This window comes from Brachybacterium sp. 107 (assembly GCF_052379725.1).
Classification (GTDB): domain Bacteria; phylum Actinomycetota; class Actinomycetes; order Actinomycetales; family Dermabacteraceae; genus Brachybacterium.
The window spans coordinates 1-57110 of record NZ_JBQSYW010000010.1 but is presented as its reverse complement, the minus strand read 5'-3'; the positions used below and the strand labels follow the sequence as shown (position 1 = coordinate 57110).

Genomic DNA, 57110 nt, shown 5'->3' with positions numbered 1-57110 from the left:
CGATCAGCAGGGCGAGCAGCGGGACGCCGACCGCCCACCGGGCCCGACCTCCGTGGACGACCAGCAGCACACCGATCGCGCTCAGCAGGATCGGCATCGACAGGGCGATGAGGTATCCGGTCTGTGCGAGCGTCATGAAGCTCGCGAAGCCCAGGCCGAACAGGGCGACCTGCAGACCGCCCGCCACGGCCAGCGCAGGACCAGGCCGACGGGCCAGGCCGACGACCCCCGCCACCGCCCCGAGCAGCGCCACGACGATCTGCAGGGCGTACAGCGGACCTCCACCGAGCAGCTCGAGCAGAGGAGGAGGCGTGGCGGACGCGGTGAAGAGCGCGGCCTCCGGGGCCATGAGCCACCGGATTCCGAGGGCTGCGCTGATCAGACTGCTGAGCGTGCCCAGCAGGAGGATCCGGAGGGAGCGGGGGGCTGCTCTCACGGCGTCATCGGGGCGTGGCCCCGCAGCGTCGTGGAGGCGCGGGCCCGCAGCGTCGTGAGGGTGCTGCCCCGCAGTGTCGTGGAGGCGCGGGCCCGCAGCGTCGTGGAGGCGCGGGCCCGTAGTGATTCCGGGGCGTGATCTCGGTGTCGTGGGGCGTGGGCGTGGATTCGGTGCTGTGGTCATGTCCCGAGACTTCGCCCATCGGCGCCGCCCCACCTCCCCCGCGCGGGTGAACACTCTCCCCCTGGAACGCTCCGGCGAGTGCGACCTTCGGGATCTCAAGGTCCCAGGACGCCAGCGTCAAGGTCGCACTCGACGAGTGGACGGCTCGGATGACTCGGATGACTCGGACGACTCGGACGACTCGGACGACTCGACCTGGGCCGGGGCTCCCCCGGGTCCGCCCCGATCTCGCAGGCTCCACCTGCCTCCTGCCCCCTGCCCCGTCTGCCCCCTGCCCCGCCTGACCCTTCTGATCCTTCTGATCCTTCTGATCGTTCTGAACCTTCTGAACCTTCTGACCTGCAGGGGAGCCGGCGCCCCGGTCCGATCCCGTCGCCTGTTACGCGTGACACCCAGCGTGCTACGTCACGCACGTCTTGCGGCAGGTCCCCGGTCTCTCACAGCGTGGGTCGAGACGGACGACGACCTGCGACCCGGGCGCGCCCCGTCACGATTTCACCGTCACGACGTCACCGTCACGATTTCACCGTCACGACGTCACCGTCACGACTGCCAGGTATTCATCGGAAGGATCCCGGATGACGACCCCCATGACCACCCCCATCAGCCGGCGCACGGCACTGCGAGGACTGGGCTTCGTCGGCCTCGCCGCGACGACCGGCCTGTTCGCGACCGCCCAGGCGAACGCCGCGAGCAACCTCGTCGTCGTCGATCAGACCGGCACCGGGCCCTGGGAGGGCGAGAACTGCGGTCCGACCTCGGCCGTGATCGCGCTGGTCGCCGCCGGCCGCTCCCCCGCGCACTACGTCTCCGGGGCGAAGGGCGCGACCGTGGGCGGCAACGCCACCGCGGTCAAGGACATGCGCGTCGCCTGCGGCCTGTCCCCGCAGGGCGATGCGTCCGCCAAGAGCGTGGACTACTGGGGCGCCTACCTCTCGGACCTCGAGACGGGGATCCGCGAGAACGACGGCACCGCCACGCACGCCCAGTTCGAGGAGGGCGTGGTCGCCGCCGCGAGCGGATCGGTGGTGATCCTGCACGTCCATCACGGGACGCTGATCGGCGAGGACGCCGACTACGGCCACTTCGTCGTCGCCCAGGGCAAGGACTCCGACGGCAACATCCTGGTCTCCGATCCGGGGCGGGCGCAGACGATCGGCATCACGGGCTACTCACGCCAGCACCTGCTGGATTCCCAGCGGGACGACGCCACGATCGTCAGCTGAGCGGCACCGCCGACGGCGGGCCACTCTGAACCGCCGCGCGGCCGGTCCTGCCCAGCGCGTCGGCCACGGCGATCAGCTCACGGCGTCCGCCTCGTCGATGGCTGCCATGTTGGCCTCGGCCCAGGTGCGCAGAGCGGACAGCGGTACCTCCAGGGACCGTCCGAGCGGCGAGAGCCGATAGTGCACGGCAGGCGGGACGCAATCCTCGACACGGCGCACGACCAACCTGTCCTTGGACAGGCTCTGCAGCGTGCTCGAGAGCATCTTCTGCGAGATCCCCGGGATCCGGCGGCGCAGTTCCGCGAACCGGATCTCCTCCGACTCAGCCTCGGCCAGCACCTTGATCACCATCGAGGTCCACTTCGTGCCGATCCGGTCCAGCAGATGGCGGGTGGGGCAGTCCGGGTCCAACAGGTCACCTCCGCGTGACCCAGCGCCCGTCGAGGCCGCGTTCGGCTGCTGGTCGGTCACCTGGAGCTCACCACCTGAGAGAGAAGTGCCGTCTTCTGGTCTCTGACAAGACCACCTACGGTGACATGGTAACCAATGGTGACCAGGAGGTCTCATGGACGTCACCGACGCGTCTCATCATGGCCGGCACGATCCAGATCAACGTCGCGACAGCAGGTGAGGGACCGCCGGTGCTTCTGCTGCACGGGTTCCCCCATACCTGGCGCATCTGGACACCCGTCATGGAGGAGCTCGCCGCTGCACACCAGGTCATCGCCCCGGATCTGCGCGGCTTCGGCGGGAGCACGCAGGCGGAAGGACGGTATGACGCCTCGACGCTGGCCGGCGACGTCGAGCACCTGCTGGATGCGCTGGGCATTGCCTCCGCGCCGGTGGTGGCGATCGATGCTGCGGTGGCGCCCGCCTTCCTGCTCGCCCTCCGCCGTCCGGAACGGGTGACGGGAGTCGTGCTGATGGAAGGAACACTGGGCCGGCTCCCCGGGGCCGAGGAGTTCTTCGCCTCCGGCCCGCCGTGGTGGTTCGGGTTCCACCTGGTCCCCGGATTGGCCGAGACGGTCCTCGCCGGCAACGAGTCAGCCTACGTGAACTGGTTCCTGGCCACGGGCGCGCCCCTGCGCGGAGTGCCCGAGGAGATCCGGGCACCGCTCCTCGCCTCCTACGCACGGCCCGGAGGCCTGCACGGGGCGCTGGCGTACTACCGGGCGCTTCCGGAGTCGTCCGAGCAGCTCGCGGAGGCCGCAGCGACCGGTCGGCTGACGGTGCCCACGGTGGCGATCGGGGCAGCGACGGTCGGCTCTGCCCTCGCCGGGCAGCTGCGGCCGATCACGGACAGCCTGACGGAGATCCTCATCGAGGACAGCGGCCACATCATCCCCATCGATCAGCCCGAAGCGCTCCTCGAGACACTCCTCCCCTTCCTCGACAGCCTGGGCGGAGCGACATCGGCGCGACGAAGATGACCTCGCTCCCGAGCGGAAGCCGGTGCGACCCCTGCCTGGCGGCTGTCACTTCTCCAAGAAGATCCCGTTGCCCGGGCCCAGGGGCAGGTCGAACACGAAGAACGCGCCCAGGATGACCGTCCAGACGATCCAGAACGGCACCACGAACGGCAGCATGCGCGCCATCAGGGTGCCCAGGCCCGCGCCCGGCTCGTACTTCCGGATCATGCCCAGCAGCACGATCATGTACGGGTTCATCGGGGTGATGACCTGGGTGGCGGAGTCGCCCACACGGAAGGCCGCCTGGGTGAAGGCGGGCTCGTAGCCGATCAGCGCGAACATCGGCACGAACACGGCGCCCATGATCGCCCACATGGCGGAGCCGGAGATGATGAACAGGTTCAGGCAGCTGGCGAGCAGGATGAAGGCGATCACGGCGGGGAAGCCGGTCAGGCCCGCGCCCTCGAGCCCGGCGGCGCCGGTCACGGCGATCCAGGTGCCGATGCCGGACCAGTTGAACAGGGCGATGAAGTTGCCCAGCACGAAGGCGAGCACCACGAAAGGCAGCATCTCCTTGAGCGACTCGGTCATCATGTCCACGGCGTCACGGGTGGAGCGCACCGTCTTCGTGGCGATCCCGTAGGCCAGGCCGAGCACCACGAAGTACGCGACCACGATGAACACGATCGAGCTCAGCAGCGGAGACTTCGGCAGGAAGCCGCCGTCCTCGTTGCGCCACGGGGAGTCCGGGATCAGGAACGCCACCAGGAAGATCGCGGTGAGCACCACGGCGCTGATCACCGCGGCGAGCAGGCCCTTGTTCTCCTCGCGGGTGAGGGCGGCGCGCATCTGTTCGGCGCTCTCGGCGCTGTCGGCAGCGCCCTCGACGGCGACTTCGTCGCGGTTGATGCCCTGACGGGTCAGGCGCGGCTCGAGGACCTTGTCGATGATGAACCCGGCGACGAAGCCCAGGACGATCGACGAGGTGATGTTGAAGAACCAGTTCGAGACCGGGTTGACCGCGGTGGTCTCGAAGCCGGGCAGGGCGCCCATCACCGACGTGGTGATGCCGGCGAACAGCGCATCCAGCGACGTCGGGAAGATGTTCGTGGAGTAGCCGGCGCCTGCTGCGGCGAAACCGCCCAGCAGGCCGGCCACGGGGTGGCGGCCGGCGGCCTTGAACACGAGGGCCGCGAGCGGGGGGACCACCACGAAGGCGGTGTCGGCCATGATCGAGGAGATCACGCCGACGAACCCGACCACATAGGGCAGCAGCCAGGCCGGTGAGGTGCCGAACAGCTTGCGGATCCCGGCGGCGAGCAGTCCGGAGTGCTGGGCGATGCCGATCGCCAGCAGGATCGGCAGCACGGTCACCAGCGGCGGGAACCCGATGAAGTTCTCACCGAGGGTGGTGGTGAGCCAGGTCAGGCCCTCCCCCGTGAACAAGCCCTTGATGACGGTGGGTTCCTCGGCGCCGGGCACGGAGACGACCACGCCGCTCCAGGCCATCGCGGTGGACACGATGCCGGTGACCGCGAAGAGGACCAGGAAGAGCATGAAGGGCTCGGGCAGCTTGTTGCCCGCCCTCTCCACGCCGTTGAGGATCTTGTCGGTGATGCCGGTCGTGGCTGGTGCGGTCGATGCCGTCTTGCTCATGGGGACTCCGGACGAGGCAGGTGGAGGGGCGGGGCGGGATGCTGGCCGAGGGGCCGGTCAGTCGAAGAACGACGGCACGTCGATCGCGCCGCCGGCCTCCTCGAACTCGGTGGCCATAGCCGTGGCCAGCTGCGGGTCGTGGAGGGCGTCGAGCACGGTCGCGGCCAGGCCGTAGGCCCCGTCGGCCGCCGCGGACCGGGCGTCCTTCGAGACGGCCCAGGTCGCGAACTCGCGGGTGTGGAGGGCGACCTCGGGCGGGGCGATCCGGATCACCGGGTGGATCCCGGGCACGCGGTAGCTGACGTTGCCGAAGTCGGTGGAGGCCGCGAGGATCGGGGAGACCACGCCGAAGGGCAGCGGATCGCGGCCGCGGCGGCGCTGCGCCTGGACCCAGCGCCCGGTGAGGGCCTCGTTGGTGCGCACCGGCAGCGACGGCGGGTGCTCGTCCCAGCTCACGGTCACGCCCACGCCGGCCATGAGGGCGGCGCCGCGGGCCACGTCGTCGACCCGCGTCGAGAGGTCCTTGAGGGTCTCGGGGCGCTGCGAGCGCACGTACAGATCGAGCTTCGCGTAGTCCGGCACGACGCTCGCGCGCTCGCCGCCCTCGCGGATCACGGCGTGGATGCGGTCCGACGGCGGGGTCTGCTGCCGCATCAGCCCGATCCCCTGGTACATGAGGTTCGCGGCGTCCAGGGCGTTGCGGCCCATGAACGGCTGCGCGGAGGCGTGGGCGGTGTGCCCGTGGTACTCGACGGTGAGGGTCCGACGCCCCAGCCAGGTCTGATCGGCCAGGTCATAGCCGTAGGGGTGGGCCATCACGGCGGCGTCCAGGCCCTCGAAGGCACCTTCCCGTGCCATGTACTCCTTGCCGGTGTGGCCCTCCTCGGCAGGGGTCCCGAGGAACACGACCCGTCCGGGCACGGCCGACGGGTCGGCCTTCGCGAGCGCCGCCAGGGCCAGGAACGCGCCCAGTCCCATGACGGCGATGACGTTGTGGCCGCAGCCGTGGCCCACGCCGGGCAGCGCGTCGTACTCGGAGAGGATCGCGAGCGTCGGCCCGCCCGTCCCGTCGGCCTCGCCGCTCGCGGCCCCGCTCCCCACCTCGGTCCCCGAGATCTCCGCCCGGATCGCGGTGTCCAGGCCGTGCACGCCCAGCTGCGCCTCGATGCCGTGCGCGGCGAGGACGTCGACGATGGCGCGCGCCGAACGGTGCTCCTCGAAGGCGACCTCGGGGTGCTCGGCGAGATCGAGCATGAGGTCGATCATCTCGGAGCCGTCGGCCGCGACGAGCTCCTCGAGCCGATCGTGCAGGGCGCTGTTCGCCCCGTCGAACGACGAGCCCGGATGGGTCGCGGTGCGCATCGCCGCTTCCCGCTCGTCATCGAGCTGACGGAGGTAGGCGGTGGACACCTCGGTGTGCTGGGACTCCGGGCGTGAGGACTCGGGGTGCGGAGCCGACTGAGTAGACATGCCGACGACAATAGGCACCGGGCGGCAGGAGCCCGTGCATATTGCGCGGTGTTTCCTCACGTGTGAGGTGCGCTTCCGAGACGGCTCTTGCACCTCCTGGTGCGCGCACTGCGACGCTCGTGCGGCGTACGCTCGAACGTCCGCATCTGCGGCACCTCCTCCCTCACCCGAAGAAGCTCCCCCATGTCACAGCTCAGCGATCTGGTCGACCCCTCCGCCATCCTCCTCGACGCTCCGGCGCAGGACTGGCGCGCAGCGATCCGCCGGTCCGGGGACCTGCTGGTCTCCGTCGACGCCACCACGAGCTCCTACACCGACGCGATGATCCGCACGGTCGAGGAGCACGGCCCCTACATCGTCATCGCGCCCGGCTTCGCGCTCGCCCATGCCCGCCCCGACGAGTCGGTGCTGCGCACGGCGCTGTCGTTCGTGCGCCTGGCCGAGCCGATCCCGTTCGGGAACCAGGCCAACGACCCCGTCACCCTGGTGATGGCGCTCGCCGCTGCGGACGCCTCCGCCCACCAGGCGGCGCTCGCCGCCCTGGCCGGCGTGCTCGCCGATCCGGAGGGACGCCGCGCGCTGGATACGGCGTCGACTCCGGCGGAGGTGCTCGCCGCCCTCGGGGCCGACGGGGCCGACGGGTCTGGCACGTCCGACGGGTCTGGCACGTCCGACGGGTCTGACAGGTCCGACGGCTCCGAAGGCGCCGAGGATTCCGGCGGAACCAGCCGCTCCGGCGCGGCTCCTGCAGCGGCAGCAGGCTCGTCGGCCGCAGCGGGCTCATCGGCCGCAGCGGGCTCATCGGCCGCAGCGGGTTCGGCGGCCGCCGTGGATCCCGACGCGGTCCCCTCGAAGAACCTGATCCTCACGGTGTGCGGGAACGGGCTGGGCACCAGCCTCTTCCTCAAGAACACCGCGGAGCAGGTCCTGGACCGCTGGGGCTGGTCCTCCTACCTCGACATCCAGGCCACCGACACGATCTCCGCGAAGGGCCGGGCGAAGGAGGCGGACGTCATCCTCACCTCCGGCGCCATCGCGGACACCCTGGGCGACGTCGGCGTCCCGGTCGAGATCATCGAGAACTTCACCTCCCAGGTGGAGATCGACGCCGTGCTGCGGCGCGTCTACGCCGTCTGAGCCCGACCCACTGAGCTCGGCCATTCGAGCCCGGCCCTCTGAGCTCGGCGCACCGCCGGCTCTCCCCGCCCCCGCTTCCCCTTCTCTCCCACCCCACGGAGCAAGACCATGAATGTGCTCGTCTCGATCGCCGAGTTCCTCGTCAACGAGGTCCTCAGCGTCCCCGCCTATCTCATCGGCATCATCACCGCGATCGGTCTGGTCGCCCTGCGCAAGTCCGCCGGGCAGGTGGCCGGCGGCGCCCTCAAGGCCGTCCTCGGCGTCCTGCTGCTCGGCGCCGGCGCCACCCTCGTCGCCGCCTCCCTCGAACCGCTGGGCGTCATGATCCAGGGCGCTCTCGGTGCCCAGGGCGTGGTCCCCACCAACGAGGCCATCGCCGGGATCGCCCAGGAGAAGTTCGGCGCCCAGGTGGCGTGGCTGATGATCCTCGGCTTCCTCGTCGCGATCCTGCTGGCCCGTTTCACCCCGCTGCGCTATGTGTTCCTCACCGGCCACCACCTGCTGTTCATGGCCACCCTGATCACGGTGGTCATGGCCTCGGCCGGCATGCCCACCGTGGTCGTCGTGGTCCTCGGCGCGCTGCTGCTGGGCATCCTCATGGTGTCCCTGCCGGCCCTCTCCCAGCCCTGGACCCGCCGCATCACCGGGGACGATTCGATCGCGATCGGCCACTTCGGCACCGCGGGATACATCGCCGCGGGATCCGTCGGCCGCCTCGTGGACCCCAAGGGCCGCAGCCGCTCCACCGAGGACCTCAAGGTCCCCGAATCCCTGCGCTTCCTGCGCGACTCGATGGTCGCCACCGCCCTGTCGATGGTGCTCATGTACCTCGTCGTCGCCGTCGTCTACCTGGTGCGCGCCGGCCAGGCCACCGCCTTCGACGCCTTCGAGGGCGGCGCGACCGACGTCGGCAACTACCTCATGCAGTCCGTGACCCAGGGCCTCCAGTTCGGCATCGCCGTGGCCGTGATCCTCTTCGGCGTGCGCACGATCCTCGGCGAGCTGGTGCCCGCCTTCCAGGGCATCGCCGCGAAGGTGGTGCCCGGCGCGATCCCGGCACTGGATGCCCCGATCGTGTTCCCGTACGCGCAGAACGCCGTGCTGATCGGCTTCCTCTCGAGCTTCGCCGGCGGCCTCGTGGGCCTGCTGGTCCTCGGCGTGTGGCTGGGCCCGGTGCTCGGGCTGGCCCTGATCCTGCCCGGCCTGGTGCCGCACTTCTTCACCGGCGGCGCGGCGGGCGTCTACGGCAATGCGACCGGCGGCCGACGCGGCGCGGTCGCCGGCGGTTTCGTCAACGGCCTGCTGGTCACCTTCCTGCCGGCGCTGCTGCTGAAGGTGCTGGGCTCCTTCGGCTCGGCGAACACCACCTTCGGTGACACCGACTTCGGCTGGTTCGGCATCCTCATCGGCTACTCGGCGCGCACCGGTGTGCTGCCCGGCATCATCCTGCTGGTCGTGGTCGGCGCGGTGATCCTCGGCGGCGCCATCCTCATGCAGCGCCGCGTGGTCGACGCCGGCTGGGATCCGTCGCCTGCTCGCGCCGCGGTCGGTGCAGCCGCCGGGGCAGGTGCCGGGGCAGGCGCCCCGGGCAACGGGCCGACGGACGCCGGCTCCGCCTCACCTGCGGGCGTCGGCTCCGGGCGCTACCCGCGGGTCGCGCCCCCGGCCGGGGCACCCACTCCGCCGCCGCCTCCCGCCGACTGACCCCACCACCGGCAGACCTCACCACCTGCAGGGCCGCAGCGTCCTGCATCGGCATACGGCCCGCTCACCTCGGCGAGGTGGCGGGCCGTGCGCCACCGCACGACCTGGCGGACGAGTATCATCCGTGCACGATGCACGGTCGCCCACCCCACCGCTCGCGCATCTCCGGCCTTCGCACGGGCGCGAGACCCGCCGACCGTGCGCCGTCCCGGCATCGCGCCGGGTACGCCCCTGCCCGTCCCCATCCCGCACGCCCCACCCAGCCATCACTCCTCGGCGCACGCAATCATTCGGAGGCGACACCTGTGAGCGCACCATCCCCCTCCCCTGCCACGACGGCCTCGAGCGCCGACCGCGGGGCCTTCACCGGCCGCACCGCGTTCATCTTCGCGGCCATCGGCTCCGCAGTGGGCCTCGGCAACATCTGGCGCTTCCCCGCGGTGGCCTACGAGAACGGCGGCGGCGCGTTCATCCTGCCGTACCTCATCGCCCTGCTCAGCGCCGGCATCCCCCTGCTGTTCCTCGACTACGCGATCGGCCACCGCTGGCGCGGCTCCGCGCCGATGGCGTGGCGTCGCTTCAGGCGCTGGACCGAGTTCATCGGCTGGTGGCAGGTGCTGATCGCGCTGATCATCGCCCTGTACTACGCCCTGATCCTGGCCTGGGCCACGAACTACACGATCTTCTCCTTCGACCAGCGCTGGGGCGACGACGCGGAGGGCTTCTTCGGCGAGTTCACGCAGGCGCTCGGCGGTGCCGACGTGACGCTCTCCTTCGACGTGGTCCCGGCGGTGCTGATCTCCATGATCGTGGTGTGGCTCGCCGTCATCGTGGTGATGGCGCTCGGCGTGCAGAAGGGCATCTCCGCCAGCTCCGTCGTGTTCATCCCGCTGCTGGTGCTGATGTTCGTGATCCTGGTGGTGCGCTCGCTGTTCCTCCCGGGGGCGATCGACGGCCTCGACGCCCTGTTCAAGCCCAACTGGGGGGCACTGCTGGACGCGAAGGTGTGGATCGCGGCCTACGGCCAGATCTTCTTCTCGCTGTCCGTCGCCTTCGGCATCATGCTCACGTACTCCTCGTACCTGAAGAAGAAGACGGACCTCACCGGCTCCGGCCTGGTGGTCGGCTTCGCGAACTCGAGCTTCGAGATCCTCGCCGGGATCGGCGTGTTCTCCGCGCTGGGCTTCATGGCGCAGGCGCAGGGCGTGGCGATCGACGAGGTCGTGACGGACGGCGTGGGCCTCGCGTTCATCGCCTTCCCGACGATCATCAGCGAGGCTCCGGCCGGGGCCCTGATCGGCGTGCTGTTCTTCGGATCCCTCGTCCTGGCGGGCTTCACCTCCCTGATCTCAATCGTCGAGGTGGTCATCGCCGCGATCCAGGACAAGTTCGGCTTCGCCCGCATCCCCGCGACGCTGTGGGTGTGCCTCCCGCTGGCAGTGGTCTCCATCGTCCTGTTCTCGACCACGATGGGGCTGCCGCTGCTGGACGTGCTGGACAAGTGGGTCAACGAATACGGCATCGTCGCGGCTGCCCTGGTCTCCACGATCATCGTCACCTACGTGGTCAGAGGCCTGCCCACGCTGCGCGACCACCTCAACGTCAAGGGCACCTTCCCGATCCGCACCTGGTGGATCGTGTGCGTCGGCGGCATCGCCCCGATCGTCCTGGGCGCCTCGCTGGTGCTCAGCACCATCGACCTGCTCACCGCTCCGACCATCTACGGGGAATATCCGAGCTGGTTCGTGGTCGTGTTCGGCTGGCTGATGGCGATCGGCCTGCTGGTCATCGCGATCGGGCTCTCGCTGATCCCGTGGCCCGCCGGCTCGAACATCTACAAGGACGACTCCGACGGCGACCCGATCGCCCCCGCAGCCGTGGCCGGCAGGGGCCTGGTCTCCACGCCCGAGGCGACCACTCCCCACGAGCTGCGGTCCGCCGAATGGTGACCGCCGCCCCGCACCCGATCCCGTCGGCACCACTGACTTCGTCTGCACCACTGACCCCGTCGATCTCGTCGACCTCGTCGGCCCCATCGATCTTGTCGACCTCGTCAGCCTCGTCGATCTCGTCGATCTCGTCGATCCCCCTCAGCAAGGAGTGACCATGTCTGTCTCTGCAATCGTCATGATGTCCATCGCGATCATCGCCGTCTGGGGCGGCCTCGTCGCCGCCATCGTCAACATCGTCCGACACCCCGAGAAGGACGTCTGACCCTGCCCGGCGGGGGCGGGGGCGGGGGCGGGGTCGGGGCCACTGCGGCCTTGCGCCGCCCCGCTCCGCCTTGCCTTGCCTTGCCTTGCCTTGCCTTGCCTTGCCTTGCCTTGCCAGCATGCGCCGTCAGCATGCGCCGAGTGGCCCCTGAGGACCTGTCCGAGGCACCGCGATAGGTCCTCAGGGACCACTCGGCGGCCCTCCCCTCCCGCCATGCCGCGAGCGTCCCCGCGGACCGTGCCCGCGGGGTCGGCACCGTTCCTCCCCACAGGCCGCCCTTCCACAAGGATGGATCCGCGTCGGAGCAGGCACTGCATGACCCCTACGGTCGCCGCATGCGTGCGACCCCGCTCCCCGACCAGGTCCTGCTGCCCCGCAGTCGCTGGCGCGAGCTGGGCGTCTCGACGAATCGCCTGAGCAGCTACGAGTTCGTCCGTCCGCTGCCCGGACTGCTCACCCCGCGCCGTGCCCCAGCGTCCTTCCAGGCAGTGGCCGCCTCCCTGCAGAGGACCGTGGTCCCGGGCGCCGTACTCAGCCACACCACGGCTGCCGTGCTGTACGGAGTCCCGGTCCCGGTCGACGCCGACAACGGGGTCGGTCTCCTCGTCAAGTTGCGCGATCCGCAGGACGGCCGGCACCGGCTCAGTCTGCTCGCCCCACGGAACGATCCGGACGCGCCGCCGCTCGCGGACCTCTGCCTCGACGGCCCCAACCACCCCGCTCTGGAGCTTCGCCTCCCCCACCTGCATTGCCGTATTCCTCCGGGGCCCCGTGCCAAGGCCGGGCAGCACGTCACGGTCCATCGCCTGACAGTGGGCAGAACCCGCAGGTGGAACGGTCTCGTCCTCTCAGCTCCGCCCGATCTCCTGCTCGAGCTCGCCACGACCCTCGAACACGACGAGGTGGTGATCGCCCTGGACCACTTCCTGGGGCCCCACAGCGCCTTCGGCCCGACCAGTCGGGAGGCCATGCGGCAAGCCTTCGAACCGTTCCGGGGCCGCCCCGGCTTCCGCGCTTTGACCAGTGCTCTCGCCGACGCGCGGGAAGGGGCCGAGTCCCCGGGAGAGACCCGGACACGCCTCCTCGTCCTCCGGGCCGGGTTCCCCGAGCCGACTCCGAATCTCCGCGTCCCCGACCCGGATTCCGGAACCACCCGGCGCATCGACAACGCCTACGCATCGCTGCTGATCGGCGTCGAGTACGACGGCGACATCCACCGCAGCAAACAGGCATGGCGCGAGGAGCATGCTCGGCGTGACTCCTTGGAATCCGCCGGGTGGACGCTCCGACGGCTGACAGCGGCCGACATCCGCCGCCCCTCCCGATTCCTCAGCGCCCTGCGCCGCAGCGTCCTCGCCGCCGGCGCTCCGGCCCCGCCGGTGAGCAACTGGAAGGGAGCGACCGGGCGCGCTCTCAGCCGGCCCCGACCACGACCCGGCCCCCGACCGCGCTCCCGGCCTGGTCACGGCCCGCTGGCGGGCACGCCTTCGCTGCCACCTCCACCATTGGCCGCTGAGGACCTATAAGAAGCACCGCAACAGGTCCTCAGGGACCAATGGGTGGATAGAGCAGCGAAGCGGTCCGGGGCAAGGGAGCTCGGGGGCAGCAGCGCGAACTCGGCAGCGGAGCGAACTCGGCAGCGAGGCGGGCGAGGGCTCGGCGTCCCCGGTGTCGCCCCCTCGTTTTCTGACCGACAATGGTCATGGAAATCCACTCGACGTCGGACGAAGGACACCGCCCATGGCCGAGGCGCACATGCTGGTCGACAATCTGCTGTCCATGTGGTGGATCGCGCTGGCGGCGGTCCTCGCGCCGCTCCTCGCGCTGGTCACCCGGCGCACCATCCCGGACGTGGTCTGGCTGCTCGGCTTGGGGGTGCTCATCGGCCCTTACGCGCTGGGGCTCGCCGAGCAGACTGAATCCGTCGAGTTCCTCCGCGAGCTCGGCATCGGCTTCCTCTTCCTGCTCGCGGGCTTCGAGGTCAACACCTCGGACATGCGCGGCAAGCAGGGCCGTCACGCCGCTCTGACCTGGGCTCTCTGCGCACTGCTGGGAATCGGGGCGGGCTTCCTGATTCTCCAGGGCGACTGGCACACCGCGGTCGTCTTCGGCATCGCGTCGACCTCGACAGCGCTGGGAACCCTGCTGCCGATCCTCAAGGACTCGGGCGTGATGAACTCGCCGCTGGGACGGTCCACCATGGTCCATGGCGCCTTCGGGGAGCTGCTGCCGATCGTGGCGATGTCCTTGCTGCTCTCCACCCGCGGCACCTGGCAGGCGGCGCTGATCCTGCTGCTCTTCGCCGTCCTCGCCGTGCTGACGGTGGCGATCCCCGGGCGGTTCTTCCGCCGCATCCCACTGCTCGGGAGAGCCTTCGCCGCGGCGTCGAACTCGACGATGCAGACGACGCTGCGGGTGACCGTCTGGGTGCTGATCTCCTTGATGCTGCTCACCGCCGTCCTCGAGCTCGACGTCGCCCTCGGGGCGTTCGCAGCCGGGCTGCTGCTGAACGCCGCTCTCCGGTCCGCCTCGCCGACCCATGCCGACGAGGTCATGCACAAGATCGAGATCGTCGGGTTCAGCCTGCTCATCCCGGTCTTCTTCGTCACCAGCGGGATGAGCATCGACCTCGCTGCGGTCCTCGCGCAGTGGCCGCTGCTGCTCGGCTTCGTCGCCGTGATCGCGCTGGTCCGCGGGCTCCCGGTGTTCCTGCGCGAGACCTTCACGACCACCCATTCAGGCCTGGGGACGCCGCGTGAGCGGGGCGCTCTGAGCCTGTACGCGGCGACGGGCCTGCCGATCATCGTCGCCGTCACCCAGGTCGCCGCGTCCTCCGGGCTGATCACCACCACCATGGCCTCGATCATGGTCACCGGCGGAGCTGTCACCGTGCTGGTGTTCCCGTTCCTCGCCACGCGGCTGATGGCACGCGGGACGTCGCCGGGCACGCCGGGAGATCAGGCAGCCCAGGGAACTCAGGGAACTCAGGGAACTCAGGGAACTCAGGGAACTCAGGGAACTCAGGGAACTCAGGGAACTCAGGGAACTCAGGGAACTCAGGGAACTCAGGGAACTCAGGGAACTCAGGGAACTCAGGGAACCTAAGGAGCACAGGAGACGCCCGGGACACCAGAGGCGCCGGAGACGCCGGACGAGTCGGCGACTCAGCGGTAGAGGTGAACCGCTCGCCTCACCGTCGGCTCGACATCTGAAACACTTCAGATTCGCCGGTGAGGGGTGGAAGTACCGGTGCGCACCGGCGCCATGGCCGCCGTCCAGGAGCTCAGCTACCGGCCCGGCTCCCAGCAATGCAGGGAACTCCGCCGGGCAGGCGGCAGCGGGCTGATCGGGGTGCTGCCCACCGACCTCGGGAATCCGTGTCGCACGGACGTCATCGCGATAATCGAGGCGGAGGCAGAGGCGGAGTTCCGGGGCCCAAGGATCGTGATCGCCCGCTGCCGAACAGGTCTTCCGCCGTCACAATTCTGGCGGCAGAACAGCACGGCCCCTATGTTCGCTATCGTCACCCGAAAGTCTCCATAGGACCCAGGAGTCCCAGACCGAATCCCTTCGAGGAGGGCAGTCCATGCCGTCTGACCCCACGACCTTCACCGATAGTCCCACCAAAGCCGATGGCGCCCTGGACCGGGAGACCTTCGCCGACCTCTTCCGTCGCCATCCCGCCGGTGTCGCCGTCGTCACGCTGACCAACGGGACCCGACCCCTCGGATTCACGGCGACGTCCGTGATCTCCGTGTCCGCGCAGCCCGCCGTGCTCGCGTTCTCCATCAACGACACGTCGTCCTCGTGGCCGGCGCTCAGCCAGGCCGAGACGGTGACGGTGAACCTGCTGGCCGCGAACCAACGTCAGGTCTCCACCGTGTTCGCGACCTCCGGCATCGACCGGTTCGCACAGGTCGCCTGGCACCATCTCCCCACCGGGGAGCCCGTGCTGGACGGCACCGCGGGGTGGATCAGCGGCCGGATCCTGCAGCGCGTCCCCGCCGGCGGCAGCCATCTCGTGATCGTCGCCGCGGACCGCGCAGAGATCGCGAACGACGAGCCGCTGGTCTATCGCAACCGCACGTACCACCAGCTCCTCGAGTACGAGATCTGAGCTGGCGGAGGGCGCCGCTCGATAGCCTGGACCATGCCTCCAGCACAGAAAGGTCGACGATGTCCTCTCCCCCGCTGAGCACGGAACTACTGATCGTCCCGACCGCGCACCTGTCTGCGAGCACACCGGAGCCTGCAGTGGCTCGTGCACGCGAGCGCTTGGCCGCCTGGCGACCGAACCTGGTGGCGATCGAGGCCCTGCCGGGGAACCTCGTCGTCGAGTACGAGCAGCGCGGCGGGACGTTCGCTGACTTCCAGGTCGGCGGGGCGATCGACGCCCGATGCGGTGCCGCTCTGCTGAGCTCGCCGCCGAGCGATCTCTGGGTCGCGCAGCAAGAGGCTTGTTCACCCGACAGCTCGCTGACAGACCGGGTGCTCGCCTGGATCCGGGCCCGCGAGCCGATCAATGCTCTACTGCTTCCGTACCAGGTTGCGAACCTCGATGAGCCGGTCAGGAAGTTCCTCGACGATCTCGCGGGCCGACGCCGGGAGACCATCTCGATCGGCGCGCACATTGCTCGAAAGCTCGGCCATTCTTACGTCGCGCACGTTGACGACCATGCCGGTGTCGAGAACATCGACCCGCTGCCCGAGGGATTCGAGGCGGAGCTCCTGGGCTACAAGGAGGAGATCTCCGGTCTGCTCGCGGAGGCTGTCGCTCCACCGCATCTCGTGGAGGATCTCTGGGCTCAATGGCGGTTCTACGCATCGGATGACGTGCGGGCCACGACCGAACGTCTGGAGAGCTCGGAGCGCCTCGTGGGCGGAGAGGGCACCCCGCGGCTGCGACGGGTGATGCTGGCGAACTGGCGCGCGAGGAACCTGGCGATCGCGGCGCGCCTGCGGTCGGCGACGGGTGCCGTCCCCAGCGGACGGGTGCTGTTCGTCGTCGGCTCGTCCCACGAGGCGCCGCTGCGTACCGCCCTGGGCACAGATCAGTACGACCTGCGACTGGTCGAGCTCAAGGAGCTGGAGCCCTGAATAGGAGCGAGTGTGACCTGCGCCCGCTCGGTTCGCACCACCCCTGGGTGTCGGGTACGCTGATGCCTGCTCTTACGAGCGCTGGAGGATTCGCCTAGCGGCCTATGGCGCACGCCTGGAACGCGTGTTGGGTTAACGCCCTCAGGGGTTCAAATCCCCTATCCTCCGCCGAAGAAATGCCCCTCACCTGCTGGTGGGGGCATTTCTGCATCCGCTAGATTCCGAACAGTCGCACCACTCAGCACAGCCGCGCCTCTCCGCACAGCCGTGCTCGTCAGAACAGTGACGGCTGCGGGACCAGGTCGAGTGCGGCCGGGGCGGGCCGCACCCTGCCGGCCCGGGCGGCTCTGCCAGCGGCGGCCCGTCGTTGCTCGGGCTGGTCCTCGTCCTCGTGGATGTCCAGGCCGTGGCGCTGCAGCAGCGGCCGCACCCGCTGGGACAGGTTCTTGCGATAGCTCGCCGGTGCATAGGACTCCCGGCCGTAGAAGCGCTGATATCCGGTGGCGAGCTCGGGATGCTCCCGCTCGATCCACTGGAGGAACCACTCCTTCGCGCCCGGCCGCAGGTGCAGCGCCCCGAAGACGACGCGCTCCGCACCAGCCGCGGCGATCTGCGCGAGGGCTTCGTCGAGCTGGGCGTCGGAGTCGGTCAGCCACGGCATGATCGGCATGAGGAACACGGTGACGCGGAAGCCGGCGTCGGCCGCGGCGCGCACGGTCGCGAGCCGCGCGGCGGTGGTCGGGGTGCCCGGCTCGATCGCCTTCTGCAGGTCGTCGTCGAAGACGGCGATCGACATCGAGAGGTCCACCGGGACCCGCTGCGCGGCCGTCGTCAGGAGCGGGAGGTCCCGCCGCAGCAGGGTGCCCTTGGTGAGGATCGAGATCGGCGTGCCGCTGTCGGCGAGGGCGGAGATGATCCCGGGCATGAGCCCGTAGCGCCCTTCGGCGCGCTGATACGGATCGGTGTTGGTGCCCAGTGCCACGAGTTCGCGGCTCCAGGAGCGCTTGGCGAGCTCGGCGCGCAGCACCTCGGCGACGTTGACCTTCACGATGACCTGCTGATCGAAGTCGGCGCCCGCGTCGAGGTCGAGATAGGTGTGCGTGCTGCGGGCGAAGCAGTAGACGCAGGCGTGGGAGCAGCCGCGATACGGATTGACGCTCCACTGGAACGGCATCGAGCTCGAGGCGGGCACCCGGTTCAGCGCAGATTTCGCCGTCACCTCGTGGAAGGTGACGCCCTGGAACTCGGGAGTGCGCACGCTGCGCACCAGTCCCTTCATCCCGAGGAGGGCCTGGGAGCGCTGCTCGTCGTCGATCGCCTGTCCACTCCATCGCATACCGCACAGTCGAACGTGCGTTCGATCTTTTGTCAAGGAGGCGCGCACGCTCCGTCCTCGCGGCCGACGGGCGCCACCTCGTGACCGCATCGGGACCTCCGGCGTCGAGACCGGCGAAAGCCCACGTCAGCGGCACCGCCATGCCCGTCCCACATGCCTCAGGGCCGTCGGCACTGGTCGATCCGCGACGCCGAGCCCACTGTTCCCCCGCTCGCTCCGTCCTCCCCGGATATCCTGCGAGCTGCAACGGCCGGGGAACGCAAGGGGGAGCGCATGTCGGGCACAGGGGACGGCGCGCCGCATGACGGCCCTCCGGGGTACGGGGGCGACAACCGTGATCGACCGCAGGGCTGGGGAGCACAGGGCGCCGACCCCGACGCCACCCATCAGGCGTGGAGAGCGGACCAGCCCCACCTGAACGCTCGCTCCGGCGCCTCCCCGTACAACGCCTCGTCCCCTGCTCCGCAGTCCAACGGACAGTTCGGCACCTCCCCGCAAGGCGGTCCGGGCAGCCCGACAGGTCCCGGCGGCCCGACAGGTCAGGGCGGCCCGACAGGTCAGGGCGGCCCGACAGGTCAGGGCGGCTCGACAGGTCTGGGCGGCCCGCCGGGCGCTGTCGACCCCAGCGGTCCACAGGCACCGGGCCGTCCGTCCTCTCCTGGGCGCCGTTGGGCACTGATCGCGGTGGCGTTCGGCTGCATCGCCATGCTGCTGCTCGTGATCGGCGGAGGCGTCCTCTACCTGACCCTCCAGCGCAGCGGCGGGACGAACCCCTCCGTAGCAGCCCCGTCGGACCCCGAATCGACCTCGACGCAGCCCGCGGAGACCGACTTCTCGACCGACCCGGCGGACTCGACGTTCGTGGGGATCTCCCCGCTCGACACCGTGGACGGCGATGCCGACGACGTGTGGGCGGTCATGGCCAACAACCCGCTGACCACCGGCTCCCTGCCCGATGTCAGCACCTGCGAGATCCCCGAGACCCCGGTCGAGCAGACCGTGGAGGAGCTGCAGGCCACCCTCGACGCCGCCAACGACTGCCTGGACTTCCTGTGGTCCAGCGCGAACTCCGACCGCGGGCTGCCCTGGGACGAACCGACGGTCCAGGTCTACACCTACCCGGACATCCCCAGCTCCCCCTGCGAGCCGGACACCTTCGAGGAGGACTTCCCGCGGGTGTGCAACCTCGACTTCACCATCTACTGGCCCGCGGGCTACGGCACGGGAGCCGAGCAGACCGACTCGGCCGCGGTGCCGGGCGCCTATGTGTGGGACCTGTCGTGCCTGTACATGAACACGGTGACCTGGAACAGCTCGCTGGCGTTCTACTTCAACGCGCTCGACGAGAAGCTCGCGGACGATCCGGAGCGTGCTGACGAGGCCTGGCGCCGCTACAACCTGCAGATGCGCTGCCTCGCGGCGGCCTCCACCATGCAGGTCCCCGCGGCCGCGCAGCCCACCCCGGAGATGATCGAGACGCTGCTCGATGAGTCGACCTGGCCCACGGAGGACGAGCCGCACAGCCTCGAGCCGGCGTCCCGCGTGCGCTGGCTGAAGGTCGGACTGGAATCGGACGGCGACGTCTCCCAGTGCAACACCTGGCTCGCGCCGTCGGACCAGGTGGCGTGATCTCCCGCGATCCGACTCCCCACTAGCCTGGAGCCATGGTGCAGCCCTCGACATCCTCTCCGCGCGACCCCTCATCCGGCGCCTTGTACACGGCCCGCGTGGACAACGTCGACGGCACGTCGGGACAGGTGCGCGTGCACGAGGGTCCCGCCACTCTCGCGCCAGAGGTCCCCTCCGCCGAGCTTCCGGAAGGAGCCGCCCCGACCCCCGAGGCCCTGCTCCCCACGGGCGGGCCGACGGCACCGGCACGCGGGTTCAACCCCGAGCAGTTCCTCGCCATGGCCTGGAGCACGTGCCTCGGTGAGACCCTGCGCGTGGTCCTCGCGGAGCGGGGCCTGCCCCACGAGAGCCATGTGAGCGTCGAGGTGGGCCTGCACCGCGACCCGTCGGGCGGTTACCGTTTCGCGCCCCGCGCTCTCGTCACGATCGACGAGATGGCGGCCGACGAGGCGCAGCCGCTCCTCGAGGCCGCCCATGCCCGCTGCCCCGTCTCGAAGCTGCTGAGCGGCTCGAGCGAGCCGATCGTCGAGCTCCAGGAGCCCGACCGCGTCTGAGGGGCCGACGGCAGTCGAGGACCTGACCGCGCTCGAGGACCCGACGGCGGTCGAATGTTAGCTCCGAGCTGAGGTCGACGTGATGCACCGCAAGACCCCCTGGCCAGCGCACGAGAGGCCCGCCCCACGACCCGACGCTCAACCCGCCCCACGACTCGCCGAGCGAATCCACCGATACGTCCCGCCCACGGGACATTTCAGTGGATTCGCCGTGCGTGTCCTGGCATCGCCGCCCAGCTGCCCACGGGACGGGTCGACCCGGGCCACCTCGGGCCGCCTCGGGTCGCCTCGGGTCGCCCCGGGCCGACCCGGGCCGCCTCGGGTCGCTTCGGGTCGCTTCGGCGCACCTCAGCCGAGAGTCGCCGGTCGCTCCCAGGCCACCCCGCGCACGTGCTCGTCGAGGAACCCGAGGAAGGTCTCGTACCAGACCTGTGCGTTCCCGCGGCCCTGGATCCAGTGGCCCTCGTCGGGGAAGTACAGGTAGCGGTGCCGGGTGCGTCCGTCGGCGTCGCGCGGGGTCGCCGAGAACTCGTGCAGGTCGTACCAGAGGGCGTGGCCCTGGGCGATCGGCACCCGGTAGTCGCGGTCGCCGTGGATCACGAGCATCGGGGCGACGATGTCCCCCACGTAGTCCTTGGGGTTGTACTGCTGGTTCTGGTCCCGCATCGACCGCTCCCAGCCCGCATTGTCGGTGGTGTGACCCATCGACTCGGTGTCCCACAGCGAGGCGTGCGTGACGATGCAGCGGAAGCGGTCGCCGGTGTGCCCGGCCACCCAGTTGGCCATGTAGCCGCCGTAGGAGCCGCCGGCGAAGGCGGTGCGCTCGGCGTCGATGTCCGTCCGCTCCACGGCCGCGTCCGTCAGCGCCATGATGTCGGTGAACGGGGCGCCGCCCAGCTCGTGCTGGCCGCGGTCGATCATCGCCTGGCCGTAGCCGGTGGAGATCGCGGGGTCCGGCAGCAGCACGGCGTAGCCGGCGGCCACAAAGGGGTTCGGGTTCCAGCGGTAGGTCCAGGCGTTCCAGGATCCCCAGGGGCCGCCGTGGGCGAAGACCACCAGCGGGTGCGGGCCCTCGCCCTCGGGGACGCGCAGCCAGGCGCGCAGGTCGGTGCCGTCCTCGGCGGTCGCGATGATCTCGGTGAGCGTGCCGGCGGAGGCCAGGGAGGCGGCCGGGTTCGGCAGCTCCTCGACAACCCCGGTCGCCGGGTCGATGCGCACCGGGAAGGGCGCCACGTCGATCCCGGAGGCCGACGCGATGACTGCTCCCCCGGCGACCGATGCCGACGAGAACGCCAGATCCTGCTCCGGGCCGCCGGCGAGGCGTCGCGGTGTCGGGTCGTCGACCCCGCCGATCCACACGGAGCCGCGGCCGTGGTCATCACTGGTCGCGATCAGCGTCGTGTCGTCCAGCCACACCGGATCGACCCAGTGGTCCAGCTCGGGCCACACCGTGGTCGTGGTCCCGTCGCTCAGGTCCAGCAGCTCGACCGAGGCCGAGAGGCTCGCGTGCTGGGTCCAGATCTGCTGGCGTCCGATCAGCGCCCTGGTGCCGTCCGGGCTGAACTCGCCGGGGCCGTACTCGACCTCCGCCGTGGCCTCGCGCAGGAGGCGCGGAGGCTGGGCGCCGATGAGGTCGAGGAGGTAGAGATCGGGGGCGGCGACCAGGTCGCCGCGGGAATCCGACATCGCCACCAGGGCTCTCGATCCGATGCGGTCGACGGTCCAGCCGACGAGCCGACCCGGCGGCATCTCGACGTGGCGGAAGTGCAGCACCTGCGCGCGGGGCCCGTCGTCGGCGGATCCGGTGGCGGGGTCGGTGGCGGATCCAGTGGCAGATCCGTCGGCGGGATCGGCGGCAGATCCGTCGGCGGGCTGGGTGGCAGATCCGGTGGCGGAGTCGGCGGTCGCCGATCCGGTGGGCTCCGTGGCCTCGGCCCAGTCGAGGTCCTCGGGCAGAGCGGCGAGGGCGAGGACGGTGCGCGTCGGCCCCAGATCCTGATCCCAGTACCGGGTGGGGAAGGCGGCGTGGAAGGCTGCGGTCACCTTCGCGGTCTCCCGTGCCGCGCTCAGACGCGCGTGCTCGATCTCGTCGGCCGCCTGGGAGTGGACCTCGAGCTCGGCGAGAAGGTGGCCGCCGGCCAGGTGGAGCGCGCCGAAGCCGCCGGGACGAGCGGCGAGCTCGCGCGCCTCGCCCCGCACGGGCAGCGCCCACAGCTGGGCATCCCCCGACGCGTCGGCCTCGGAGCCGTCCTCTCCCACCCGCTTGGCGGTGAAGAAGGTGGTGCCGTCCTCGGCGGCGGCGACCGCCCCGATGGAGGCGTCACCGCGGGTCAGCGGCAGGATACGGTCTCCCTCGAGCTCCACGAGCGCGCTGCGGTAGGCGGTGCCCTTGGCGTTCGGGGAGGAGACCTTCGCGAGGATCCTGCCTCCCTCGGTGGTCTCCAGCCCGGCCAACCGGGTCGCGTCCAACAGGGCTTCGATGCTCTCGGATGTCATGGTTCACCATCCTGCCACCGGCGCCTGACAGCGCGGAGCCGTTCTCCCCGACCCGCTCAGGGAGTCGGTGCGGGGGCGAACCCCGGGGAGCTGCTCCCCAGCCAGCGCAGCGCCGCGGGGGTCACCTCGACCCACAGCGAGGCCGTATGCCCGCCCCGGGGAGTGCTGGCCACGGTGAGGGAGGTGGGCGCTCGCACCGCCTGCTGCATCTGGGCGAGCGAGGGATGGGGCAGCGGGTCGTCCGCGCCGTAGAAGAACCACAGGCGCACGGCCGGAGCCTCCTCGGCGGCGAGGGCGGGGAGGTCATAGCGGGGGTCGTCGTCCGGTCTCCACTGCTGCCCGCTCGCGTAGAGCGGCTGGTAGTAGCCGGCCAGGGAGATCGCGCTGGCGAAGAGGTCGGGGTGGCGCAGGGCGAGCATGTTCGCGCACCAGCCGCCGGCGCTGTAGCCGAAGCTCGCCCAGGCCTCCGGGTGGCCCACGGTGCGCAGATGCGTGCGCACCCAGTCCGGGACGACCTCGGCGAGGTAGGTCTCGTACTGACCGTCGCTGCCCTGCGAAGAGGGTCCGGTGGCGGGGTCGGTGGAGGGGTCGGCATCCACGCATTCGGTGTCGTAGGTCCCGGGATACGGGGTCGGGGCGACGACGATCGCCTCGCCGAGCTCCCCGTGCGATGCGGCCCTGTCCATGTCGCGCCCGAGCTCGAACGAGCGCCGGAAGGTGCTGGGACCGCCGGGGATCCCGCTGAGCGCGACGATCACGGGGTAGCGCCGCTGTGGATGCTGCAGGTAGCCGGCGGGCAGATGGACCATCGCCTCGGTCGTCGCGATGCCGGGGGCAGGGATCGTGACGGTGATCCACTGGCCGTGCGTGGTGCTGCGCAGCCCCGTGAGCGCCTTGTCGTCCAACGGATCGCGCTGGAGCGAGGTCGCGGGCGCTGACTGCGCGGCCTCGAGCGCGGCGAGCTCGTCGCGATCCTCTCCGTCGGCCCCTCGCTGCGCGGGCGCCCCGTCCTGCGCCTGGACCGAGAGCTCCCCGGGTCCCTGCGCCAGGAACTCCCAGCTGCTCACGGTGCCCGTGGCCCGGTTGATCCACAGCGCGGCGGTGACCAGCACCAGCGAGCTCACGAGCACGAGGGCGACGACCTGTGCCAGGTGGGGGTGCCGCGCACGCGGAACTCTCAGCACCGCGAGGGCGAAGACGATCGCCGTGATCACCGTGGCGGTGACCGCGGTCCCCAGTCCCATCAGGTCGAACGCGCCCACACCCATCTGCTTCCTCCTCGCAGGGGCCGTACGCTACTCCCATTCCCGGCGAACTCCTCGGGACGGTGTCGGGACGACCTCGGAAGGACCTGGGATGAGCGCTGGGGATCCCCGCACGCCCGCCGTGATCCGTCACGAGCGCATCGCCCGCCTCGTCACCGGGGCGCTCCTCCTCGCCGCGGCCCTGAGCGTGGTCTCGATGCTGTTCACGGGCTTCGGCCGACGCTCGCCGTCGGTCGCCGACCTGCTGTTCTCGGCCCTGAACGTCCCGGTCGCCCCGTCGTTCGCGTCCGTGGTGCTGCTGGCGCTCCTCGCCGGAGGGATGCAGCGGCGCAAGCGTCTGGCGCTGGCAGCCCTCGCGGGGCTGCAGGTCCTCGGCGCCGTGCTCTCGGTGATCGACCTCGTGCAGATGCTGGGCCTGGACCCCTCCACGATCAGGCATCCGGTGCCGCTCTGGACGATGGTCGTCGCGAATGGTCTGAGCCCCGTGGTGGCAATCATGGTGCTGGTGCTGCTGTGGAGGCTGCGCGACCGGTTCCCGGCCCGGATGCCGCACGGCTCCCGGTGGCTGGCCCTGCTGGTGCTGGCCGTCGGCTCGGCGCTCACCGTGGGCGTCACCGCGCTGTGGATCGCCCTCACCCACGAGGAGCTGGGCGTCGATGCCACGGTGCTCGTCTGGTCCCTGGGCCACAGCCTGGGGCTGGTGGGCGGGCATCCCGCCGGGGCGGCACCCCCGGGCCTGGGCTGGACCGCCTCCACGCTGACCGGGCTCACCCTGGCCGCCACCGCGTGGACGTTCCTCCGTGCCGCCCCGCGCCGCACCGTGCGCACCCCGGACCAGGAGGTGACCCTCCGTGCCCTGCTGCTGCACGACGGGGACCGCGACTCCCTGAGCTACTTCGCGACGCGCCGCGACAAGGAGCTGGTGGCCACGGCCGGGGACACCTCGATGGTCGCCTTCCGGCGCCTCGGCGGGGTCGCGATGGCCGCCGGCGATCCCGTCGGCCCGAGCACCCGCGACCACGAGGCGATGGGCGCCTTCATCACCGAATGCCGCACCCACGGGTGGACCCCGGCGGTCCTCTCCGCGTCGGAGGAGGCGGCCCGGCGATGGACCGAGCACGGCATGATCGCGGTGCGGATGGGCGATGAGGCGGTGCTGCGCCCGGAGGAGTTCCGCCTGTCCACCCCCGCGATGACCCCGGTGCGCCGCGCGGTCCAGCATGCGCGCCGCGCGGGCCTGGTGGTCCAGGTGCGTCGCCATGGCTCTCTCAGCGAGCAGGAGCGCTCACGGCTGGTCGAGCTCGCCGACTCCTGGCGCGAGGGCGGGGAGGAGCGCGGCTTCTCGATGGCGCTGTCCCGCCTCGGGGATCCGGCCGACGCGGACTGCCTGCTCGTCACCGCCGAGATCCCCCAGGATCCCGAGGACCCCCAGAACCCCGAGGACCCAGATCAGGCCGGCGGCGGCTGGAAGGCGCTGCTGAGCTTCGTCCCCTGGGGCCGCAGCGGACTGTCCCTGGACGTCATGCGCCGCTCCCCCGGCGCCCCGGGCGGCGCGACCGAGCTGATGATCGCCGAGCTCATGGCGCAGGCACCGGAGCTGGGCGTGCGCCGCGTGTCGCTGAACTTCGCCATGTTCCGCCATGTGCTCGTCGAGGCGGATGCCGTCGACGCGGGTCCCGGCGTGCGGATCGGCTCGCTGCTGCTCTCCCGCGCCGACCGCTGGTTCCAGCTCGAACGTCTCGCCCGGTCCAACGCGAAGTATCAGCCGCACTGGGTGCCCCGCTATCTCCTGGTCGATTCGCTCACCGCGCTCCCGACCTCCGCGCTGGCCGCGATGGCCCTGGAGGGCTTCGCCCCGCTGTGGGGCGCCGGCACCCCGCTCGAGCAGCAGCTCCCCGCGGAACTGCTCGAGCGCACGCGGGCCGACGCCGCGAACTCCCGGCAGGCCGTCGAGCTGCCGCTGCTGCGCCGCTCGGAGCAGTTCACGCATCGCCTCGAGCACCTGGAGCGGCTGCGGCAGGCCGGCATGGCGCCCTATCCCGTCGGCCTGCCGCAGCCGCTGCCGTTCCCCGCGGCGGTCGCCGCCGTGCACGCAGGGGATCCGGACGACGAGATCATCGTGGCGGGTCGGGTCCGGCATGTGCGCGAGCACGGCGCGGTGGTCTTCGCGGATCTCTGCGCGGGCCGCGAGAGCCTGCAGATCATCCTGGACGAGGCGTCGACGGGACCCGGACCGCTCGATCTCTGGCGCCGCACGGTGGACCTCGGCGACCTGGTGCACCTCACCGGGCGTCCGGGGCACTCGCGCCGCGGCACCCCCTCGCTGCTCGTCGACAGCTGGGCGATGGCCGCGAAGGCGCTGCACCCGGTGCCCTTCGACGGCCTGGTCGATCCCGATTCCCGCCTGCGACAGCGCTCGCTGGACCTCGTGGTGCACCCGCGCGGGGCCGGGCTGCTCCGCGCGCGCTCCACCGTGCTGACCGCGGTGCGGGAGCAGCTGCTGCGCGAGGGCGCCCAGGAGGTCGAGACCCCGATCCTGCAGTCGGTGCACGGCGGGGCCAACGCCCGACCCTTCAGCACCCACATCAACGCCTACGACCTCGATCTCAGCTTGCGCATCGCCCCGGAGCTGGCGCTCAAACGACTGCTGGTGGGCGGGCTCGGACCGATCTTCGAGATCGGCCGGAACTTCCGCAACGAAGGGGCCGACGCGACCCACAATCCGGAGTTCACGTCGCTGGAGACGTACTGGCCGTTCCAGGACTACACGGACATGCGCCGGCTCACCGAGCGGCTCGTCAAGGCCGCCGCACGAAGCCTCTACGGAGCGGAGGTGCTGCCGCTGCGGGACGTGCGCACGGCAGAACCCGTCGGCACCGATCCGGGCGATCGGCTGCAGGCGCTGCTCACCGACGTCTCCGGCCCGTGGCCGGCGATCCCGATGGCCGAGGCGGTCTCGCAGGCGGTGGGCCGACGGGTCGACGTGGAGACCGACATCGACGAGCTGACCGCCCTGGCCGCCGCCCACGAGGTGCCGCTGCGCGGGGACATGGGGCCCGGGGCCGTGCTCGAGGAGCTGTACGGGGAGCTGGTGGAGCCGCAGACGATCCGGCCCACCTTCTACACCGACTTCCCCGCGGAGACCTCCCCGCTCACCGCCCCGCATCGCACCCGGCCAGGGCTCGTGGAGCGCTGGGACCTGGTGGCGTGCGGGATGGAGATCGGTACCGCCTATTCGGAGCTGACCGACCCCATCGACCAGCGCGAGCGCTTCACCGCCCAGTCGCTGAAGGCCGCCGCCGGGGACCCGGAGGCGATGGAGATCGACGAGGACTTCCTGCGCGCCCTCGAGGCGGGCATGCCTCCCGCCGGCGGGCTGGGGATCGGGATGGACCGTCTGGTGATGCTGCTGACCGACACCACGATCCGCGACATCCTCACCTTCCCGTTCGTGCGTCCCCGGCAGCCCTGACGGGAGGCACCGCCTCGACCGCGGCGGACTGCCGGGAGAGCACCACGGCCGACGCCAGCGCCGCGGCGAGCGCGATCATCGCAGCCGCTTCCCAGCCCGGACGCAACCGGTCCCCGAGCAGTCCGAGGCCCACCCCGGTGGGGACGATCACCTCGATCACCCACAGCCAGGCCGTCGCCGGCGCTGCAGCGTCCGGGGAGGCCTGCAGCGCGCGGGCGAACATCACGGTGCCGACGATGCCGAAGGCGGCGCCGCACCAGGCCAGCGGGGACGCGAGGATCTGCGTCAGAGTCCCGGACTCGACCGCCCGGGCGCAGATCGCCGTGCCCGCGTAGCCCAGGCCGGCGAGGATCGCCTGCGGCGCGACGCCGGCGCGACGCAGCAGCACGCACAGGACCAGGGTCGCCGCCAGGGCGAGCGCTGCGACGGGGGCGGCGCCGGCGGGCGCGGGACCGGGCGGCCCGGGCATCCCGGCCACGGAGACGACCGCGACGGCGCCGCTCAGCGCCAGCACCGCGAGGATCGCCGGGGGCGGGAGCGGGATCGACAGCACGAGACGGGCGACGACGACGGTGATGATGAGGGACCCGGCCAGGACCGTCTGCACCACCATGAGGGACTCGTGGCGCATGGCCACGAGGGACAGCAGCCAGCCGGTGAAGTCCATCCCGAGCCCGGCGACGTACAGCGGATGGATCAGCACACCGGGGCCGCTCACGCGTCGTGCCGCGGCCGCCTGGGCGACGGCCGCGAGCCCCATGAGGATCGCGCCGGCGACGGCGAGCAGCAGCGAGACCGCCATCCTCAGCGCACCTTGCAGCGTTCGAACGCACCGGTCATGGCCTGTTCCCTTCGTCCGCCACAGGATAGGCCCCGTCCTGACCCGCGCCCGACGGCGCCCGCAGCCCGGCGGTGACCGGTGCCCCTCGGCGACCGCAGCCCCACGGTGACCGGTGCCGCACGCCTGTTGCTTGCGCCCCGTCCGAAAGTAGTTTATTATTGAACTATATTCCACGACCGCCCAAGGAGTGCTGCCATGCAGTTCGGAATCTTCACCATCGCCGACATCACGCCGGACCCCACCACCGGGAAGGTGCCCACCGAGAACGAGCGCCTGAAGGGCATGGTCGAGCAGGCGAAGCTCGCCGAGCAGGTGGGTCTGGACGTGTTCGCGATCGGCGAGCACCACAACCCGCCGTTCGTGACGTCCTCCCCGACCACCACGCTGGCCTACATCGGCGCACAGACCACCGATCTGATCCTCTCCACCGCGACCACGCTGATCACCACCAACGACCCGGTGAAGATCGCCGAGGACTACGCGATGCTGCAGCACCTCACCGGCGGCCGCATCGACCTCGTGATGGGCCGCGGCTACACCGGCCCCGTCTACCCGTGGTTCGGCCAGGACATCCGCAAGGGCGTCGAGATCGCGATCGAGAACTACGACCTGCTGCGCCGGCTCTGGACCGAGGACGTCGTGGACTGGGAGGGCAGCTTCCGCACCCCGCTGCAGCAGTTCACCTCGACCCCGCGCCCGCTGGACGGCGTCGCGCCCTTCGTGTGGCACGGCTCGATCCGCTCCCCGCAGATCGCCGAGCAGGCCGCGTACTACGGCGACGGCTTCCTGCACAACAACATCTTCTGGCCCATGAGCCACACCGCGCAGATGGTGCAGCTGTACCGCGAGCGCTTCGAGCACTACGGCCACGGCACGGCCCGTCAGGCGTACGTGGGCCTCGGCGGCCAGGCGTTCATGCGCAAGAACTCCCAGGACGCCATCACCGAGTTCCGCCCCTACTTCGACAACGCCCCGGTCTACGGCGGCGGCCCCTCGATGGAGGACTTCACCGCGCGGACCCCGCTCACCGTCGGCTCCCCCGAGCAGGTCGTCGAGCGCTACCTGACCATGGCGGACAACGTCGGCGACTACCAGCGCCAGATGTTCCTCATGGACCATGCGGGGCTCCCGCAGAAGACGGTCCTGGAGCAGATCGAGCTGTTGGGCACTGAGGTGGTCCCGGTGCTGCGCCGCGAGCTCGAAGCCCGCAAGCCGGCCGACGTCCCCGAGGCGCCCACCCACGCAGCACGGGTCGCCGCCGCCGAAGCCGAGCGCGGCTCCTTCGACGACGCCTACAAGTTCGAGACCGGCGACAACTGGACGGGCCTGCGCGCCGAGGACGCCGGCACCACCCGCCGCTGACCCGGCGAGCGGGGCAAAGTTGGGGGAATCCACCCGACATTCCCCCAACTTTGCCCCGCTGACGCAGCCAGACCTGGTCCCCAGCGCCAGTCCACCCGTTCCGCCCCGCTGACACCGACGACACCGTGCCGGCTCCACGCCGCCCTCGTCGTCGTCCCGCTCCCTGAGAGGATCACCCCATGACCGATACCGTCCGCCTGGTCGCCCTGTCCGCCGGGCTCTCCACCCCCAGCTCGACCCGCATGCTCACCGATCAGCTCTCCCGGGCCGCCGCCACCGCTCTCGGTCGTGAGAGGTGGGCCGCCGCCGCGATCGGTCGTGAGCGCACCGCCGACGGCGCCGCCGCGCCCGCCGACGGCACAGCCGTGGACGTGGACGTGGACGTGGACGTGGACGTGGACGTGACCACGGTGGAGCTGCGCGAGTACGCGCACGACATCACCGACGCCCTGCTCACCCGCTTCCCGAACGAGCGCCTGTCGATGGTGATCGAGGCTGTGCGCGCCGCTGACGCGGTCATCGCGGTGACCCCGGTGTTCAACGTCGGCCCCTCGGGTCTGTTCAAGATGTTCTTCGACGCGATCGACATCGAGGTCTGGAAGAACAAGCCGGTGCTGCTCGGCGCGACCGCGGGCACCGCGCGACACTCCCTCGCGATCGACTACGCGATCCGCCCCATGTTCGGGTACCTCAAGGCGGAGGTCGTGCCGACGGTCGTGTTCGCGGCGTCGGCCGATTTCGGTGCCGACACCGAGGGCCAGGCCGATGAGCAGCCGCTCGCGGTGCGCGTGCGCCGGGCCGCGCGCGAGCTCGCCACGATGCTCAGCGCCGGGATCGGCACCTCGCCCGAGCACATCGAACACCCTGAGCACACGGAGGGCTCCACGGGGGCGGACGACGGGGCTCCCGCGGATCAGGCCACGGCGCTGGATGCCGAGTTCTCCGACTTCGTCCCAATGGGCACGCTGCTCGGCCGCGGCTGAGCAAGGTCAGGCCGACGACCAGGCCACCGATCAGGCCGACGCGAGCTGGGCCACCCACTGCTCGCGCAGGGCGGTCAGGCGGACGCGAGCCCCGCCGCCCACTGCTCATGCAGGGCGGTCAGCTCGTCGACGACCTCCGGGTGCTGCGCGGCGACGTCGGCCTGCGGTGACTCGTCGGTGATCCCGTCGCCGAGGGGCACCAGCGTGAGCCCGGCGCCGATGTCGGTGTGCTCGACCGCGAGCAGGTGCTCGCGGTGCCCGGTGCTCGCATCGACCCAGCGCAACTTCCAGTTCGGGGTGCGCACGGCCCATTGGAAGCCGGTGTCGAAGTGCAGCGCCTCGTGCCCGGCCTCGACCCGGCGCGCCCCTCCGGCCGCCTCCCACACCCGGCGCAGATCGATCCCGTCCACCGGGGTGCCCACCGGCAGCGACGCCCCGGCTGCTGCCGCGAACGTCGGCAGCAGGTCGAGCGCGGAGACCAGCGCCGCGGAGTGCTCGCCCGACGGCACGGTACCGGGCCGGGAGACCAGGAACGGCACCCGCACCCCACCCTCGAAGAGGCTGTACTTGGTCCCCGTGAGCGGGGCGTTGTCCCCGTAGTTGCAGGTGGAACCTCCGTTGTCGGTCAGGTAGACCACGAGCGTGCTCTCCCGCTGCCCGGTGTCCTCGAGGTGGTCGAGCATCCGGCCGATCTCGCGATCCATGATCTCGAGCTGGGCGAGGTAGTAGTCGCGGCCGTGCTCGAGGCGCGGGGAGATCGCCCCGTCGTACCAGTCCACGTACTCCGCGGCGGCGGGGTCGAAGTCGTCGTGGGCGGGCAGGGCGCGGGCGTCGAGCTCGTCCTGCGGCAGCTGCCAGGCGAAGTTGTGCACGGCGTTGTAGGCGACCATGCAGAAGAAGGGGTCCTCCCCCGCGCCCTCCGGGTCTCCGTCGCTCGCCTGCGCCCCGTCCCCCATGAAGTCGATCGCCCGCTCGGTGAACTCCACCGTCAGGTGCTGCTCGCAGTCCACCTCGCGGCCGTTCTCGAACAGCGGGCTCACCCCGTGTCGCGAGGCGGCCTCGCCGTACTCCTCCTGCGCCTGCTCGGAGTGGTGCAGGTAGTGCAGGCGCCCCATGCTGAGCCCCGCCAGCCCGTACAGCGACCGGTCGAAGCCGTGCTGGTCGGGGCAGGCACGATCACCGGGTCGCTCCGGCCCGTAGTGCACCTTTCCGAAGTACCCGGTGCGGTATCCAGCCTCCCCGAGGATCTCGGGCATGACCGGCCGCTGCGCCGGCGGGAACGCCGAGGTGTCGAACCACTGCGCACCCCAGCGCTGCTGGTACGCGCCCGCGATGAGGCCGGCTCGGGATGGCGAGCAGATCGGAGCGGTGACGTACCCGTTCTCGAACGTGGTGCCCGTGGCCGCCAGGCGGTCCAGGTTCGGGGTGCGGGCGTCGGCGCTGCCACGGGCGGAACGGTCGGCGTAGCCGTGGTCGTCGGAGACGATGAGCAGGATGTTCGGCCGGGTGTGGGGGGCGGTGGGCATCAGAAGTGCTCCTTGCAGAGGATCCGGGTCCTTGTGCGGTGATCCGCGGGTGGTCGGTGCGACGGGCGACGGGCACCGGGCGCGGTCCGGTGTCGTCGTGCCGTCACCCGGGGCGACCCAAGGGTCGCCGCTGGCCGGCACCGTCGACCGCGGTTCCCCAGCCGCTCAGCGCAGGCGTCTCGTGGGCCGCGAACCAGGACTGCAGATCATCCTCCAGCGCGCGACGCCGGCCGGCGTGCGCCGCCTCGCGGGAGAGGTCGCGCTCCTCGCCGGGATCCTCCTCGAGGTCGTAGAGCTCGGTGGGGCCCTCGCGGCGCACCACGAGCTTCCAGCCGTCGGTGCGGATCATGCGGTGGGCGCCGTACTCGTCGTGGATGACGATCGGCTCGTCACCCGTCGCCGGGCCGCCCCGTCCGTCCGCCGAGGGCCGCCTGTCCAGGACGCGCGCGGCGAACGATCGTCCCGCCCGCAGCGGGTCCTCGCGGGGGACGGCCCCGGTGAGCTCGGCCAGGGTCTCCAGCAGACCGGTGGCCGAGGTCGGGGTGCGATCGCACGTTCCCGCGGGAACGTGGCCGGGCCAGCGGATGATCAGCGGCACGGTGATCGAGGGCTCCCAGAGGTTCAGCGGGGTGGTGGCGTTGCCTTTGCCCCAGATGCCGTGGTGGCCGCAGGAGAAGCCGTTGTCCGAGGTGAAGACCACGATCGTGTCCTCCAGCATCCCGCTGCTCTCGAGCTGGGCGAGGAGTGCCTCGATGCTGCGGTCCACGCCGCTGAGCGCCGCGCAGTAGCCGGCGAGCGCGCCGTGGCGGTCCGCGACGGCGCGGGGGAAGTTCTCCGGCACGAACCATGGGTGCGGCGGGGGCTGCGGCACGGAGGGGAAGTCCGTGTCGTCGTAGAGGTCCAGCAGCTCGGCGGGGTGGTTGCCGTCGAACCAGGGGTCGTGCGGGGCGGTCCAGTTGACCTGGAGGAAGAAGGGTCGGGCGTCGGCCGCCGCGGCGCCCAGGAAGTCGAGGGCGCGCTGCGTGATCGCGTCGGTGAGGTAGGCAGGTTCGGTGCCGGGCTGCGCAGGGGATGCGGGGATGCCGGTCTCGTCGGCCTGCTGCCAGATCGGGGCGTCGTAGTAGGGGCCGCCGCCGAGCTGGTGGGCGTACCAGTACTCGAAGCCCTCCGCGGGGCGGTCCGCGGAGCCGAGGTGCCATTTGCCGGTCATCCCGCAGCGGTACCCGTGGCGGGAGAACATCGCGCCGAGCGAGTCCGCGCCGGGGAGGTCCTCCAGGAAGTCCCTTCGGAACGGCCGGAGCGGGGCATCGGTGCGCGCCAGGGCCTCGGGCCGGATCCAGTCGTGCACGCCATGGGCCGACGGCATGCGCCCCGTGGCCAGGCTGGCCCGCGCCGGGGAGCACACCGGGGAGGCGCAGAAGAACTGCTCGAAGGTCCTCCCCTCGCGCTGGAGGCGATCCAGGGTCGGGGTGCGCAGCTCGGGCATCCGCGAGCCGAGCGCCCAGGCGCCCTGGTCGTCGGTGACCAGCAGCAGGACGTTCGGTGTCGTCGCGGCGCGGGCCGGAGCATCGGGGCTCTCTCCGCCGGGGCCGCTCGCATCGGTGACCATCGCCCCCACCTCCTCGTGCTCGCGATACGCTCTGGGCAAACGCTTGCCTTCCGTTCGTCGGAGGCTCTGCCCACACCGTATCGGCACCTGACGATGCAGACACCAGGAGTCACCATGATCCGTCCCGGACTGTGCTCGGTCACCTTCCGCAGCCTCGAGGTCGACCGCGTCGTCGAGCTCGCCGCCGACGCCGGCCTCGCGTGCATCGAGTGGGCAGGTGACGCCCACGTCCCGCCCGGGGACACCATCGCTGCGAGCCGCGCCCGCGAGCTCACCGAGCAGGCGGGCCTCGCCGTCGCATCCTACGGCTCCTACCTGCGCTTCGAGGGGTCCGACGAGGAGTTCTCGGCAGAGCTCGAGGGCGTCATCACCTCGGCGCGGGCACTCGGCGCGCCCCGCATCCGGGTGTGGGCGGGCAGCTGCGGCTCGGCCGACGTCGGCGCGCAGGATCGTGCCGCGCTCGTGCGCCGGATCCAGGAGTTCGCCGATCGCGCGAGCGAGCACGGGATCGATGTGGGCCTCGAGTTCCATGGCCGCACGCTGACCGACGAGATCGGCTCGACGCTGCGCCTCCTGGACGAGATGGACCGGCCGACCGTGCTCTCCTACTGGCAGCCTCACCAGGGCATGCCGGACGCCGACGCCCTCGAGACCCTGCGCCAGGTGCTGCCGCGCACCTCGACCATCCATGTCTTCTCCTGGTGGCCCACGCACGAGCGCCACCCCCTCGCCGCGCGGGCGGACCTCTGGCGCGGGGTGTTCACGGTGCTCGCCGCCGAGGGCTCGGACCGCGATGCGCTGCTCGAGTTCCTCCCGGGAGATGATCCGGCGGCCCTCGCCGGGGAGGCCGGGACCCTGCGCGCTCTCATCGCCGCCGCAGTCGCCGACTCCAGCGCCGACGCCGGTACCGACGGAGAAGGCGGCACGCGATGAAGGCCCTGCTCGCGATGCCGGACGGTCTCCAGCACAGCATGTTCGACGCGGCCCAGCGCGACCGCCTGGCACAGCTCGCCGACATCGATCCCGACCGCACGGTGCCCGACCTCGCCTCCGCCTCCGACGGGGACCTGCGGGACGTCGAGGTCCTGGTCACCGGCTGGGGTTCACCCCGGATCGATGCGACGACCCTCGCCCGCCTGCCCCGGCTCCGCGCGATCGTGCACACCGCGGGCACCGTGCGCTTCGTGGCCACCGAGGCGGTGTGGGAGCGCGACGACATCACCGTGACCTCGGCGACCGAGGCGAACGCGGTGCCCGTCGCGGAGTTCACGCTCGCCCAGATCCTGCTGGCCGGCAAGCGATCCCACGCCCGCGAGGCCGGCTACCGGGCGGACCACCAGGTGCACGGCGGCGCCGCAGCAGACCCGGGGATCGGCAACTACGGCGGCGTCGTCGGCCTCATCGGGGCCTCACGCATCGGCGTGCTGGTGGCGGAGCATCTGCAGCGCTTCGACCTCGACGTGCTGATCACCGACCCGTTCGCGAGCGCCGAGCAGATCCAGGCTCTGGGCGCGACCAAGGTCGAGCCCGAGGAGCTGTACTCCCGCAGCGACGTGGTGAGCCTGCATGCGCCCGACCTCCCGTCCACGCGCGGCATGGTCAGCGGCGAGCTGCTCGCCCTGATGCGCGACGGGACCACGTTCGTCAACACGGCCCGCCCGGCGCTCGTGGACCTCGACGCCCTGCGCGCGGAGCTCGCCTCCGGCCGGCTCGCCGCCGTGCTCGACGTGCATGATGATTTAGCCGCCGACGACCCGATCTGGGATCTGCCGACCGTTTCGATCACCCCGCACATCGCCGGCTCGCAGGGCAACGAGCTGCGCCGGATGGGCGAGTTCGCCCTGGAGGAGGTGCGGCGACTCGCGGCCGGTGAGCCCCCGCGCCACCCCGTGGACCTCTCCACGCGGGACATCTCCGCCTGAGCCGTCTCGTGACGGCAGGAACATCCGGTCCACGGGCAGGAGGAGGAAAGTCACGCCCCCGGAAGGCTCGAATCCTCCGTCGGCCGATCACGGCGTCGTTATGCTGACAAGAGTCGGGACAGCGTTTCCCCGCCCCGTCACGACCGCATCCCCGAGAAGTAGGAGCCCTGATGGCCGCAGTGCGTCTCAGCGACGTCGCCCAGGATGCCGGGGTCTCCCTGGCCACAGCGTCCCGCGTGCTCAACGGATCCGCCCGCGTCCCTGGCAAGGCGGTCGCCGAGAGGGTCGAGGCCTCTGCCGCGAGGCTCGGGTACGTCCCCAACGCCCAGGCGCAGGCCCTCGCCCGCTCCCGCTCGGGCCTCATCGGCCTCGTCGTCCACGACATCGCCGACCCCTACTTCGCGACCATCGCCCGCGAGGTCCAGCAGCAGGTGTTCGCCTCGCAGTCCCAGGTGCTGCTCACGCAGACCGACCGCGAGATCGACACCGAGGTGCGCGCACTGCGCTCCCTCATCGCCCAGCAGGTCGACGCCCTGGTGCTGGTGGGCTCGCACCGCTATGGCAACGACTCCGATGCCGCGATCAGCACCCTGCTGGAGGGCTTCGCCCGTAACGGCGGCAAGGTGGTGGGCATGGGCCAGTCCGTGGGCGTGGGCCGCACCATCGTGCCCGACAACGCCGCGGCCGCACATGAGCTCGCGACCGCCCTGATCGTCGAGGGCCACCGCCGCTTCGCCGTGGTCCAGGGCATCTCCGGCATCCCGTCGGCCGCGGACCGCACCGGCGGTTTCATCGCCGCGCTGACCGAGGCGGGCTTCGAGCCCGAGCTGAATGTCGAGGCAGGGCTGACCCGGGACGGCGGCTACGAGCTGGCCGAGGCGATCGAAGCGCACCTCGCCACCGCCGCCAGCACCGACGACGCTCCGCTATGCGTCTTCGCCCCGGCGGACGTCATGGCCCTCGGCGCTCTCGGCGAGCTGCGCCGCCGTGGGATCGACGTGCCCGGCCAGGTCTCCGTCGCCGGCTTCGGCGGCGTGCCCGACGGCGAGGACTCGAACCCGACTCTCACGACCATCGCGCTGCCGCTGCACGACATGGCCCGCCAGGCGGTCCAGTGGGTGCTCGGCACCTCGCCCGCGGAGGCGGAGACTGCGACGACGGCGGCCGACGCCCCGGAGGAACCTCTCGAGATGCATGTGCGCGGCGACGTGCTGCTGCGCGAGTCCACGGCGCTCACTGCAAAGGTCTGAGCCCGAAGCACCTCCCCAGTGCCCGCGCTGCCGCTCAGCAAGCGTTCACGGCGTCCAGGAAATCCTGAAGCTGCTCGCGGCTGACCCCTGCCAGCCCCGCGAACCGGCCGACGGGAATCTGCTCGCCTATCTTCTGCATCTCCGGGTCCTGGAACAGCGAGTTCTCGCCGAACAGCGCGCCGAGCTTCTCCCTGCCTCCGAGGATCTGCGCGATCTCCGCGAGCGTGGAGTCCGCGGTCGCGGTGGGGACGGCTTCGTCGCCGGCGAGATCGACGTCGGCGCTGCCGCGCAAGTCACGGCTCGAGGCGCCGACCTAGACGCGGTAGGTACCGCCCTCGACCTGCCAGCCACCCTCGCGCGTGCCCTAACACTGCAGGTCGAAGGCTGGGATGTCGAGGCACACACGCTGCGACGCACCGGTTGCGAGCTCGACGTCAGTGAAGCCCCTGAGCTCTCGAGCCGTCGCTCTGGGGAGGGCTCGGCGACCTACCTCAGGGCGATGGCCTCCTCTGAGGTTCTCCGCACGGTCCTCGCGGGCACACTCCGCTCCGCCGGACTTGTGGGACTGGCCGCGGGAGATCGACTCCGTCGGCGTTCGGCGGGGCAAGAACGGCCGCAGCCGGGAACTGACATACCTCCTGAACTACTCGGGCTCCGCGGCATCACTGCCGAGCCCGGTCGCCGGCGCCTCCGTCCTGGCTGGAACCGACGTCGGGCAAGGCGAGGAGCTACAGATCTCCCCTTGGGACCTAGCGATCCTAGAAGGCTGAGGACCGGGAGCCGGACAGAACCTCGTCGCCGCGTGAGCACCGGCTCCGCGATCGCGCGACCCACATTTTCTACGACCGCCGCACCCTCGAGGTCGGCGGCAGAGCGTAGTCGAGCCGCGCCGCCGCGCCCCGGCTCGGCTCGGCGTCGGCGCGGAGTCCGTGCGGATCCGATGCATTCGCTGCGGTCCCACCGAGAGTTCGTCCCGGCCACAGGAATCGCTTCTCGACCAACGATCCTCCGCGGAGGTCGAGGCGTTCTTCTCTCGCCCCACGTCGAGCCCGCCCATGACCGTCTCACGACAGATCAGAACCCGGGGCGCTTCACTCCCGCGGTGGCGTGATGTCGAACCCACCGCCAGAAGCCCGAGATGCTGGCGCGACTCAGGACATCGAGCGGAGCCACTACCCACATTTTTGACATGTGTGACCTATGCCGTATGGTCGAAGAGAGGGCTATCACTCACCCAGTACTTGAGGGGCCCCAGAAGGCCAATGACAAGTTGGCCGGATCTTCGAAGCGAACGCCACTCTCAGGACGGAGAAGTAAGACCATGGGCCTCAATCTTATCTCTCGTAGAAATGCTTTCACTGCTGTCTGCGCCGCCGCACTCATCCCGTTCTCACTGTCGCGAACCGCGTCAGCAGCACAGGCCCAGCCTTCCGAGGCACTGGATACGCAAGCCGCAACTCAGCAGATTTCCGACGCGTTGGAAACGTTCTTCACACGATACATGCCTGTTATCGACGGCGAGTTCACAGTGAACGAAAGCGCCGTCAAGAGTGATGGCTACGGAGACGAGCTGGATAGATTCCAGCAGATGGCGACCGAGCTGAACACACCCGTTGAGGGAAGCGACGACGAGGCCCTGACGACCCAAGGCGCTGGCTCCTACGCGAAGTGCGTCGCACTCAGCGCACTCGGCATCCCTGCCAGCGCACTTTCTGCCGGCACCTGGACCGCGATCGGAACTGCGATGAGGGCGTACAAGTGGGGGCTCGCGGCTTCCACCATTGTTCGAGCCCTGGGGCCTGCAGCCCTCAAGGGCGTGCTGAAGGTTGCAGGAGGGCCCGCCGGCATCGCAGCAACCTTGGCCGGAGGCGCAATCGTATGCGCCGTTTCATGAACCTCCATCCCAACGTTCTAGAGTGAGGTGGGCATGACAAAAACTTCCAAGGGAGCTATTTTCGGTTTCTTCCTCACCACGTTCGTCATACTGTGGATTATCTACTCTTACGCGACACAGGGAGTTATCCTCTCCAGCAATACCGCGGCGTGGCTACTGGCATTGATTACGTCGGCCGCATTGACCGTCGTATTTGCTAGGTATCGGCCGTCCAGACGTTAGCCTCGCGCTTTCGTCGGCGGGGGCGTCCGGAGGGTGGCGTGGGATAAGCGAAGGTGCTCCTGAGCTGGAAGAATAGGGCTTGTCGAGAGTCCAATTCATCGCAGTTCAAGGAGCACCTTCAGGGTGAAGACTACCGGGTTGTATCCACATCCTCGAGTTGATGTCACGGCGGTAACCGCGGCAACGCGATGCAGGGTCAGCTGGCGGACCTCGAAGTGCGTCAGCGCCGACGCGCCCGCCGCGAAGACCGGATCCGCATCGCGAAGGACATGGGACTGCGGAACCTACCCCTGAACTCGTTCGCGCAAAAACCGGATCTGGTGCCAGACCCTGGCTCTGGCCAGGGAAATGACTGCCTGGATGGGACTGCTCGGCTACCCAGACCAGCCCGCCAGGACGTGGGAACCCAAACGTCTGCGCCACCGCTTTTTCCAGATCCCCGCGGCCCTCGCGCGTCATGCCCGTCAGCACGACGAGGTCTACCCGACCTACTGGTTGCGTCTGTGGTTCATGACCCCGGCGGGGAAGTGCCATCAGCGCGGCTACACGCTGGTCGATCCCGATCCGGCGTCGGACACTGCATGGATCGAGTTCTGCCTGCACCCGGGGGTGGCCTCCGACTGGGCGCGGGCGGCACAGCCCGGCGACCGGATCGACGCGACCGTGCTGAACAGCCGACCTCCCTCGCCGCTCTCCCACCCGACGCGGGCCCGCATTCCCTGCCGCCCTCGACATTGTGCGGGCGCCTGGCTAGCGTGATCGCACGCCCGCGCCATCCCTCCGAGGTGTCCCGCAGGCGCCGACGAACTCCAGCCTGCTTGCGCACCTCCGCAGCCGTCCACGATCTACCGGTCCCGGGCGGGCGGGCGGACATCGTGGCAGCGCGACGAGGCGAACGCGAATGACCTCTGCGAAGACCTCAGCAGCCAAGGATGTCTTGGTCGGGCGTCGTCCTGCACGAATGAGGTCGCGCGTGTGCGCCACGAAGTCCACCACTGCTGATCCGTCGGAGTGACGCAGCGCGCACCCCTCACGCCTCCGGCAGCACGAGCTCCTCGTAGCGCTCCGTCACGATGCCGATCGCCTCGTGCGCGGGGGTGGCCCAGACGTCCTCGTGGAAGATCTCGACCTCGATGTCCCCGATGTACCCGGCGGCCTTCACCATGCGGGTGATGGAGGGGAAGTCGATGAAGCCGTCACCCATGTAGCCGCGGGAGAACAGCGGCTCGGCGGCGAGCGGCAGGTTCCAGTCGCACACCTGGTAGCTGAAGAGCCGTCCGCTCGCCCCCGCCCGAGCGATCGACGCCTCGAGCGCCGGGTCCCACCACACGTGATAGGTGTCCACGATGACGCCGACGGCGTCGCTGCCGGTGGATTCGGCAATGTCGAGGGCCTGGCCGAGGGTGGAGAGCACGGCGCGATCTGCGGCGAACATCGGATGCATCGGCTCGAGCGAGAGCGTCACCCCGGCCTGCTCGGCATGCGGGGCCAGCGTCGCGATGTTCTCGGCGACCCGCGCACGGGCCGCAACGATGTCCTTGTCCTCCGGCGTGATCCCGCCGACGACCATCACCAGCGTGGGCGCGCCGAGCGCGGCGGTCTCGTCGATCGCCCGACGGTTGTCGTCGAGCGAGGCGGCACGGGTGGTCTCGTCGGCCGCGGTGAGGAAGCCGCCCCGGCACAGGCTGCTGACCCGCAGTCCGGCGTCGTCGACCCAGCGGCGCAGGGCGTCGACCCCGATCTCCTCGACGTCCTGGCGCCACAGGCCCACGGCCTCGAGGTCGTGCGCGGCCGTGGCCTCGAGGAAGTCCTGGATCGGGGTGCTGCGGCAGGTCCAGCGGTTGATCGAGAGCCGCGGGGCCCCCTGCGAGGTGTGCGAGCTGTGCGGGGTGTTCATGCGGTCGCTCCGTCCAGGACCGGGATGTCGTAGCCGGCCAGGCGCAGCATCGCGTGCCAGCGCTCGGCGGCCAGCGCCGGGTCCTCGAGGTTGCCGGTGGTGGCGGCGAGCTCGATGGTGCGCGAGAGGTGCGGGAGGCTGCGCGCGCTGTGCATCCCGGCGACCATCGTGAACGCCTTCTGGTGGCCGTTGAGCCAGGCCAGGAAGGCGACCCCGGTCTTGTAGTGGAAGGTGGGGGCGGAGAACACGTGGCGCCCCAGCTCCTCGGAGGCGTCGAGGATGCGGCGCGCCTCCTCCGGGTCGCCCGCGTCCAGCGCCTGCACCGCGGCCGACGCGGCGGGCGCGGTGGCGGCGAACGCCCCGAGCAGCGCGTCGGAGTACTCCCCCGCGACCTGAGCGCCCCCGATCTCGGTCGTGCCGGTGCCGTCACCCACGATGAGATGGGAGAAGTGGAAGTCGTCGCCGGTCAGCATGCGCACCCCGGCGGGGAGCTGCTCGCGCACGGCGATCTCGGCGGCGTCGTCCAGCAGGCTCATCTTCACGCCGCGGATCCGTGAGGGGTCCGCCTCGATGATGCGCAGCAGGGTCTTCGCGGCGACGGTGGTGTCAGCGTCCCCGAAGTAGCCCTCGAGCTGCGGGTCGAAGGCGGTGCCCAGCCAGTGCAGCACGACGGGCTCGGTGGCGGCCTCCAGCACCCGGCGATAGACCTCCTCGTACTCGGCAGCCGACGTCGCCACGCGCGCCAGGTGGCGGCTGGCCATGAGCACGGCGCCGGCGCCGGTGGCCTCGGTGGCTCGGAGCTGCTCGATGTACGCCTCGACGATCTGATCGAGGCCGAGCTCGTGCTCGCTGCGCTGATCGGTGGAGACCCCGGCGACGACGAGGTCGCGCACGGTCGCGTCGGCGGGGAAGACCGCCGCGATCTCCGGGTCCTCGAGCGCCTCGCGGGCGGCGTCGGCCGTGCGGGCGATGAGCTCGCGGGTCGCGGTCGGGTCCAGGCCCATGTTGCGCTGGGCGGTGTCCATCGCGTCGGCCACGCCGAGGCCGCGCGACCACATGGTGCGACGGAAGGCGAGGGTCTGGTCCCAGTCGATGTCCGCCGGGGCGCCGGGGGTGTTGTCGCCGTGGGCGGCCGGGACGACGTGCACGGCGGCGTAGACCACGCGGGAGCGCAGCGGCGAGGTGGGCCGTGCGAAGGCGGGCGCCTCGTCCAGGGCGATCCGGCGCAGCGTGCCGTCCTCGCCCAGCAGGGTGAGCTGCAGGGGCTCTGCCATGATCAGGCCTCCGTCAGCGGATCGAGGGAGACGCGGCGACCCTCGGCGGCGCTGGTCAGGCCCGCTTCGGCGAGGCGCACGCCGCGGGCTCCCGAGAGGAAGTCGTAGGGATAGGCCCGGCCCTCTGCGTAGTGGCGCAGGAAGTCCTCCCACTGCACCTTGAAGCCGTTGTCGAACGGCTCGTTGTCCGGCACCTCGATCCAGTCGTCGTAGTAGTTGTGCGGATCCTTGACGTCCGGGTTCCACACCGGCTTCGGGGTCGCCTCCCGAGGCTGGATGTGCGCGCCGTGCAGGCCGACGACGGCTGAGCCCTTGGTGCCGTCGACCTGGAACTCGACCAGCTCGTCGCGGTGCACGCGCACGTCCCAGCTGGAGTTCATCTGCACCACGGTGCCGCCCTCGAGGCGGAAGATGCCGTAGGCGGCGTCGTCGGCGGTCGCGGTGTACTCCTCCCCCTTCTCGTCCCAGCGGGTGCCGATATGGGTGGCGGTCTGCGCGTAGACGTCCTCGATGCGCCCGAAGAGCTCCTCGATCACGTAGTTCCAGTGCGGGAACATGTCCGCGACGATGCCGCCCCCGTCCTCGGAGCGATAGTTCCAGGAGGGGCGCTGGGCGGCCTGCCAGTCACCCTCGTAGACCCAGTAGCCGAACTCGCCGCGCACGGAGAGGATCTCGCCGAAGAAGCCGCCCTCGAGGAGGCGGCGCAGCTTGAGCAGCCCCGGGAGGTAGAGCTTGTCGTGGACCACGCCGTTGACGGTGCCGTGCTCCGTGGCCAGACGGGCCAGCTCGAGGGCGTCCTCGAAGGTCTCGGCGGTCGGCTTCTCGGTGTAGATCGCCTTGCCCGCGGCGATGGCCTTCTTGAGGTTCTCGACCCGCAGGTTCGTGACCAGGGCGTCGAAGTACACCTCGTAGTCGTCGTTGGCGAGGGCCTCGTCGACGTCGGTGGTCCAGTTCAGCAGGCCGTGCTTCTCCGCGACCCCGCGCAGCTTCTCCTCGTTGCGCCCCACCAGCAGCAGGTCGGGCACCAGGCGATCGCCGTCGGCCAGCTCCACGCCGCCCTGCTCCTGGATGGCGAGGAGCGAGCGCACCAGGTGCTGGCGGTAGCCCATGCGGCCGGTGGCCCCGTTGACGATGATCCCGATCCTGCGTTCTGCCATGACTGTCTCCTGTGCTTCCTGTGGCGCCCCGTACCGGGCGAGTGCTCGCGGGCGGCTGCTCGGCGGGCCGGGTGATCCGCCTCGACCATCGCCCCCTCCCCGGAGGGCAACCGCTTTCCTTGCCCCTAGTCAAGCATGGACGCGGCCGACGGGCAAGCGCTTGTCGACCCTGTCGCTCCCTCGACAGCACCCGGACGCACACCTAGGATGAATGGCAGCGGAAAGCGTTGGCCCGACCGTCGCTCACGCCGCATCCGCACCCCCAGCTCCCGGAGGAATCCCCATGTCATCGAGCAGGACCATCCGTTGCCCGCGCCCGGCCTCCCGCTGGCTCGAGGCACTCCCCCTCGGCAATGGTCGGATCGGTGCGATGGTCTGGGGCGACCCCCGGCGGGCGTGCTTCAGCCTCAACGACTCCACCCTGTGGTCCGGCACCCCCACCACCACGCAGCGCTGGCTCACCTCCGCCGAGGACGCCGCACCGATCCGCGAGCGCGCCCGGGAGCTGTTCCAGGCCGGGGAGATCGCCCAGGCGCAGACGCTGCTCGAGGGGCTCGGCGCCGCCTGGTCGCAGGCCTATCAGCCGGTCGGAGAGCTCGTGGTGACGCTGGAGCCGGAGACCCCCTCCGCCGGCTCCTCCACCGAGGACTACGAGCGCCTCCTCGATCTCGCCCGCGGCGAGCACGTGGTGCGCACCGACGACGGCGAGCACCTCACGCTGGTCAGCGCGGCCGACGAGGTCCTCGTGCACGCCGCCCCCTGCGCCTCCGGCACCCGGTTCGCCCTCGAGCTGACCTCACCGCTGGTCGAGGAGCAGCGCACGGCCGACGAGCACGGCCTGACCGTGGTGCTGCGAGCGCCGTCGGACGGCGTGCCGACGCGCCATGGCGACATGGCCGAGCTGGCCTGGGATCCCGAGGGCGCGAGCCGCGTCGCGGTCGTGGTGCGCACCCGTGTCCAGGACGAGCGTCTGCTCGTCGCCTGTGCGATCGTCACCACCTGGCAGGGACTCGGCCAGCAGCCGGACCGTCCCGTCGCCGAGGCCCTCGCGGAGGCGACCGAGCAGGCGGAGGCGGCCCTCGCCCGCGGCGAGCAGGAGCTGCGCCGCCGCCACCGAGATGCCCCGCTGCCGGGCCTGGCGGACGTCACCCTCGAGCTCGCGGACTCCGAGGAGCCGGAGCTGCTGTCCACGATGTTCGCCTACGGCCGTCACCTGCTGGCCTCCGCGTCGAGGCCGGGACTGCCGCCGGCGACTCTGCAGGGCCTGTGGAACGAGCAGGTGCTCGCGCCGTGGAACTCGAACTACACCGTGAACATCAACCTCGAGATGAACCACTGGGCGGCGGGCATCGCGCACATCCCCGGCGCGGCCGGCGCCCTCGAGGGCTATGTCGCCATGCTGCGGGAGTCGGGCCGCGAGACGGCGCGACGGCTCTACGGGGCGAGCGGCTGGACCGTGCACCACAACTCCGACCCGTGGGGATACACCGACCCCGTCGAGGGCGACCCGAAATGGGCGACCTGGCCGATGGGTGGGCTGTGGCTCGAGCGGGAGCTCGACTCGATCGCCTCGTTCAGCGGCGAGGATCCTGCCGTGATCGCCGGGCGCCGCCTGCCGGCGCTGCGTGAGGCGGCGGCCTTCGCCCTGGACCTGCTGCACGAGGGGCCGGACGGCACCCTGGTCACCTTCCCTTCCACCTCCCCCGAGAACGAGTGGATCACCGCCGGCGGCGAGGTCGTCTCGCTCACCGAGGGCTCCGGGATGGATCGCTGGCTGCTGCGCGAGGTGCTCGAGTCCCTCGTCGCGAAGGCCCAGCTGCTGGGTCGCGCCGACGACGACGTGGCGTCCCGGGCGGCCGCCGCCCTCGAGCGGATCCCCGGCCCCCGTGTCGGGACCGACGGCCGCATCCTCGAGTGGCACGTCGACGGGCCGGACGAGGTCGAACCGACCCACCGCCACGTCTCCCACCTGGGCTTCGAGTACCCCGGCGCGCAGCATCTGAGCCCGGAGCTGTCCGACGCGGTGGTCCGCTCGATGGAGGCGCGCGGCGACGAGGCCACCGGCTGGTCGCTCGCCTGGAAGACGTCGCTGTGGGCGCGTCTGCATCGCCCTGACAAGGTCCAGGACCTGCTGACGCTGTTCCTGCGCCCGGCCGAGACTGCGGACGGCGAGCGCAGCGGCCTCTACCCGAACCTGTTCTCCGCCCATCCCCCGTTCCAGATCGACGGCAACATCGGGATCGTCGCCGCGATCGCGGAATGCCTCGTGCAGAGCCACCGCGGCGAGATCGAACTGCTCCCGGCCCTGGCACCGATCCTGAGCACCGGCTCCGTGCGGGGTCTGCGCGCCCGCCCCGGCATCGAGGTGGACATGTCCTGGGCGGACGGCGCCCTGACCGCGCTGCGCCTGCGCGCCGTCGGCCCGGGCGCGGTCGGCACGCACCGCGTGCGCTGCGGCCAACGGAGCATCGAGGTGGAGCTCCCCGATCAGAGCCCGGCCGAGGTGGATACGACGCTGAAGGGTCGTCGGCTCTAGAACTCCCTGTCCGGCACCAGAGCTGCCCGCCGCGCGCCGGTCCGGGCCTGCCAGCGACCGTCGTCGAAGCTGACGCGGATGGGGTGATCGAAGGTCTCCGAGACGGCTTGCGAGGTGAGGACCTCGTGGATCGGGCCGGCCGCGGTGACGTCTCCGTCGCGCAGCAGCAGGGCGTGGGTCGTGATCGGCGGGATCTCCTCGAGGTGATGGGTGACCAGGAGCGTCGTGAGGTCGGGATCGTGGACCGGGAGCTGCTCGAGAGTCTCCAGCAGCTGCTCCCGGGCGGCCACATCCAGCCCGGTCGACGGCTCGTCCAGCAGCATCAGCTCGGGCGACGTCATCAGCGCCCGCGCGACGAGGGTCCGCCCGCGCTCGCCCTGGGAGAGCGTCGGCCAGCGGGCGTCGGCCTTTCCCGCGAGACCGAAGATTCCCATGAGCTCGCGCGCCCGAGCGCGCTGCGCGGCCGTGGGCTCCCAGCGCATCATCATCTCGGTGCTGCCGGTGAGCCCGGTGAGGATGACCTCCTCGATGAGCAGGGCGGACTGCAGCGGATGACGCGGGTTCACATGGCCGATGCGCTCGCGCAGGGCCCGCAGCTCGACCCGGCCCATGCGTTCGCCGAGCACGTCCACCGTGCCGCTCGTGGGATGGCTGGTGCCGCCGGCGAGTCCCAGGATCGTGCTCTTGCCGGCGCCGTTCGCGCCGAGCATCACCCAGTGCTCGCCCTGGTGGACGGTGAAGGACACCCCGGGAAGGATCACGGCGTCGCCCCGTCGGAACGAGACGTCGGTGAAGTCCAGGACGGCCGGGCCGGGGGTGGAGGGCATGGGGTTCCTTCGTGTGCTGCGAGGGCTTGCGGGTCGTCGTCGGTCCGGTCCACGATCCGCCCTCGCCGGATCGCCGAGGCGACGCGACCACTGATCGAGACGGCGGGACCCGGACCGCACGTCCGGGGCCGGGTCCGGGATCCTGCCCTCCGGCTCTCACCCCTGGTCGGACCCTCCGTCCGAGGCATCTCCGGGCTCGCCCGCCGGCGGCTCACCGGGCGCTCCCTCGGGCGGCTCGCCGCCGACGCCCGGGCCACCGGTACCGTCCTGCGCACCGCCCGGCCCCTCGGGGGCCTCCGGCTCCGTGCTCGTGTCGATCGGGACGTCGATGCTCACCTGGTATCCGGCGTCGACGTCACCGGTGACGGTCGCGAGCTGCATGTCCCAGCCATCGGAGAACACGTTGTCGCTCTCGAGCGTGATGGCGTCCAGGTTCTCCGCGGAGCCGTCGTACTGCGCCGAGGAGTACACCTGGGTGCTCACATCCTCCGGCAGGGCCAGCTGGGAGGTGAGAACGGCGTTGCCCGCATCGGTGATCGAGTCGATGTCGGGGAACACCTCGAAGTGGATGTGCGGCCACCTGCCCGAGTAACAGCCGGGGAAGATCGACCTGAACGTGACGGTGCCGTCCTCGCCCACCACCTGCACCCCGCGCAGGTAGGTCTCCTCCTCGAGCCCGTCGCCGTACATCGAGTATTCGCCCTGCGCATCGCAGTGCCACACGTACACGGACGCTCCGGGCATCGCAGCGCCCTCCTCGGCGAGGTCGGTCACGGTCATGGTGAGGGTGATCGGCGTCCCTTCGGCGACGGTGTCCGTGTCGATGCTGGAGCGGATGTCGCTGCGCTCGACCCCGCTGATCTCGAGCACATCGGCCCCGTTGGAGCCGTCTCCCGGGTAGGGCCCCGCGGTCTCGGTCGGCATCTCGGCGTCGCCGGTGGTCCCGTCGGAGCCGCCGTCGGAGGCATCCGAGCCGCCCCCATCCGACGAGGCGGACCCGCTGGCGACGCCGCAGGCGGCGAGCACGAGGGCCGCGGCGCCGGCGCCAGCGACACCGATCGTGCGTCGCCGGCTCACGAGGGTCCCGAGGTCGAAGGCCAGGCCCTGGTCCTCGACGTCCTCGAGCGGCCGATCCAGGCGCCGGCCCTCCCAGACCGCGGACCGCTCGTCGGCGCCACCCGTGCCGGAGCCGCCTGCAGGATGCGACGTCTCGGAGCCTTCGGCGACGGCGGGGAAGGGACGGCCGACGCGACGGGCAGACGTGGAGCGGTGCGCGGCCCGGTTCGGGACGGTCAGGTCCTCCTGGTCGGAGGAGTCGGCGGGGGTGCTGGTCGGTTCTGTGGTGTTCATGGCGGGAACCGTAGGCACGGACCCTATGCGGTTCCTATGAATCCGCTATGGGCCGTCTTCGAGACCTCGTGGGCAGATCCACGAGGCGGTAGCGTCGCAGGACAGCACGCAGCACAGCACTCCCAGGCAAGGACTCCTGCCATGGCACCACCACATGCCGTTCCCCCTATCGATCCTCGGCCGACGCCGCTCGCGCGGCCCGACGGGTCCCCGATCCGCGCCCTGGTCGTGGACGACGAGGAGTACCTCAGCTCGCTGCTGCGCATGGCGCTGCGGCACGAGGGGTGGGATGCCCGCACGGCGGCGAACGGCCAGGAGGCCCTGAACCTGGTGCGGGAGTTCGGGCCGGACGTCGTCGTGCTGGACGTCATGATGCCGGGCCTGGACGGCATGGAGGTGCTCCGGCGCCTGCGCGCCGCCGAGAACGACGTGCCCGTGCTGTTCCTGACCGCGAAGGACGGCGTCGAGGACCGGATCGCCGGGCTCTCCGCCGGCGGGGACGACTACGTGACCAAGCCGTTCAACCTCGAGGAGGTGCTCGCCCGGCTGCGCGGCATGGTCCGTCGGCACGTGAGGACGGCGGCCGCCCAGGATCCCTGCCTGCGCGTGGGAGATCTCGTCCTGGACGAGGAGTCCTACGAGGTCGAGCGGGCCGGCGTGCCCATCGCCCTCACGGCGAAGGAGTTCGAGCTGCTGCGCTGCCTCATGCGCAACCCGCGCCGGGTGCTGTCCAAGGCGCAGCTCCTGGACCGGGTGTGGAGCTATGACTTCGGCGGCCGCTCCAGCGTCGTCGAGCTGTACATCTCCTACCTGCGCAAGAAGGTCGACAGCGTCGGCGAGCCGATGATCCACACCGTGCGCGGAGTCGGCTACACGATCAGGCCGGCATGAGCAGACGCTCCCGCTGGTCCCTGCGCCGGCGCCTCGTGATCGGGGTCGCCCTGCTGGTGGCCGCCGCGTTCCTCCTGACCGGCGTGACCACGCTGGTGTCCGTGCGGGCCTCGGCCCTGGACCGGCTCGATACGCAGGTCCTCTCCGGCCTGGACAGGTCGCTGGGTCCGGACGGTCCCGCCGCGGAGGATCTCGGAGCGCCACCCGGCCCCGGCTCCGAGAGCGACCAGCCGCCCGCGCGCGTGGGGAGCCTGCACGTGGTGCTGCGGGCCGACGGCACCGCGGCCGTCTCGGCCTTCACCGACGACACCGGCACCGAGGTCGCCCTCTCCTCGGAGCAGGTCGGGATCCTCGCCTCGGCGCAGCTGGAGCCCCGTACCCCGACCACCGTCGACCTGGGCGGCACGATCGGCTCCCTGCGGGTCGCCGCCGACACCCGCGACGGAACCACCGTGATCTCCGGTAGCTCCCTCCAGGACGTCACCGCGACCACCACGGCCACGGCCGCGATCCTCGCCGCCGTCATGGGCGGCGTGCTGATCCTCGTCACCCTCGGCCTGGTCCTCGTGATCACCCGGGCCCTGCGTCCCCTCCGACGGGTCGCCGCCACGGCCCAGCGGGTCAGCGACCGCCCTCTGGCCAGCGGCGCCGTGGAGCTCCCCGATCGCGTCGATCCGGCGGACACCGACCCCCGCACCGAGGTGGGGCAGGTCGGGAGCGCGCTGAACGCGATGCTCCACCACATCGAGGGGGCGCTCACGGCCCGCCAGGACAGCGAGGAGAAGCTGCGGCGTTTCGTCGCCGACGCGAGCCACGAGCTGCGCACCCCCCTGACCTCCATCCGCGGCTACGCCCAGCTCTCCCAGGGCGAGGGCGCCCCGATGACCCCCACCCAGGAGCGCTCCCTCACCCGGATCTCCGCCGAGGCCGCGCGGATGAGCGCCCTGGTCGACGACCTGCTGCTGCTGGCCCGCCTCGACGCCGGGCAGCCCCTGCGGCGGGATCCCGTGGAGCTGACCCATGTGCTGATCGAGGCCGTCGACGATGCGCACGCCGCCGACCCCCACCGCTGCTGGCTGCTGGAGGTCGAGGAGTCCCTCGAGGTGCTCGGGGACGAGGACCGGCTGCGTCAGGTGCTCGTCAACCTCCTCGGCAACGCCCGCGCCCACACCCCCGAGGGGACGACCGTCACCGCCTCGCTGGACCTCGAGGGCGACGCGGCGGTCGTGCGGATCACCGATGACGGGCCCGGCATCGACCCGGAGCTGGGCGCCCGGCTCTTCGAGCGCTTCTCCCGCGGGGACGCGTCACGCACCCGCCGGGCCGGCGGCGCAGATGGCGCAGATGGCGCAGATGGCGCGGATGGTGCAGATGGCACGGCGGGGACCGACGGGACCGACAGCGGCGGGGACATCGGGGGCGCCGGTCTGGGGCTCTCGATCTCCGAGGCGATCATCCTCGCCCATGACGGACGGATCGGGGTGGCCAGCGAGCCCGGCCGCACCACCTTCACCGTCCGTCTGCCGCTGCTCAGCGACGAGGCACGGTGACCCCGCACGCCGCGCGCTCCCCGGAATTCCGTTGTCCCCGCCCGTGCGCACCCCGACAATGGCGCCATGACCGATGACCCGTCGACCGCCCGCACCATCCACCAGCATCCGCTCGCGTACCTGCTGGGACTCGAGGGCGTCGCCCTGATGCGCGCCTTCGCGGGCGAGTACGACCGGGCGTTCACCGAGGCGCGGATCGCCGAGGTGCGCGAGCTGCTGGACCGCGCCGCCGAGCTCGGTCCCGGCGTCGATGTGCCTCCGCTGCCCGTCTCCGACGGGTACGACGGCTGGGCGAGCAGCTACGACGTCGAGGACAACGGCTGCTTCCCGATGCGCGACGACGTGCTCCTCCCGATGCTCGAGACCCTGGCGCCGGGTCGGGTGCTCGATGCCGCGTGCGGGACCGGCGCGGTGGCTCAGCAGCTGGTCGAGCGCGGGCACGAGGTGGTGGGCATCGACGCCTCCGAGGCCATGCTCTCCCGCGCCCGGAGCGCCGTGCCGGGCGCTCGCTTCGAGCTGGGAGACCTCACCGCGCTGCCTCTGCCCGACGGTGGCGTCGACCACGTGGTGTGCTCCCTCGCGCTCACCCACCTCCGCGACCTGACCCCGTTCTTCGCCGAGGCCGCGCGGGTGATGCGCCCCGGCGGGCACCTACTCGTGCTGGACACCCGCGGGCACTTCCTCGGCTCCAGCCGGTATCCGCTGGTCAAGGAGGCGCCCGACGGCCGGGTCGGCCACATCGCCGGCTACCGCCACGGGCTCGGCGACTACCTGCGCGCTGCCCTCCCCCTCGGTTTCGTGGTGCGGGCCTGCGAGGAGACGCATCTCGGCGACATCATCGTCGGCCCGGGCGTGGAGGCGGCGCCCCTGACCCCCGGCCCGCCGAACATCTGGGAGCTGCACCCCTGGGCGCGCGACGCCGCGAACGGCGCCAAGGTCGGACAGAGCGCCGTGGTCGCCTGGGACTTCCAGGTCCAGCCGGAGCTCTGAGATCGCGGTCCACGATGGTCATGGCCGGTCGGGCCTGGCATCGTAGGAGGATGCCCACGCCGAGCTCGTCCGCAGACCATGAGTCGATCGAACACGCTCGAGGCCGTGTCCGCGCCGAGTTCGCCCGACGGCTCGAGCAGGGCCACAGCGAAGCATCCTCGATCCATCTCGTCGCGATCGACCTGCAGCTCAGCCTGTCGGACTGCGCCGAAGCCGTCGGCCATCCGGGCCTGGTCCAGCACAGCGACATCGCGTGGAGGCTGGAAGAACCGGACACGTCAGGTCAGGCCCCGGGTGCAGAGACCGACGAGCCGCCCGATTGGCGCGAGGACCGGGTGGGCAGCGCCCTGGCCGGGAGGAACCCGACGGTGATGTCCCGCCTGCCGGGCGGCTTCGCCGTGATCGGTGACGTGCAGTTCCTCCCCGGCTACAGCGTGCTGATCACAGACCGTCCCGGCGTGGACCGGCTCTCCGATCTCCCCCGCCAGGAACGTGCCCGCTTCCTGTCGAGCATGGACCTGCTCGGAGAGGCCGTCGAGCAGGTGTGCGCCGCGCGCGATGCCGCGTTCCGTCGGGTGAATCTCGAGATCCTCGGGAACGCGGATGCGCTCCTGCACGCCCATGTCTGGCCCCGCTACGACTGGGAGCCCGCCGAGCTCATCACCCGGCCCGTCTGGCTCCACCCTCGCGAGAACTGGTCGGACCCTGCCCTGCGGCTCAGCACGGAGCACGACGGGCTGCGGGCGGAGCTCGCCGCCGCCCTCGATTCCCTGTCGTCGGCCTGAGCTGCTTCCTGCTGGTCAGAGCCCTCAGACCCTGCCCAGCACCTCGTCCAGCCCGGCGATCCTCGCCGACCCGGCGAGAACGCGACGCCGACGGTCCAGCTGGAGGGCCGGAAGTCCAGCGGCGAGCGCGCCGCGCAGGTCGTTCTCGAGGTCATCGCCGACGTGCAGGACGGCGCCGGGGTCCGTACCGAGCGCCGTGCACACCGCCAGGTAGGTGGCCGGATCGGGTTTCTTCGCCCCGAGGCGCTCGCTGGTCCAGACGCCCGCGACCCATGGGGCGAGGCCGAGTGCGCGGACCTTGTGCTGCTGACGCTCCTCCGGCCCGTTGGTGAGGATCGCGACGGGAAGATGCCGGTCGTGCAGCGCCCGCAGCGTCGGGACGGCGTCGGCGAACCCGACCCACTCCTCCTCGTAGACCTCGAGGAACCGGTCATAGAGGCGATCGCACTGCGCGTCGTCGGCGGTCGCGGCCTCCTCGGGCCGTCCGAGGTCCGCCAGCAGGTGCCGGATCCGCAGGCGCCGGTACTCGGCACGGTCGATCTCGCCCGCGTGCCGTCGGCCCTTGAGGTGCTCGGCCGTGCGCTCCCAGGCGGCGGCCGTCTGCGGGTCGAGCGTCGCGCCGAGCTCCTCGACCAGCCGTGCCAGCCCCCGTCGTGCCGACTCGAGATGGTCGAACAGGGTGTCGTCGAGGTCGAGGATGACCGCCTGTATCCGCGGGGCGCTCATGCCCCCTCGCCCGCCTCGGGCACCCGGAGCACGAGCTGGCTCTCCGGCGGCAGCACGTACTCGTCGTCGCAGCGATATCCGCGCAGCCACACCGTCCCGTCGACGACCCGCAGGTAGAAGCCCTTGGGGACCTCATGGTCCGCGCTCAGCGGCTCGGAGAGGACATGGAGTGCGCCGGTGGGCACACGCCCGGCGGAGAGCACCGCGTCGGGCGCCTGCTCCTGCTCGGTCATCGCGAGCCGCAGGAAGGGTCCGGTCCGCAGGGGGCACGGCCGGAGGCCCGCAGCGACGGTTGCATCGAGAATCTGTGGAAGCGTCCCGCCCTCGGGAAGCCCGAGCTCGGCGACGCTGCGCCGGGTGACGTGCACCGTCTGCTCCGTGCGATCGTCGAACGCGCTGTGCTCGAGCAGCATCTCGGCATAGGAGTTCAGCGCGACCCCCTGCGCCGCCAACGCCTCCCGCAGCGCGTCTCGGGAGACGCCGCCGATGACCAGCTGCCGCTCGGGTTCTGTCATGGGGCCAGTATCCCCGGCGCGTGAACGCCCACTCGGTTCGACATGTCCAGCGCGGCCACGTCACTGGTCTGCCGGGGCTTCTGCACGGCAGTCTGGGGCAGTGACTAGGAACCAGAACGCGCATGCTGATCAGCCCGTCCCCACCCGCAGCGGCGGATGGAGCCCTCCCACGCCCGGCACCCGACGCAGCCGGGGAACCACCGCCCTCCGAGGAACGATCTCCGTGACCGCGGCGACGGCCCTGCTCGCAAGCCTCGGGGCCTGCACGTTCGGGCCGGACGATCTCCAGGTGGACGTCGTCGACACCGCACCGACCTCGACCGTCGTGCCGGACGAGGACGCCTCACAGACCGCCCTCGCGCTCAGCGCCTCCCTGTTCACCTCGGCCGATGGCGCGATCGTGGCCACCGAGGACACCGTCGACGCCCTCGCCCCGCTCAGCGCCGCCTCCGGCCTCCCGCTGCTGCTCGGCACCGATCAGGCCGTCGCCGACGAGATCGAACGCCTCGGCGCGGACACGGTCGTCACCACGGAGGGCACGGATGTCTCGGCCCTCGGCGATGGTCTCGACGTGGTGGAGGTCGACTCCTCCGCCGATGACGCCGACGACCTTCCCGAGATCGCCGGCGACGAGGAGGCCCCCGCCGTCTCGATGTTCGTGGATCCTGATCGGACCGGCCCCGCCCAGACCGTCGCCCGCGCGGAGATCGAGGCGGCCGGTGGCACGGTCACCGAGATGCCTGGCGGAGACCCGGGCCTCAGCAGCGACAGCGTTGCCGCGACGAAGAGCGCCGCCGGGGACGACCCGTCGGCCGGGATCTTTGCCCTCGGTGCCACGTTCGGCGCGGCCGACGACTGGGCTGCAGCCCTGCACACCGCGGCGACGGCCCCCGAGCTGCCCGGTGGCGGGCAGACCGTCTTCCCCGGTCGACGCATGATCGCCGCCTACGGCTCCCCCGGTGTCCCGTCCCTCGGCATCCTCGGCGAGCAGGGCCTCGAGGAGTCCATCGACCGGGTGAAGGGCCTCGCCGGCGACTACTCGGGCCTGACCGACGAGCCGGTGGTCCCTGCCTTCGAGATCATCACGACTCTCGCCTCCTCCGAGCCCGGGGCCGACGGGGACTACTCCACCGAGCTCGACCCCGAGAAGATCCGCGAGTGGGTCGACGCCGCCGGGGAGGCCGGGGTGTACGTCGTGCTGGACCTGCAGCCCGGCACCAGCGACTTCCTCTCCCAGGCCAAGCTGTACGAGGACCTGCTCAAGGAGCCCCATGTGGGGCTCGCGCTCGATGCGGAATGGCGGCTAAAGCCAGGTCAGAAGCACCTTGCGCAGATCGGTTCGGTCTCGGCCGACGAGGTCAACGAGACCGCGCAGTGGCTCGCCGACCTCACCGCCGAGAACGATCTGCCGCAGAAGGCGTTCATCCTCCACCAGTTCAGCCTCTCGATGATCTCGGATCGGCAGGACGTCGACACCTCCCATCCGGAGCTCGCGATGGCCGTGCATGCGGACGGTCACGGCACGCCCGACGCCAAGCTCGAGACCTGGAACGCCCTGCAGAACAACCTGCCCGACGGGGTGTTCATGGCCTGGAAGAACTTCTACGACGAGGACACCCCGACCTTCACGCCGGAGGAGACCTACGAGGTGGAGCCGCGCCCGTGGTTCGTGTCGTACCAGTGAGCCGCCTGATCAATGGTGAGTTCTGACCACAGGCGTCGTGCGGGACGGCCGCGTATCGGCGGCAAGTCCGGGAGGGTGCGGACGTGGATGATGCATGCCGTGAGGCAGGGGCGCCGTGCAGCTCTCTCAGCCGGTCAATGCCTACCATTCCAGCGTGGTGCTCAAGTCCCCGGAGGAGCAGCTCGAGCTGGCGCACGTCGGCTGGGAGACGAAGAGCGGCCTCATGGCCTTCCGCCCCATCGAGTAGCAGCGGGCGATGCCCCGCCCGTGTCCCGTCGGCGAGCTATCGTCGCCATCGAACCCACCCAGATCGATGAAGGAGACGACCATGCGAGGCGGCGGACCCGGCGAGTACACACTCCACGCACGCGAGCTGAACCACAACTTCATCGAGAAGGTGTTCACGGTCGACCTCGAGCACGGCGTCGAGTTCATGTCCCGCATCGACGGGGTCCGGTGGGGACGCTCAGGCGAGATCCGGGTGATGGTCCCCGTTGCGATCAAAGACGCCGGTGATCGATTTCTCGACGTGGACCGCGACACGCAGATCCTCGTTCGGAACTCCGACGACTCGGGTAGCTGAGCGCGGCTTCTGATGCGGCCTCGCACCCCGTTCCTGCCGGTTGCTAGCCTGCAGGGATGAGTCGGGCGAAGCATGGAGGCAAACAGCGGTCGACGCTAGGTTGGGCGCTCGCGGCGGGAGCCGTCACAGCGGTGAGTGTATTGACCCTCTACAGCTGGGCCGAGACCAGAGAAGAAACTCGAGAGACTGTCTCGGGTCTCTGTGTGTGGCTCGCGCAGCACGAGAACCCCGGCAGCGACATCGACGTCATTTCGACGGACCGCGTCCGCAAGACGCTGTACCGGGTGTCCGGCACGATGACCCACGGGGATGCCGGGCCCGTCGACTTCGACTGCATGGCGTACTCCGACCTCCACGGTGGCTGGGGTGCAGAAATGGGCGATGAGATCACCCCGAAGTAACGCAGGGCTCGCGACCACGGGCCGCAATCCGCAGAGAGTCCGCGGGGCCCGCGTCGCACCAGTACGAGCCTGTAGCGAATCGGCAGGCCAACCGATGGATACAGGGCGAGACAGAAACCTACTGAACCCCGATCACACTACGTGTCGTACCAGTGAGCGTCCTGCTCACGGAGAGAATCGGCTATGGGGCTGGGGAGCAGTGATCAGCAGACAAGGGCCTCCGAGGCAGCTCCGAGCTCGCCGGTTCGGGTCACGACGAGCGACGTGAACTCCACGTAGCATCGCCGCATGGGCATCCTCATCGACATCGTTGTAGACATCGTCGCCGGGCTGCTCTTGCCGTCCCGGAAGCGGCGCCGGAAGCCTGCGGGTCGGCCCGCAGGGAGTCCCACGAAGCCCTATCGAGCCCGCACACCTCAGTAGCGGAGCATCAGGCCACCAGAACGAATCAGAGTCGACCCGATAGTCGCTGAGCGCAGATCACACGGCGTGTCGCAGCGATGAGCGGCCGTCCCTGGACCGGCCGAATGGGCCTGGGCGGTGCTGCATGGGCCAGACAATGGACTCATGCAGCGATCCCGGGTCCACGTCATGGGGGCCTCCGGCTCCGGAACCACCACCTTGGCGCGCGCCCTGGCCGACCGCTGGGCCGTGCCGCACGCCGATTCCGACGACTACTTCTGGATCCCGTCCCGGCCGCCCTTCACACACAAGCGGCCGACGGACGAGCGGCTCGCGCTGATGCACGACGTCTTCGTGCCGCGTGAGGCCTGGGTGCTGTCCGGGTCGATGCTCGGCTGGGGCGAGGACGTCCTCGCGCAGTGCGACGCCGTCGTCTTCCTGACCCTGGAGCTACAGGAGCGACTGCGCCGGCTCGAGGCCCGCGAGATCGTTCGGCGGGAGGGCCAGGAGATCGATCGGGCCGCCTGGACGGAGTTCCGGGACTGGGCGCTGGGCTACGACGACCCCACCTTCAGCGGACGCAGCCGAGCGAGTCACGAGGAGTGGCTCGAAGCCCTGGCGAAGCCCGTGCTGCGTCTGGACAGCGCCC

At 70.8% G+C, this 57110-nt stretch carries 47 protein-coding genes, 1 tRNA gene and 1 pseudogene (1 of these 49 running past the window's edge); 31 read left to right on the top strand and 18 right to left on the bottom strand.

What is annotated here, in order from left to right; genetic code table 11:
- Positions 1-436: the 5' end (the start) of a hypothetical protein gene (locus tag ACT3UL_RS12165; protein WP_444578496.1), read on the bottom strand. The gene continues 680 nt to the left of window position 1, outside the view; 436 of the gene's 1116 nt are visible here — the first part of the coding sequence; it begins with the start codon at positions 434-436; its stop codon lies off the left edge, out of view.
- A gap of 761 nt (positions 437-1197) precedes the next feature.
- On the opposite strand from ACT3UL_RS12165, the gene ACT3UL_RS12160 reads away from it, so the two are divergent.
- On the top strand, positions 1198-1845 hold the full coding sequence (locus tag ACT3UL_RS12160) for a hypothetical protein (protein ID WP_444578495.1): 648 nt from the start codon (positions 1198-1200) through the stop codon (positions 1843-1845).
- A 72-nt stretch (positions 1846-1917) separates the two neighbouring features.
- Here the strand turns inward: ACT3UL_RS12160 and ACT3UL_RS12155 are convergent, their stop codons facing one another.
- Positions 1918-2316: a winged helix-turn-helix transcriptional regulator gene (locus tag ACT3UL_RS12155; protein WP_444578494.1), complete on the bottom strand. Its 399-nt coding sequence runs from the start codon at positions 2314-2316 to the stop codon at positions 1918-1920.
- Positions 2317-2381: 65 nt separating this feature from the next.
- On the opposite strand from ACT3UL_RS12155, the gene ACT3UL_RS12150 reads away from it, so the two are divergent.
- Positions 2382-3275, top strand: a complete 894-nt coding sequence (locus ACT3UL_RS12150; protein ID WP_444578492.1) for an alpha/beta fold hydrolase — start codon at positions 2382-2384, stop codon at positions 3273-3275.
- 45 nt (positions 3276-3320) lie between these two features.
- Here the strand turns inward: ACT3UL_RS12150 and ACT3UL_RS12145 are convergent, their stop codons facing one another.
- Together ACT3UL_RS12145 and ACT3UL_RS12140 are read right to left on the bottom strand one after the other, a co-directional pair.
- Positions 3321-4910, bottom strand: coding sequence for an AbgT family transporter (locus tag ACT3UL_RS12145; protein WP_444578491.1), 1590 nt, complete (start codon positions 4908-4910; stop codon positions 3321-3323).
- Positions 4911-4967: 57 nt separating this feature from the next.
- Complete coding sequence (locus tag ACT3UL_RS12140) at positions 4968-6380, bottom strand: M20 family metallopeptidase (RefSeq protein WP_444578490.1); 1413 nt, start codon at positions 6378-6380, stop codon at positions 4968-4970.
- A 183-nt stretch (positions 6381-6563) separates the two neighbouring features.
- Between ACT3UL_RS12140 and ACT3UL_RS12135 the strand changes: the two genes are divergently transcribed.
- The 9 genes from ACT3UL_RS12135 to ACT3UL_RS12095 all read left to right on the top strand — a co-directional run bounded on the left by ACT3UL_RS12135 (position 6564) and on the right by ACT3UL_RS12095 (position 16700).
- Positions 6564-7517, top strand: a complete 954-nt coding sequence (locus ACT3UL_RS12135; RefSeq protein WP_444578489.1) for a PTS sugar transporter subunit IIA — start codon at positions 6564-6566, stop codon at positions 7515-7517.
- 108 nt (positions 7518-7625) lie between these two features.
- A complete protein-coding gene (locus ACT3UL_RS12130; RefSeq protein WP_444578488.1) occupies positions 7626-9221 on the top strand; it encodes a PTS ascorbate transporter subunit IIC in 1596 nt (531 codons plus the stop codon).
- Between the two features lie 305 nt (positions 9222-9526).
- A complete protein-coding gene (locus ACT3UL_RS12125) occupies positions 9527-11170 on the top strand; it encodes a sodium-dependent transporter (RefSeq protein ID WP_444578486.1) in 1644 nt (547 codons plus the stop codon).
- A gap of 157 nt (positions 11171-11327) precedes the next feature.
- On the top strand, positions 11328-11435 hold the full coding sequence (locus ACT3UL_RS12120) for a methionine/alanine import family NSS transporter small subunit (RefSeq protein ID WP_444578484.1): 108 nt from the start codon (positions 11328-11330) through the stop codon (positions 11433-11435).
- 335 nt (positions 11436-11770) lie between these two features.
- Positions 11771-12961: a hypothetical protein gene (locus ACT3UL_RS12115; protein ID WP_444578482.1), complete on the top strand. Its 1191-nt coding sequence runs from the start codon at positions 11771-11773 to the stop codon at positions 12959-12961.
- A 214-nt stretch (positions 12962-13175) separates the two neighbouring features.
- Positions 13176-14540 carry a cation:proton antiporter gene (locus tag ACT3UL_RS12110; RefSeq protein ID WP_444578481.1) on the top strand — a complete coding sequence of 455 codons (1365 nt, stop codon included), beginning with the start codon at positions 13176-13178 and terminating at the stop codon, positions 14538-14540.
- A 481-nt stretch (positions 14541-15021) separates the two neighbouring features.
- Positions 15022-15552, top strand: coding sequence for a flavin reductase family protein (locus ACT3UL_RS12105; RefSeq protein WP_444578480.1), 531 nt, complete (start codon positions 15022-15024; stop codon positions 15550-15552).
- 137 nt (positions 15553-15689) lie between these two features.
- The gene (locus ACT3UL_RS12100; RefSeq protein ID WP_444578479.1) at positions 15690-16532 is read left to right on the top strand and encodes a DUF5694 domain-containing protein; all 843 of its coding nucleotides are present in this window, start codon (positions 15690-15692) and stop codon (positions 16530-16532) included.
- 83 nt (positions 16533-16615) lie between these two features.
- Positions 16616-16700: transfer RNA gene (locus ACT3UL_RS12095), tRNA-Ser, on the top strand.
- Positions 16701-16806: 106 nt separating this feature from the next.
- Here ACT3UL_RS12095 and ACT3UL_RS12090 read toward each other — a convergent pair.
- Positions 16807-17868, bottom strand: coding sequence for an Rv2578c family radical SAM protein (locus ACT3UL_RS12090; protein WP_444578478.1), 1062 nt, complete (start codon positions 17866-17868; stop codon positions 16807-16809).
- Positions 17869-18141: 273 nt separating this feature from the next.
- Between ACT3UL_RS12090 and ACT3UL_RS12085 the strand changes: the two genes are divergently transcribed.
- Both ACT3UL_RS12085 and ACT3UL_RS12080 read left to right on the top strand, forming a co-directional pair.
- Positions 18142-19497, top strand: a complete 1356-nt coding sequence (locus ACT3UL_RS12085) for a hypothetical protein (protein WP_444578476.1) — start codon at positions 18142-18144, stop codon at positions 19495-19497.
- Positions 19498-19532: 35 nt separating this feature from the next.
- Positions 19533-20051: an OsmC family protein gene (locus ACT3UL_RS12080; protein WP_444578475.1), complete on the top strand. Its 519-nt coding sequence runs from the start codon at positions 19533-19535 to the stop codon at positions 20049-20051.
- A gap of 348 nt (positions 20052-20399) precedes the next feature.
- Here the strand turns inward: ACT3UL_RS12080 and ACT3UL_RS12075 are convergent, their stop codons facing one another.
- Entirely contained in the window at positions 20400-22547 is a 2148-nt protein-coding gene (locus ACT3UL_RS12075) for a S9 family peptidase (RefSeq protein WP_444578473.1), read from the bottom strand.
- Between the two features lie 56 nt (positions 22548-22603).
- Positions 22604-23815 (bottom strand): alpha/beta hydrolase, encoded by a 1212-nt coding sequence (locus tag ACT3UL_RS12070; RefSeq protein WP_444578471.1) that lies wholly within the window; start codon positions 23813-23815, stop codon positions 22604-22606.
- Positions 23816-23903: 88 nt separating this feature from the next.
- Between ACT3UL_RS12070 and lysX the strand changes: the two genes are divergently transcribed.
- Positions 23904-27284, top strand: coding sequence for a bifunctional lysylphosphatidylglycerol synthetase/lysine--tRNA ligase LysX (lysX, locus tag ACT3UL_RS12065; protein WP_444578470.1), 3381 nt, complete (start codon positions 23904-23906; stop codon positions 27282-27284).
- Here the strand turns inward: lysX and ACT3UL_RS12060 are convergent.
- Positions 27250-28086, bottom strand: coding sequence for a hypothetical protein (locus tag ACT3UL_RS12060; RefSeq protein WP_444578469.1), 837 nt, complete (start codon positions 28084-28086; stop codon positions 27250-27252). The genes lysX and ACT3UL_RS12060 overlap by 35 nt on opposite strands.
- 234 nt (positions 28087-28320) lie before the next feature.
- Between ACT3UL_RS12060 and ACT3UL_RS12055 the strand changes: the two genes are divergently transcribed.
- A complete protein-coding gene (locus tag ACT3UL_RS12055) occupies positions 28321-29487 on the top strand; it encodes an LLM class flavin-dependent oxidoreductase (protein ID WP_444578467.1) in 1167 nt (388 codons plus the stop codon).
- A gap of 179 nt (positions 29488-29666) precedes the next feature.
- Positions 29667-30470 carry a CE1759 family FMN reductase gene (locus ACT3UL_RS12050; protein WP_444578466.1) on the top strand — a complete coding sequence of 268 codons (804 nt, stop codon included), beginning with the start codon at positions 29667-29669 and terminating at the stop codon, positions 30468-30470.
- Between the two features lie 74 nt (positions 30471-30544).
- Here the strand turns inward: ACT3UL_RS12050 and ACT3UL_RS12045 are convergent, their stop codons facing one another.
- Both ACT3UL_RS12045 and ACT3UL_RS12040 read right to left on the bottom strand, forming a co-directional pair.
- The gene (locus tag ACT3UL_RS12045; protein WP_444578464.1) at positions 30545-31996 is read right to left on the bottom strand and encodes a sulfatase family protein; all 1452 of its coding nucleotides are present in this window, start codon (positions 31994-31996) and stop codon (positions 30545-30547) included.
- A 103-nt stretch (positions 31997-32099) separates the two neighbouring features.
- Complete coding sequence (locus tag ACT3UL_RS12040) at positions 32100-33605, bottom strand: sulfatase-like hydrolase/transferase (protein WP_444578463.1); 1506 nt, start codon at positions 33603-33605, stop codon at positions 32100-32102.
- 114 nt (positions 33606-33719) lie between these two features.
- On the opposite strand from ACT3UL_RS12040, the gene ACT3UL_RS12035 reads away from it, so the two are divergent.
- The 3 genes from ACT3UL_RS12035 to ACT3UL_RS12025 all read left to right on the top strand — a co-directional run bounded on the left by ACT3UL_RS12035 (position 33720) and on the right by ACT3UL_RS12025 (position 36777).
- Positions 33720-34538, top strand: a complete 819-nt coding sequence (locus ACT3UL_RS12035; RefSeq protein ID WP_444578462.1) for a sugar phosphate isomerase/epimerase family protein — start codon at positions 33720-33722, stop codon at positions 34536-34538.
- A complete protein-coding gene (locus ACT3UL_RS12030) occupies positions 34535-35527 on the top strand; it encodes a hydroxyacid dehydrogenase (RefSeq protein WP_444578461.1) in 993 nt (330 codons plus the stop codon). The genes ACT3UL_RS12035 and ACT3UL_RS12030 overlap by 4 nt, the downstream gene beginning before the upstream one ends.
- 170 nt (positions 35528-35697) lie before the next feature.
- Positions 35698-36777 carry a LacI family DNA-binding transcriptional regulator gene (locus tag ACT3UL_RS12025; protein ID WP_444578460.1) on the top strand — a complete coding sequence of 360 codons (1080 nt, stop codon included), beginning with the start codon at positions 35698-35700 and terminating at the stop codon, positions 36775-36777.
- A gap of 34 nt (positions 36778-36811) precedes the next feature.
- On the opposite strand, the gene ACT3UL_RS12020 is transcribed toward ACT3UL_RS12025, so the two are convergent.
- Positions 36812-37069, bottom strand: a complete 258-nt coding sequence (locus ACT3UL_RS12020; RefSeq protein ID WP_444578458.1) for a hypothetical protein — start codon at positions 37067-37069, stop codon at positions 36812-36814.
- A 1209-nt stretch (positions 37070-38278) separates the two neighbouring features.
- Here ACT3UL_RS12020 and ACT3UL_RS12015 point away from each other — a divergent pair.
- The 3 genes and pseudogenes from ACT3UL_RS12015 to ACT3UL_RS12005 all read left to right on the top strand — a co-directional run bounded on the left by ACT3UL_RS12015 (position 38279) and on the right by ACT3UL_RS12005 (position 39652).
- Positions 38279-38671: a hypothetical protein gene (locus ACT3UL_RS12015; RefSeq protein ID WP_444578457.1), complete on the top strand. Its 393-nt coding sequence runs from the start codon at positions 38279-38281 to the stop codon at positions 38669-38671.
- 404 nt (positions 38672-39075) lie between these two features.
- Positions 39076-39361 (top strand): annotated as a pseudogene (locus ACT3UL_RS12010) (transposase); the annotation flags it as partial.
- A 42-nt stretch (positions 39362-39403) separates the two neighbouring features.
- Positions 39404-39652 (top strand): siderophore-interacting protein, encoded by a 249-nt coding sequence (locus ACT3UL_RS12005; protein WP_444578586.1) that lies wholly within the window; start codon positions 39404-39406, stop codon positions 39650-39652.
- A 271-nt stretch (positions 39653-39923) separates the two neighbouring features.
- Here the strand turns inward: ACT3UL_RS12005 and ACT3UL_RS12000 are convergent, their stop codons facing one another.
- The 3 genes from ACT3UL_RS12000 to ACT3UL_RS11990 are packed head-to-tail and all read right to left on the bottom strand — an operon-like array spanning position 39924 to position 43221.
- Positions 39924-40790 (bottom strand): sugar phosphate isomerase/epimerase family protein, encoded by an 867-nt coding sequence (locus ACT3UL_RS12000; protein WP_444578456.1) that lies wholly within the window; start codon positions 40788-40790, stop codon positions 39924-39926.
- On the bottom strand, positions 40787-42064 hold the full coding sequence (locus ACT3UL_RS11995) for a DUF993 family protein (RefSeq protein WP_444578455.1): 1278 nt from the start codon (positions 42062-42064) through the stop codon (positions 40787-40789). Before ACT3UL_RS11995 ends, ACT3UL_RS12000 begins: the two co-directional genes overlap by 4 nt.
- A gap of 2 nt (positions 42065-42066) precedes the next feature.
- Entirely contained in the window at positions 42067-43221 is a 1155-nt protein-coding gene (locus ACT3UL_RS11990) for a Gfo/Idh/MocA family protein (RefSeq protein ID WP_444578454.1), read from the bottom strand.
- 283 nt (positions 43222-43504) lie between these two features.
- Here ACT3UL_RS11990 and ACT3UL_RS11985 point away from each other — a divergent pair, with 283 nt between their 5' ends.
- Positions 43505-45757, top strand: a complete 2253-nt coding sequence (locus ACT3UL_RS11985; RefSeq protein WP_444578453.1) for a glycosyl hydrolase family 95 catalytic domain-containing protein — start codon at positions 43505-43507, stop codon at positions 45755-45757.
- On the opposite strand, the gene ACT3UL_RS11980 is transcribed toward ACT3UL_RS11985, so the two are convergent.
- Positions 45754-46584 (bottom strand): ABC transporter ATP-binding protein, encoded by an 831-nt coding sequence (locus ACT3UL_RS11980; RefSeq protein ID WP_444578451.1) that lies wholly within the window; start codon positions 46582-46584, stop codon positions 45754-45756. The genes ACT3UL_RS11985 and ACT3UL_RS11980 overlap by 4 nt on opposite strands.
- Positions 46585-46740: 156 nt before the next feature.
- Positions 46741-47934, bottom strand: coding sequence for a dioxygenase family protein (locus tag ACT3UL_RS11975; protein ID WP_444578450.1), 1194 nt, complete (start codon positions 47932-47934; stop codon positions 46741-46743).
- A 141-nt stretch (positions 47935-48075) separates the two neighbouring features.
- Between ACT3UL_RS11975 and ACT3UL_RS11970 the strand changes: the two genes are divergently transcribed.
- From ACT3UL_RS11970 to ACT3UL_RS11955, 4 genes are all read left to right on the top strand, one after another.
- Positions 48076-48825, top strand: a complete 750-nt coding sequence (locus ACT3UL_RS11970; protein ID WP_444578448.1) for a response regulator transcription factor — start codon at positions 48076-48078, stop codon at positions 48823-48825.
- On the top strand, positions 48822-50375 hold the full coding sequence (locus ACT3UL_RS11965; RefSeq protein WP_444578446.1) for a sensor histidine kinase: 1554 nt from the start codon (positions 48822-48824) through the stop codon (positions 50373-50375). The genes ACT3UL_RS11970 and ACT3UL_RS11965 overlap by 4 nt, the downstream gene beginning before the upstream one ends.
- A gap of 66 nt (positions 50376-50441) precedes the next feature.
- Positions 50442-51365, top strand: coding sequence for a class I SAM-dependent methyltransferase (locus tag ACT3UL_RS11960; protein ID WP_444578444.1), 924 nt, complete (start codon positions 50442-50444; stop codon positions 51363-51365).
- 50 nt (positions 51366-51415) lie between these two features.
- On the top strand, positions 51416-52150 hold the full coding sequence (locus tag ACT3UL_RS11955) for an HIT family protein (RefSeq protein WP_444578442.1): 735 nt from the start codon (positions 51416-51418) through the stop codon (positions 52148-52150).
- A 24-nt stretch (positions 52151-52174) separates the two neighbouring features.
- Here the strand turns inward: ACT3UL_RS11955 and ACT3UL_RS11950 are convergent, their stop codons facing one another.
- Both ACT3UL_RS11950 and ACT3UL_RS11945 read right to left on the bottom strand, forming a co-directional pair.
- A complete protein-coding gene (locus ACT3UL_RS11950) occupies positions 52175-52876 on the bottom strand; it encodes an HAD family hydrolase (RefSeq protein WP_444578440.1) in 702 nt (233 codons plus the stop codon).
- Complete coding sequence (locus tag ACT3UL_RS11945; protein ID WP_443335653.1) at positions 52873-53391, bottom strand: hypothetical protein; 519 nt, start codon at positions 53389-53391, stop codon at positions 52873-52875. Before ACT3UL_RS11945 ends, ACT3UL_RS11950 begins: the two co-directional genes overlap by 4 nt.
- 223 nt (positions 53392-53614) lie before the next feature.
- Here ACT3UL_RS11945 and ACT3UL_RS11940 point away from each other — a divergent pair, with 223 nt between their 5' ends.
- From ACT3UL_RS11940 to ACT3UL_RS11925, 4 genes are all read left to right on the top strand, one after another.
- Positions 53615-55075 (top strand): hypothetical protein, encoded by a 1461-nt coding sequence (locus tag ACT3UL_RS11940; RefSeq protein WP_444578439.1) that lies wholly within the window; start codon positions 53615-53617, stop codon positions 55073-55075.
- A gap of 256 nt (positions 55076-55331) precedes the next feature.
- Entirely contained in the window at positions 55332-55658 is a 327-nt protein-coding gene (locus ACT3UL_RS11935) for a hypothetical protein (RefSeq protein WP_444578437.1), read from the top strand.
- 203 nt (positions 55659-55861) lie between these two features.
- Entirely contained in the window at positions 55862-56059 is a 198-nt protein-coding gene (locus tag ACT3UL_RS11930) for a hypothetical protein (protein WP_444578436.1), read from the top strand.
- A 567-nt stretch (positions 56060-56626) separates the two neighbouring features.
- Positions 56627-57110, top strand: a 484-nt coding sequence (locus tag ACT3UL_RS11925; protein WP_444578435.1) for an AAA family ATPase, incomplete at its 3' end; no start/stop codon positions are given.

Excerpts from the sequence above, each read along its gene's own strand:
- ACT3UL_RS11970 (WP_444578448.1), top strand. The coding sequence starts at position 48,076 with ATGGCACCACCACATGCCGTTCCCCCTATCGATCCTCGGCCGACGCCG.
- ACT3UL_RS12025 (WP_444578460.1), top strand. The coding sequence starts at position 35,698 with ATGGCCGCAGTGCGTCTCAGCGACGTCGCCCAGGATGCCGGGGTCTCC.
- ACT3UL_RS12060 (WP_444578469.1), bottom strand. The coding sequence starts at position 28,086 with ATGGCGGTCTCGCTGCTGCTCGCCGTCGCCGGCGCGATCCTCATGGGG.
- ACT3UL_RS12045 (WP_444578464.1), bottom strand. The coding sequence starts at position 31,996 with ATGCCCACCGCCCCCCACACCCGGCCGAACATCCTGCTCATCGTCTCC.
- ACT3UL_RS12030 (WP_444578461.1), top strand. The coding sequence starts at position 34,535 with ATGAAGGCCCTGCTCGCGATGCCGGACGGTCTCCAGCACAGCATGTTC.
- ACT3UL_RS11980 (WP_444578451.1), bottom strand. The coding sequence starts at position 46,584 with ATGCCCTCCACCCCCGGCCCGGCCGTCCTGGACTTCACCGACGTCTCG.
- ACT3UL_RS12140 (WP_444578490.1), bottom strand. The coding sequence starts at position 6,380 with ATGTCTACTCAGTCGGCTCCGCACCCCGAGTCCTCACGCCCGGAGTCC.
- ACT3UL_RS12070 (WP_444578471.1), bottom strand. The coding sequence starts at position 23,815 with ATGGGTGTGGGCGCGTTCGACCTGATGGGACTGGGGACCGCGGTCACC.
- ACT3UL_RS12115 (WP_444578482.1), top strand. The coding sequence starts at position 11,771 with ATGCGTGCGACCCCGCTCCCCGACCAGGTCCTGCTGCCCCGCAGTCGC.
- ACT3UL_RS12145 (WP_444578491.1), bottom strand. The coding sequence starts at position 4,910 with ATGAGCAAGACGGCATCGACCGCACCAGCCACGACCGGCATCACCGAC.
- ACT3UL_RS12015 (WP_444578457.1), top strand. The coding sequence starts at position 38,279 with ATGCCTGTTATCGACGGCGAGTTCACAGTGAACGAAAGCGCCGTCAAG.
- ACT3UL_RS11955 (WP_444578442.1), top strand. The coding sequence starts at position 51,416 with ATGCCCACGCCGAGCTCGTCCGCAGACCATGAGTCGATCGAACACGCT.
- ACT3UL_RS11935 (WP_444578437.1), top strand. The coding sequence starts at position 55,332 with ATGCCCCGCCCGTGTCCCGTCGGCGAGCTATCGTCGCCATCGAACCCA.
- ACT3UL_RS11965 (WP_444578446.1), top strand. The coding sequence starts at position 48,822 with ATGAGCAGACGCTCCCGCTGGTCCCTGCGCCGGCGCCTCGTGATCGGG.
- ACT3UL_RS12150 (WP_444578492.1), top strand. The coding sequence starts at position 2,382 with ATGGTAACCAATGGTGACCAGGAGGTCTCATGGACGTCACCGACGCGT.
- ACT3UL_RS12110 (WP_444578481.1), top strand. The coding sequence starts at position 13,176 with ATGGCCGAGGCGCACATGCTGGTCGACAATCTGCTGTCCATGTGGTGG.
- ACT3UL_RS12160 (WP_444578495.1), top strand. The coding sequence starts at position 1,198 with ATGACGACCCCCATGACCACCCCCATCAGCCGGCGCACGGCACTGCGA.
- ACT3UL_RS12085 (WP_444578476.1), top strand. The coding sequence starts at position 18,142 with ATGTCGGGCACAGGGGACGGCGCGCCGCATGACGGCCCTCCGGGGTAC.
- ACT3UL_RS11975 (WP_444578450.1), bottom strand. The coding sequence starts at position 47,934 with ATGAACACCACAGAACCGACCAGCACCCCCGCCGACTCCTCCGACCAG.
- ACT3UL_RS12075 (WP_444578473.1), bottom strand. The coding sequence starts at position 22,547 with ATGACATCCGAGAGCATCGAAGCCCTGTTGGACGCGACCCGGTTGGCC.
- ACT3UL_RS11950 (WP_444578440.1), bottom strand. The coding sequence starts at position 52,876 with ATGAGCGCCCCGCGGATACAGGCGGTCATCCTCGACCTCGACGACACC.
- ACT3UL_RS12130 (WP_444578488.1), top strand. The coding sequence starts at position 7,626 with ATGAATGTGCTCGTCTCGATCGCCGAGTTCCTCGTCAACGAGGTCCTC.
- ACT3UL_RS11960 (WP_444578444.1), top strand. The coding sequence starts at position 50,442 with ATGACCGATGACCCGTCGACCGCCCGCACCATCCACCAGCATCCGCTC.
- ACT3UL_RS12090 (WP_444578478.1), bottom strand. The coding sequence starts at position 17,868 with ATGCGATGGAGTGGACAGGCGATCGACGACGAGCAGCGCTCCCAGGCC.
- ACT3UL_RS12105 (WP_444578480.1), top strand. The coding sequence starts at position 15,022 with ATGCCGTCTGACCCCACGACCTTCACCGATAGTCCCACCAAAGCCGAT.
- ACT3UL_RS12000 (WP_444578456.1), bottom strand. The coding sequence starts at position 40,790 with ATGAACACCCCGCACAGCTCGCACACCTCGCAGGGGGCCCCGCGGCTC.
- ACT3UL_RS12040 (WP_444578463.1), bottom strand. The coding sequence starts at position 33,605 with ATGGTCACCGATGCGAGCGGCCCCGGCGGAGAGAGCCCCGATGCTCCG.
- ACT3UL_RS12055 (WP_444578467.1), top strand. The coding sequence starts at position 28,321 with ATGCAGTTCGGAATCTTCACCATCGCCGACATCACGCCGGACCCCACC.
- ACT3UL_RS11945 (WP_443335653.1), bottom strand. The coding sequence starts at position 53,391 with ATGACAGAACCCGAGCGGCAGCTGGTCATCGGCGGCGTCTCCCGAGAC.
- ACT3UL_RS12035 (WP_444578462.1), top strand. The coding sequence starts at position 33,720 with ATGATCCGTCCCGGACTGTGCTCGGTCACCTTCCGCAGCCTCGAGGTC.
- ACT3UL_RS12120 (WP_444578484.1), top strand. The coding sequence starts at position 11,328 with ATGTCTGTCTCTGCAATCGTCATGATGTCCATCGCGATCATCGCCGTC.
- ACT3UL_RS12135 (WP_444578489.1), top strand. The coding sequence starts at position 6,564 with ATGTCACAGCTCAGCGATCTGGTCGACCCCTCCGCCATCCTCCTCGAC.
- ACT3UL_RS11995 (WP_444578455.1), bottom strand. The coding sequence starts at position 42,064 with ATGGCAGAGCCCCTGCAGCTCACCCTGCTGGGCGAGGACGGCACGCTG.
- ACT3UL_RS12080 (WP_444578475.1), top strand. The coding sequence starts at position 19,533 with ATGGTGCAGCCCTCGACATCCTCTCCGCGCGACCCCTCATCCGGCGCC.
- ACT3UL_RS11985 (WP_444578453.1), top strand. The coding sequence starts at position 43,505 with ATGTCATCGAGCAGGACCATCCGTTGCCCGCGCCCGGCCTCCCGCTGG.
- lysX (WP_444578470.1), top strand. The coding sequence starts at position 23,904 with ATGAGCGCTGGGGATCCCCGCACGCCCGCCGTGATCCGTCACGAGCGC.
- ACT3UL_RS12050 (WP_444578466.1), top strand. The coding sequence starts at position 29,667 with ATGACCGATACCGTCCGCCTGGTCGCCCTGTCCGCCGGGCTCTCCACC.
- ACT3UL_RS11990 (WP_444578454.1), bottom strand. The coding sequence starts at position 43,221 with ATGGCAGAACGCAGGATCGGGATCATCGTCAACGGGGCCACCGGCCGC.
- ACT3UL_RS12005 (WP_444578586.1), top strand. The coding sequence starts at position 39,404 with ATGACCCCGGCGGGGAAGTGCCATCAGCGCGGCTACACGCTGGTCGAT.